This is a genomic window from Pseudomonas sp. RL_5y_Pfl2_73 (genome assembly GCF_963970515.1).
Lineage (GTDB): Bacteria > Pseudomonadota > Gammaproteobacteria > Pseudomonadales > Pseudomonadaceae > Aquipseudomonas.
In genome coordinates this window covers 1-57,671 of record NZ_CAXAPD010000015.1, presented here as the reverse complement: position 1 = coordinate 57,671, position 57,671 = coordinate 1, and the positions used below count along the sequence as shown (strand labels likewise).

Genomic DNA, 57,671 nt, shown 5'->3' with positions numbered 1-57,671 from the left:
CGAACCGGGCGAGCCGTTGCAGGCCGGGCAAGTCGTGCGGATTTTTACTGGCGCGCCGCTGCCACCGGGTGCCGACACGGTAGTGCCGCAGGAAAGCTGTCGCGTCGATGGCGAGCGGGTCTGGTTGCCGCCGGTCAACGGCGGTGACCATGTTCGCAAGGAAGGTGAGGAACTGCGTCGAGGAGACCGGCTGCTTGAAGCCGGCACGCGCTTGCGCGCCCAGGAGTTGGGTCTGCTCGCCGGTGCCGGCGTCGGCCAGGTGGACGTCTATCGCCCCTTACAAGTGGGCTTGCTCAGCAGCGGCGATGAGCTGCGCGAGCCGGGTGAGCCACTGGCGCCAGGACAGATCTACAACAGCAATCGCCATAGCCTCGCCGCACTGTTGCGCGGTTGGGGTGTCGAGGTGCATGACTTCGGGGTCATGCCCGACCAGCTATTGGCCAGTCGACAAGCGTTGCGCCTGGCCGCCGCCGAATGCGATGTGCTGATCACCTCGGGCGGTGTCTCGGTGGGTGAAGAAGACCATCTCAAGCAAGCCATCGAAGCCTTGGGCAGCATCGACCTCTGGCGCCTGGCCATCCAGCCGGGCAAGCCTCTGGCCTTTGGCGATGTGGAAGGCAAACCTTGGATCGGGCTGCCGGGCAATCCGTCGGCGGCGTTGATTACCGCGCTGATCGTCGTGCGGCCGTTCCTGTTTCGGGCCCAGGGCATGGGCGACGTGTTACCCGTGCCGTTGCAGGTGCCCGCCGGGTTCGACTGGCTCAAGCGCAACCGGCGCCGACAGTACCTGCGGGCCAGGTTGGTTCCGGATGCCAACGGCCACCTGTGCGTGGAACTGCACCCTCAGCAAAGTTCGGCGATGCTGACGGCCGCCTGCTGGGCCGATGGGCTGGCGGTGGTGGAGTGTGAGGCGCAACTGCACAAGCACGACAAGGTGCTGTATCTGCCATTCGCCGAACTGATGCATTGACGGCAATTGATTGCCGTCAAGGTCGCCGGCCGAGGGCTGGCTAGACTGGCGGCGCCTGAGTTTTCTCATGAGGATGCCCCATGCAACTGGTTTGCCCGGCAGGGAATCTGCCTGCCCTCAAAGCGGCGGTGCGCCAAGGCGCCGATGCCGTCTATGTCGGCTTTCGCGATGACACCAATGCCCGGCACTTCGCCGGGCTGAACATGGACGATAAGCAGTTCGACGCGGCTGTCGCACACATCCGCCAGCACCAACGCAAGCTGTACGTGGCGGTCAATACTTACCCGCAGCCCAAGGGCTGGGAGCGCTGGCAACGGGCCGTGGATCGCGCCGCCGATTTCGGCGTGGATGCCCTGATTGCCGCCGACCCTGGTGTGCTCAGCTACGCCAGCCAGCGCCATCCGAAGCTGGCGCTGCACCTGTCGGTACAAGGTTCGGCCACCCACGCCGCGGCCCTGGCGTTTTACGCCCAGCGTTATGACATCCGCCGCGCCGTGCTGCCACGGGTACTGTCCCTGGCCCAAGTGCGGCAGGTGGCGGCGGGCAGTCCGGTGCCGATCGAAGTCTTCGGTTTCGGCAGCCTGTGCATCATGGCTGAAGGCCGTTGCCACTTGTCTTCCTACATCACCGGCGAATCACCGAACCTGTGCGGCGTCTGCTCGCCCGCCAAGGCGGTGCGCTGGAGCGAGGATGCCCAAGGCCTCAGCGCACGCCTGAGCGAGGTGCTGATCGACCGCTATACCCCCGAAGAACCGGCCGGTTATCCGACCTTGTGCAAAGGCCGCTTCCTGGTCGGCGGCAAGCGCTTCCATGCGCTGGAAGAACCCACCAGCCTCGACACCCTCGACCTGCTGCCTGAGCTGGCGGCCATTGGCGTCGAAGCGGTGAAGATCGAAGGTCGTCAACGCAGCCCGGCCTACGTTGAGCAAGTGACCCGGGTCTGGCGCGCCGCACTGGATGCCCACCAGGTCGCGCCGCAACGGTTCCGGGTGCAGGAAGAATGGCGCCAGGCGCTGGCTGGCTTGTCCGAAGGCAGCCAGACCACCCTGGGTGCCTACCATCGATCATGGCAATGAGGGGAGGCCAGATGAAACTCAGCCTGGGACCGGTCCTGTTTTATTGGGACAAAGCGCAACTGGGGAATTTCTATGCCGAGATGTCGGCATTGCCGCTGGACGTGATTTACCTGGGGGAAACCGTGTGTTCGAAACGCCGGGCGTTCTCCCTGGATCAGTGGCTGGGGTTGGCGCGCGAGCTGCAAACGTGCAGCCAGGCACAGATTGTGTTGTCGAGCCTGACGCTGATCGAAGCGGCCTCGGAGCTGTCCTCGCTGCGACGCCTGTGTGACAACGGCCAGTTGTTGGTGGAAGCCAATGACATGGGCGCGGTGCAGTTCATGGCCGAACGCAAACTGCCTTTCGTCGGCGGCCCGGCGCTGAACTTGTACAACGGCCACGCCCTGGGGCAATTGCTCGACAGTGGCATGATCCGTTGGGTGCCGCCCGTGGAGTGCTCGGCGGCGCTGATCGGCGATGTGCTGGAGCAGGTGCGGGACATGGACCGCGAGGTGCCGGAGGTGGAGATCTTCGCCTACGGTCATCTGCCCTTGGCGTACTCGGCACGATGCTTTACCGCCCGAGCCGAAAACCGCCCCAAGGACGACTGTCAGTTCTGCTGCATCAACTACCCCGACGGCTTGGCGTTGAGCAGTCAAGAGGGCCAACAGTTGTTCACCCTCAACGGCATCCAGACGATGTCCGGTGAGGTGACCAACCTGCTGGCCGACTACAACGCGCTGGTGGCCTGTGGCGCTGATGTGCTGCGCCTGAGTCCGCGTGCCCAGGGCATGGCCGAGGTGGTCACGGCCTTCGACAAAGTGCGTCAGGGCGGGGCACCGCCGTTGTTCGTGGACGGTTGCAATGGCTACTGGCACGGCCATGCCGGCATGTTGAAGGTAGAGGAGGCGGGCCTGTGTTGAGTCCGAAGAAGTGGGTGCTCAAAGGTGCCGACCGCTTGCTGCCGCTGGTAGGCAAGGTGCCGTTTGTGGTGCAGCGCCTGGCGTTGCAGCAGGCGCTCAATCGCTGCCTGGCCGAGCCGCTGCGCGACGGCGGGTTCGAGGTGCTGCGTGGGCGCTGGTTGTGCCTGCGCGTGCCCGACCTGAAGTTGTGCTGGTACCTGACCTTGGCGCGGGAGGGATTACGCATTGCCGAACAGGCCGAGGCCCAGGTCACCATCAGCGGCAACTGGCGCGAGTTTCTGTTGTTGGCCAGTCGGCAGGAGGATCCTGACACGTTGTTCTTCCGTCGCCGGTTGGTGATCGAGGGGGATACCGAGTTGGGGCTGGCGTTGAAGAATTTGATCGACAGTCTTGATCCGGAAGTGTTGCCGCCGTGGCTCTGGCGCAACCTGGAGCGGGCGGGCAAGGGGTTGGCGGCGGGGTGAGAGGTTGAGTTGCTGTGATCGACGCAGATCCAGTGTATGGCTTGCCTGCGATATAGGTGGCCTCACAGCCGGCCTGGCTCCTGCGGATGTAACCCATCCATGTGGGAGCCGAGCTTGCTCGCGATGGCGGCCTGACAGCCGACCTGTCTCTTGCGGATGTATACAGATCTCCTGCGGAGCTGCGGCTTTGATCTTTTGATCTTGGTACGGCCAGGCACGTCAGTGCGCAAACGCTTTAGGGTATTTGTCCAGATAGGCATCATTGAGCTGCGTATCCTGGGAACGCATGAAAGATTTGAAGTCGGGTACCAGAAAAACCAGCAGAGACAACAGCAGCACCATGACGCCCAGCAGCGTGATTGTCAGTGCGACCCCCAGATAGGCGATCAGGGTGTTCATCGCGAAACTGCCCAAGGGGCTGGCCGCCGCAGACAGAAATGAAACCGTTGCAAAAATCCGGTTGCGATGGAGCTTTGGCGTTGCCAGCAACCTCACAGCGGAAGTGGGGATGTTAATCAACATCAGGCCGACGCCGCCGCAGAAAAAGGCCGCGGGCACGATGAACGACGATGAAACGGTTCCGACCACCACCAGGTTGCACCCCAGTAATGCAAAACCTGCGGACACACACATGTCACGGGGGACCCGGTCGGATAACCAGCCGATGATCTTGTAACTGCCCGCCAGAATGCCCAGCCCGAAGCACGAATCCAGAAGACCGATGTAAGTGACCGGGTACTGGATGACGTCCTTTACATACAATGGGATCAGGATGGTGAAGAACGGAAACAGGGCAAAGTTGATCAGCATTGCAATGATGGCCAGGTAAAATTCGACTTTCACTCCGTAAACTACTTTGAAGCCGGAATAGATCATGCTAAAGCCGCTGGCACCCGGGGCTTTTTCGCCTTGGTCAGTGGCGCCGATGGGGCTCGGGATGGTCGCGATCAACGCCCCGGCGATGAGAATTGCAAAAAAATCGGCGGCAAAGGCGAACGTGATACCGAATCCGTAAATCAACCCGCTGGCCAGTACCGGTCCCAGCAGAATGGAAAAGGACGACATCACGCTTTTGGTCCGAAAGGCCAGGGAGACTTTATCGTCGTCTGCAAACAAAGGAATGATCGAAGCCTGGAGAGGGTCGCGTACGCCGACGATCGCACTGCTGATCATCATCAGCGCGCCCACCGTCCAGGGGGTGAACGACCCCGTGGCGGACAGTACCACCATCAACAGCGCTGTCAGCAGGCTGATCCATGAGGCCAGCTTGATGATCAGGATTTTGTTGTACTTGTCCCCCAGCCATCCCAGCAGGGGTTTGGCTAACACCTCCGTCGCGATGGAACAGGCAATCATGTTGGCGAAATAGAGCGCAGAGCCTGTTTCCTGCAACGCCCACCAAGCCACCGCCAGTTGATTGCACCGCCCGCCCAAAACCATCAACAAAAAGCTGAATTGCACTTTCAGAAGACGCCGGTCGATGCCGGGAAAGCCCCACGTAATGCCTGAAAAATCTGCACTCATTGACGTACCTTTAATCCACCGGAATTCCAATACGGTCCAACCAAGTTGTGTCGGCCACTCGGGTAATCCCCAGGCGTGGGCTATATCGTTGACGATGATTTTTTGCAGGTGGTGGAGATCGCGCCAACTGAATATTACTTTCAAGATGTTGCGGCTTTACATCATCGCGAAGAGGTGGCGAGTTTTCTGAAATGTTAGTCGTGTTGGTTGTGGGAATGAGCTTGCTGATTCTTAGGAAAGGTATATTGCTGTCGTAGGACGGGTCTTGGAAATTTCTGTAAGTAATTTCTGTAAGCTTTAAGTTCTTGGCGCGTTATCTCAAGATTAGGTTTGCAGTATCAGTTGAGCTGATTTCAAAAAATTGAATCAGCAAGTGCGTTCTAACTGACATACGGAGGCTACAGGTTTTAGGACCGCTCGCGGTCCAACGGGAGCAAGCTCCCTCACCACAGGTTTTGGTGTTCGACACTAGCACCTGTTCGCCTTCTCAAGCCGTCTCGGTGGCTTCGATCATCTGGCTTTCAATCAGCCGCTTGATCTCCTCAAACAACTCGTCACTCTGCTCCTCGGTGCAATCCTTGCCGTTGCGTTTGCGCAAACCGTGGTGGCTGAAGATCAGATGCACATCGGCGTGCAGGTCGTGCTGGTTCAGGCAGCTTTCGACGCATTGCAGCGGGCAGCCGTCCAGTGCCAGGATTCGCCGTCCCGAGCGCGCTTTATTGACCAGCGCAGCCACATGCCCGCCGACCCCGACGATGCAGGACATTTCGGCCAGGCCGCTGCGATCCAGGCGCAAGGCCAGGGTATTGGCCAGTTGCGCGACATTCGAGCAACCGGAGCAGGAGTAGACCAAGGGAAGGCTTGAATCGGACATGAGGGTTCTCCACTGATGGACTCTGCCAGTGTGCGAGGCCGCCAGTAATACGCCTTGACCATGGTCAAATCCGGGACTGGCCCGGTTACTGTTGGTAACCAGCCAGTTCTTCTTCAGCCAGGATACGAATGTTGCGCCGCTCCATGGCAATCAACCCCCCATCCACCAACCGATGAAGAATCCGCGAAAACGTCTCCGGCTGAATCCCCAACTTGGAAGCCACCAGCCGCTTCGACACCTGCAACACCACCTGACCATCCCGCGGATCCCGCTCCTGCAGCAGGAAATTGATCACCCGCCGACTGGCACTGGCCAAGGTCAGGTTATCGATATCCTTGAGCCGCTGATGCAAATGAATACTCATGCTCGCCAGGATCGCCAGGCAGACCTTGGGCTGGTCCTCCAGGGCCTTGCGGTAATGTGTGCCCTCGATACTCACCAGCACGCTGTCCTTGATCGCCGACGCGCTGACCGGATAGCAGCGGGCCTGGCTGAACAGCAAAGCCTCGGCGAAGGTCTGGCCGGGCTGGATGATTTCCACCAGGTTCTCCTGGCCCTCACCGGTCACCCGGAACAGCTTGATCTGGCCACTGACCAGCAAGAAAAACCGCTTGGCCGGATCGCCCTGGTGCATGAGCGTGCTGTTGCATTCCAGGCGTTTGAGGACAGCCAGGCTGCAGACATCTTCAAAGACCCGCTCCGGCAGTTGGCTGAACAGGTGATGACGACGCAACAGTAAAACGATGGAAGGGTGGGTCAGCATGGCGTACCTCCGCGTGCCGTCATGGTAGAGCCCAAGGCGTCATCGGCCTATGCCTCGGCTGGCCTACCTCGGAAGAGGGATGGGCCTCTCGATCACGACACAAAACCTGTGGGGAACGAAATCCAGATCTGCTCCCACAGGGCGTGTGTTTTGCTGGGCTAACCCGCCCCGCGCAAATGTTCCATCGCCCACACGGCGGCTTCGACCCGTGAGCGCAAACCGAGTTTGTGCAGCAGGTTCTTCACATGCACCTTGACCGTGCCTTCGGTGATGCCCAGCTTGTGCCCGATGACCTTGTTGCTATAGCCACCGGCGATGGTCTTGAGGACCTGGCGTTCGCGCTCGGTCAGTTCCACATCGGCCTGGCGCGGTGGTGAGCGCAGGGCCTGGGCCATGGCGCGGGTCAGGCCGGGGCTGATCACCAGGGCGCCGTTGAGGGCGTCGCGGATGTACTGGATCAGCAGCTCCGGCTCCATGTCCTTGAGCAGGTAACCGTTGGCGTCCAGGCGCAAGGCATCGCGGATGTCGTCCTCGGCATCGGACACGGTGAACAGCAGCACCTTGCCGGTGTAGTGCATGGCGCGCAGTCGGCGCAGGGTCTCGATGCCGTTCATCTGCGGCATGTTGTTGTCCAGCAGCACCAGGTCGGGCTTGAGCGGTTCGATCAGGGTCAGGGCTTCTTCGCCGTGGCTGGCTTCACCAACGATGTGCAAATCGTCTTCGAGCTCAAGCATCTGGCGGATGCCGCGACGCATCATCGGATGATCGTCGACCAGTAGCAGGGTGTGGCGCAGGGGCGCGTTCATGTTGCGAGGCCTTCGGTGTGTTGGCCCAGGAATTCCGGTTGGAAATGCACCTGGATGCGGGTGCCCTGGGGTGTTCGAGAGAGAATCTGCAGTTGGCCGCGCAGGCTGCGGGCCCGCTCGTTCATGATGTTCAAACCATGGTGTTCGCGCTGGTCCACCTCGCCGCTGAAGCCGCGGCCATCGTCTTCGATCGACAGCCGCACGGTTTCGCCTTCCTGGCGCAGTTCGAGCCAGGCGTTTTCGGCATGGGCATGGCGCAGGCAGTTGGACAGGGCCTCACGGGTGATCTGCAGGATGTGGATCTGCTCGCTGGCCGACAGCTCGAAGGCCAGGGTGTCGACGAACAGGTGCACCTGGAAATCCCCTCGGCTTGAGAACTCCTCGGCGGTGTCCTTGAGTTCCTCGACCAGGCCGTCGTCGTGGATCTGCAGGCGGAAGGTGGTCAGCAGTTCACGCAGTTGGCGATAAGCATTGTTCAGTCCCTCGCGCAGCTCGCCGGTCACCGTCTCCAGGGTCTGCACCGGTTCGCCCCGACGCATCAGGGTCTGCATGCGGCTGACTTGCAGTTTCATGTACGACAAGGCCTGGGCCAGGGAGTCGTGGAGCTCGCGGGCAATGATCGTGCGTTCCTCGAGCAGCAGCAGGCGATGGTCCTGTTCGCGCTGGCGCTTGAGGGACAGCGACGTGCCAATCAGGTGGGCCAGGGCCTGGATCAATGCGGTCTCCCAGGGCTGCGCCGCGTGGCCGTCGACAAAATGCGCCTTGAGCTCACCCAGTTCATTACCCTGGTTACTGATGCTAAAGGCTAGCGGGCGTGCAGCGTTGCGTTTATGGCAACTGGCGCAATCGCTGCTGGCGCACACCTGGCGACTGTCGGCGCCATGCAGCGCCAGCAGGTGCCTGGCCGGTGCCTGCAATTGCCCTTGCAGGCACAACGTCAGGCGCAGGCCCGGCAGGCGCTGTTGGAAGCGTCGGATCAATTCATCCAGCCCTTCGGCATTAGCCTGCCGCGTCGCCAGGCTGCGACTGCTCTGGTACAACAGCTCCAGGGCGGCGTTGGCCTGTTGCAGGTTCAGGGTCTTTTGCCGGACCTGGTTTTCCAGGGTGCGATGGGATTGCTCGATGGTCTCGGCCATGGTGTTGAAACTGGTCGCCAATTGGCCCAGCTCATCCTCGGACTGGTGATTGACCCGCACCTGGAACTCGCCACGGCGAAAGCGCTGGGTGGCGTCCACCAACTCCTGCAAGGGCGTGACCACGCCGTACTGCAATTCATACAGGCCGATCAGCAGGATGATCATGGTGCTGAACAGCGCCGCACCCTGGATGGCCTGCTGCCAGCCTTGCTTGTGTTCGCTCTGGCGTTGCAGCAGGGTGACGAACTGGTCCAGTTGATCGACGAACCCGTTGGCGCTGGCCTGGAAAAACGCCGAGTCACCACGCTCGATGGCCGGGCGCAAAGTCTGGTTCCAGCGTTGCACAAGGTCGCGATAGCTTTTGTGCAGGGAGGTTTCCGGCCCATCTTCCAGCACGGCGCGCAGGGCTGGGCTGTCGAGGCGTTGTTGCAGGCTGGCGACGATCGCCGGGATGTCGTCGTTGGTCCCCGCCGAGAGTTTCCAGCTCAGGTGGTAGGTCTCCATGCGCACGGAGCCGGCGGTATTGATGGCGGCAGCGTCGCCTTGGCTGAACCAGGCGATCAACCCGGCACTCAAGGAGCTGGCCAGGGCCAGGATGGCAATCAGGATCACCGCCAGCCCGGCGCGAGCGGGCAGGGAACTGCGCAGCCAACGCATCATCGATGCGGGCCTGCGGGGCATAACTGTGAACCGAGCATAGGGGGGGCGCCCTGGACCTGGGGGTGTAGCAGCCAATCCTGGGCGCACTACCTCTAAAGAGTTGTCGGCCGCTCCATTTCCATAAAAGCTTCGGCAGACTTGTTCAAAGTATTGATAAACAAAGGGTTGTATCAATATCAGGACCTACCTCCTTGGAGGTAGGCGGGCCAAGCATAGGCCTGGACCGCCCCGGCGCACGTTGACCCAGGTCAAGTTTTCGCGGGGTTCGTATCACTAGGCTGCGCTCATCGAACTGACGGAGTGCATCGTGATGCGAGCGCAAGTGCAACAAGGGCTGGTACTAGGGATGAGTACCCTGGCCTTCACCGTGTGCTTCATGGTCTGGATGATGTTTGCTGTGCTGGGGGTTCCGATCAAGGAACTGCTGGCCCTCAATGAAACCCAGTTTGGCCTGCTGGCCGCTACGCCGGTATTGACCGGTTCGCTGGTGCGTCTACCCCTGGGGCTTTTGACCGACCGCTTTGGCGGGCGGATCGTGTTCTTCCTGCTGATGCTGTCCTGCGTATTGCCGCTGTACCTGATCACCCTCGCCACGGCCTTTTGGCAGTTCCTGGTGCTGGGCCTGTTCGTCGGCCTGGCTGGAGGCTCGTTCTCGGTGGGCATCGCCTACGTTGCCAAGTGGTTCGACAAACAGAACCAGGGTTTTGCCATGGGCGTGTTCGGCGCCGGCAATGCCGGTGCGGCGCTAACCAAGTTCCTCGCTCCGGCGCTGATCGCGTTCGGCAGCTGGCACCTGGTGCCGAAGGTGTTCAGCGCCATCCTGTTCATTACCGCACTGTTGTTCTGGTTTCTCACCACCGAGAAAAAGGAACACAGCGGCACGGGCGGTGCCACGTTGCGCGAGCAACTCAAAGCCCTGAAAGAGCCGGCCGTGTGGCGCTACTGCCAGTACTACTCGATCGTGTTCGGCGGCTATGTGGCCCTGGCGTTGTGGATGACCAAGTACTACGTGCAGGAATACGGCTTCAGCCTGCAAAGCGCGGCGCTGCTGGCGGCGTGTTTCTCCCTGCCCGGCGGCGTGCTGCGGGCCGTCGGTGGCTGGATGTCCGACCGCTGGGGCGCCCAGAGCGTGACCTGGTGGGTGTTGTGGGTGAGCTGGATCTGTCTGTTCCTGCTGTCCTATCCCCAGACTCAACTGCAAGTGCAGACCGTCAACGGCATCGTCGATTTCCATATTGGCCTCAGTCCCACTCTGTTCACCGTGCTGCTGTTCGTGATGGGCATCGCCTTCGCGTTCGGCAAGGCCTCGGTCTTCAAGTACATCGCCAACGACTACCCGAAAAATATGGGGGCGGTGTCCGGCATCGTCGGTCTGGCCGGGGGCCTGGGCGGGTTCGTGCTGCCGATCATGTTTGGTGCCCTGGTGGACCTCACCGGCGTGCGCTCGTCCTGCTTCATGTTGATGTACGGCGTGGTCTGGGTATCCCTGGCCTGGATGTACTTCAGCGAAATGCGCAAGCGCCCGCTGCTGGGTAAGCAGCCGCCGGCCACTCAATCCCCGTTTTCCAGCATTGCCCAAGGAGAAGAACATGTCCGTTCTGAAAACGCCTGAAAAGGGCCCGGTCATTCATGACTGGCGCCCGGAAGACCCCGCGTTCTGGGGCAAAAGTGGTAAACAGACTGCCCGGCGCAACCTGTGGATTTCGATTCCGGCACTGCTGTTGGCCTTTGCGGTATGGATGGTCTGGAGCACGGTAATCGTGCGCCTGAATGCCATCGGCTTCAGCTTTACCACTGACCAGCTGTTCTGGCTGGCGGCATTGCCGGGGCTGTCCGGCGCGACCTTGCGCATCTTCTACTCGTTCATGGTGCCGATCTTCGGCGGGCGTCGCTGGACCGCGCTGAGCACGGCGTCGTTGTTGATACCGGCTTTGTGGATGGGTTTCGCCGTGCAGGATTCGGCCACGCCCTACAGCGTGTTCGTGCTGATCGCATTGCTTTGCGGTTTTGGTGGCGGCAACTTCGCCTCGAGCATGTCCAACATCAGCTTCTTCTACCCTAAGTCCCAGCAGGGCACCGCCCTGGGCCTGAACGCCGGGCTGGGTAACCTGGGCGTGTCGGTGATGCAGTTCAGCGTGCCACTGGTGATCTCCTTCGGTGTGTTCGGCTTCATGGGCGGCCAACCGCAAGTCCTGGCCGACGGCAGCTCTTTGTGGTTGCAGAACGCCGGTTTCATCTGGGTGCCGTTCATTCTCGCCGTAACCCTGATTGCCTGGTTCGGCATGAACGACCTGTCCAGCGCCCGCGCTTCGTTCAGCGAACAGGCGGTGATCTTCAAGCGCAAGCACAACTGGCTGATGTGCTGGTTGTACCTGGCGACCTTCGGTTCGTTCATCGGTTTTTCCGCGGCTTTCCCGCTGCTGATCAAGACCTCCTTCCCTGAAGTCATCGCCCTGAAATTCGCCTTCCTCGGCCCATTGGTGGGCGCGCTGGTACGGCCACTGGGCGGCTGGCTGGCGGACAAGCTCGGCGGCGCAAAGGTCACCTTGTGGAACTTCGTGTTGATGATCGTGATGGTGTTCGGCGTCCTGCACTTTCTTCCGCAGAACGGCGAGGGCGGCAGCTTCTACGGCTTCCTGGGTATGTTCATGTTGCTGTTCATCACCACTGGCGTGGGCAACGGTTCGACCTTCCGCATGATCCCGGTGATCTTCCGCACCCTGCACGAGAAGGCCGCCCTGGGCAAAAAGCCTGAGCAGCGCGAGCAAGCGATCAAGAACGCCGGCAAGGAATCGGCCGCGGTGCTGGGTTTCAGCTCGGCCATGGGCGCCTTCGGAGCCTTCTTTATTCCCAAATCTTTCGGTACTTCGATGGCCCTGACCGGCGGCCCGGAGATGGCCTTCTACATGTTCGTCGGCTTCTACCTGAGCTGCATCGTGGTGACCTGGTGGTGGTACGCCCGCAAAGGCGCGGCGACACCCTGCTAAGACGAATTCAACTATTGCGTGGGCGGGGCGCAGACCCCGCGGAGCAAGCCTGAGAGGAACACACTGTGAGTCATTTATTGGATCAACTGCGGTTTTTCAACCGTAAGCAAGGCGAGTTTTCCGATGGTCACGGCGAGACCCGCAAGGAATCCCGGGATTGGGAGAACGTCTACCGCTCCCGCTGGCAGTACGACAAGATCGTGCGTTCCACCCATGGGGTGAACTGCACCGGTTCGTGCTCGTGGAAGATCTACGTCAAGAACGGCCTGATCACTTGGGAAACCCAGCAGACCGACTACCCGCGTACCCGTAACGACCTGCCCAACCACGAACCACGCGGCTGCCCTCGCGGCGCGAGCTACAGCTGGTACATCTACAGCGCCAACCGGCTCAAGTACCCGAAAATTCGCAAGCCATTGCTCAAACTGTGGCGCGAAGCCCGGCAGACCCTGGCGCCGGTGGAAGCCTGGGCCAGCATCGTCGAGGACAAGGCCAAGGCCGACTCCTATAAAAGCAAGCGCGGCATGGGTGGCTTCATCCGTTCCAACTGGGACGAAGTCAACGAGATCATCGCCGCGGCCAACGTCTATACCGTCAAGGAACATGGTCCGGACCGGGTAGTGGGCTTCTCGCCGATCCCGGCCATGTCGATGGTCAGCTATGCCGCCGGCTCGCGTTACCTGTCGCTGATCGGTGGCGTGTGCCTGAGCTTCTACGACTGGTATTGCGACTTGCCGCCAGCCTCGCCGATGGTGTGGGGCGAGCAGACCGACGTGCCGGAATCGGCCGACTGGTACAACTCCAACTACATCATTGCCTGGGGCTCCAACGTCCCGCAGACCCGTACCCCTGACGCCCACTTCTTCACCGAGGTGCGCTATAAGGGCACCAAGACCGTGGCGATCACCCCGGACTATTCGGAAGTCGCCAAGCTCACCGACCTGTGGCTCAACCCCAAACAGGGTACCGACGCCGCGCTGGCCCAGGCCTTTAACCATGTGATCTTCAAAGAATTTCACCTGGACAAGCCGAGCGCCTATTTCACCGAATACGCCAAGCGCTACACCGACCTGCCGGTGCTGGTGATGCTCAAGCCGATGCTCGGCGCGGCGCCGGGTGCGGGTTACCAGCCGGACCGTTTCCTGCGGGCCAGCGACCTGACCGACAACCTCGGCCAGGACAACAACCCGGAATGGAAAACCATCGCCCTGGATGCCGCCGGCGAACTGGTTTCGCCCCAAGGCTCCATCGGCTATCGCTGGGGTGAGAAGGGCAAGTGGAACATCCTACCGCGTGAAGGCGGCGAGGGACGTGAGATCGACCTCAAGCTGAGCCTGATCGGCGGCGATGTCGCCGAGGTGGCGTTCCCGTACTTCGCCGGAGAAGCCCAGGAGTACTTCCAGCATGTGGCCGGTGACGCGGTGCAGTTCCGTCGGGTGCCGGTGCACAGCGTGGTGCTGGCCGATGGCAGCGTGGCGAAAGTCGCCACCGTATTCGATCTGTCGGCGGCCAACCTGGCGATCGACCGTGGCTTGGGCGGCGCCAACGTTGCCAAGGACTATAACGACGCTTCGGTGCCCGGCACCCCAGCCTGGCAGGAACAGATCACCGGTGTGAGCCGCGAGAAGGCGATCCAGATCGCCCGCGAGTTTGCCGACAACGCCGACAAGACCCGTGGACGCTCGATGATCATCGTCGGTGCGGCGATGAACCACTGGTACCACATGGACATGAACTACCGCGGGCTGATCAACATGCTCATGCTCTGCGGTTGCGTCGGCCAGACCGGCGGCGGCTGGGCCCACTATGTCGGCCAGGAAAAACTCCGTCCGCAATGCGGCTGGCTGCCGCTGGCCTTTGGCCTGGACTGGAACCGTCCGCCACGGCAGATGAACGGCACCAGCTTCTTCTACGGCCACAGTTCGCAATGGCGCCACGAGAAGATGAGCATGCACGATGTGCTCTCGCCCCTGGCCGACAAATCGCAGTTCCCCGAGCACGCGCTGGACTACAACATCCGCGCCGAACGGGCCGGCTGGTTGCCGAGCGCACCGCAGCTCAACACCAACCCGCTGCACATTTGCCGGGACGCCGCCGCTGCGGGCCTGGAACCCAAGGACTACGTGGTCAAGTCGCTGCAGGACGGTTCCCTGCGCTTTGCCTGCGAGCAGCCGGACAGCCCGGTGAACTTCCCGCGCAACATGTTCATCTGGCGTTCCAACTTGCTGGGCTCTTCGGGCAAGGGCCACGAGTACATGCTCAAGTACCTGCTGGGCACCAAGAACGGGGTGATGAACGAAGACATCGGCCATAGCACCGAGTGCAAGCCCACCGAAGCCGAATGGGTTGACGAGGGCGCCATTGGCAAGCTCGATCTGGTGACCACCCTGGACTTCCGTATGTCCTCCACCTGCGTGTATTCCGACATCGTCTTGCCGACCGCCACCTGGTACGAAAAAGACGACATGAACACCTCGGACATGCACCCGTTCATTCACCCACTGTCGGCCGCCATCGATCCGGCCTGGGAATCGCGTTCGGACTGGGAAATCTACAAGGGTATCGCCAAGGCATTTTCCGCCATGTCGGTCGGTCACCTGGGCGTGGAAAAAGACCTGGTCACCGTACCGCTGATGCACGACAGCGTCGGCGAACTGGCCCAGCCATTCGGCGGCACCGACTGGAAAAGCGCCGGCGTTGCACCGGTCCCGGGCAAGAACGCGCCGAACCTGCAAGTGGTGGAACGCGACTACCCGAACATCTACAAGCAGTTCACTTCCCTGGGCCCGATGCTGGAAAAACTCGGCAACGGCGGCAAGGGCATCAACTGGAACACCGATACTGAAGTTAAATTCCTCGGCGAACTGAACCACAAGGAAGTCGAGGCGGGCATCAGCCAAGGGCGGCCGAAGATCGACAGCGCCATCGACGCTGCCGAAGTGATCCTGTCCCTGGCGCCGGAAACCAACGGCCATGTCGCGTTGAAAGCCTGGGCAGCGCTGTCGGAATTCACCGGCATCGACCACAGCCATCTGGCGGTGTCCAAGGAGCACGAGGCGATTCGCTTCCGTGACATCCAGGCCCAGCCACGCAAGATCATTTCCAGCCCGACCTGGTCTGGCCTGGAAGACGATCACGTGAGCTATAACGCCGGCTACACCAATGTCCATGAGTCGATCCCATGGCGCACCATCACCGGCCGCCAACAGTTCTACCAGGATCACCCGTGGATGCAGGCGTTCGGCGAGCAGCTGATGAGCTATCGGCCACCGGTCAACACCCGCACCATCGCCGGCGTGAAGGGCAAGCGCAGCAATGGCGAGACCGAGATCGTCCTGAACTGGATCACCCCGCACCAGAAATGGGGGATCCACAGCACCTACAGCGACAACTTGCTGATGCTGACCTTGAGCCGTGGCGGACCGATTGTCTGGCTCTCGGAAATCGACGCCAAGCGCGCCGGTATCGAGGACAACGACTGGATCGAATGCTTCAACGTCAACGGCGCGCTGACCGCCCGCGCGGTGGTCAGTCAGCGGGTCAAGGAAGGCATGGTGATGATGTATCACGCCCAGGAACGGATCGTGAACGTGCCAGGTTCGGAAACCACCAAGACCCGTGGCGGCCACCACAACTCGGTGACCCGCGTGGTGCTCAAGCCCACCCACATGATTGGCGGCTACGCCCAACAGGCCTACGGCTTCAACTATTACGGCACGGTCGGTTGCAACCGCGACGAATTTGTCGTGGTGCGCAAGATGGTCAAGGTCGATTGGCTCGATGGTTCCAGTGGCGATGATTTGCCGCGTCCACTGCCGACTGATATCGAGGAGAACTGAGATGAAGATTCGCTCACAAATCGGCATGGTCCTGAACCTGGACAAATGCATCGGCTGCCACACTTGCTCGATTACCTGCAAGAACGTCTGGACCAGCCGTGAAGGCATGGAATACGCCTGGTTCAACAACGTCGAATCCAAGCCTGGCATCGGCTATCCCAAGGAGTGGGAAAACCAGGACAAGTGGAAGGGCGGCTGGATCCGCAACGCTGACGGTTCGATCAACCCGCGCATCGGTGGCAAGTTCCGTGTACTGGCGAACATCTTCGCCAACCCGGATCTGCCGAGCCTGGACGACTACTACGAGCCGTTCGACTTCGATTACCAGCACCTGCACACCGCACCCCTGGGCGAGCACCAGCCCACCGCGCGACCACGTTCGGTCGTGTCCGGCAAGCGCATGCAGAAAATCGAATGGGGTCCGAACTGGGAGGAAATCCTCGGCACTGAATTCGCCAAGCGGCGCAAGGATAAGAACTTCGACAAGATCCAGGCGGACATCTACGGCGAGTACGAAAACACGTTCATGATGTACCTGCCGCGCCTGTGCGAGCACTGCCTGAACCCGGCGTGCGCGGCGTCCTGCCCGAGCGGTGCGATCTACAAGCGCGAGGAGGACGGCATCGTCCTGATCGACCAGGAAAAATGCCGCGGCTGGCGCATGTGCATCAGCGGCTGCCCGTACAAGAAGATCTACTTCAACTGGAAGAGCGGCAAGTCGGAAAAATGCATCTTCTGCTACCCGCGCATCGAAGCCGGGATGCCGACTGTTTGCGCTGAAACCTGCGTTGGCCGCATCCGTTACCTCGGCGTGCTGCTGTATGACGCCGATCGGATCAGCGAAGTGGCAAGCACCGCCAATGAGCAGGACCTGTACGAGAAGCAACTGGAGATCTTCCTCGACCCGAACGACCCGGCGGTGATTCGCCAGGCCCTGGCCGATGGCGTGCCGCAGTCGGTGATCGATTCGGCGCAACGCTCGCCGGTCTACAAAATGGCCGTTGACTGGAAACTCGCACTGCCGCTGCACCCGGAATACCGCACCTTGCCAATGGTCTGGTACGTGCCGCCACTGTCGCCGATCCAGAATGCTGCCGCGGCTGGCACCGTAGGCATGAACGGGGTGATCCCGGACGTCGACAGCCTGCGCATCCCGCTGCGCTACCTGGCGAACATGCTCACTGCCGGTGATGAAAAACCGGTCAAGCGTGCCCTCAAGCGTCTGCTGGCGATGCGTGCCTACAAGCGTTCCGAACAGGTCGATGGCGTGCAGGATCTGCAAGTGCTGGCCGACGTCGACTTGAGCGTGAACCAGGTGGAAGAGATGTACCGCTACCTGGCCATCGCCAACTACGAGGACCGCTTCGTCGTGCCAAGCGCCCACCGCGAAGACGCCATGAGCGACGCGTTCGCCGAGCGTTCCGGTTGCGGTTTCAGCTTTGGCAGTGGTTGCAGTGGCAGCTCCGACACCAACATGTTCGGTGGCAAGAAGGCCAACCGCCGCGACGTGATCAAAACCGTGCAGTTGTGGGAGGAATGAGCATGCGCATTCTCAAGGTGATTTCGTTGCTGCTCGACTACCCGACCGAGACCCTCGTGGCCGGTCGGGATGAGCTGGAACAAGCGATTCTTCAAGCGCGGGAAATCAGCCCCGACCAGCGCGCCGGGTTGTTCGAATTGCTCGAGGTGATTTGCGGCAAGGACCTGATGGACGGCCAGGAGCACTACGGTGCGCTGTTCGGCCGCGGCCGTTCGCTGTCGCTGCTGTTGTTTGAACATGTCCATGGCGAATCCCGCGACCGTGGCCAGGCCATGGTCGACATGATGGCCCAGTACGAAGAGGCCGGTTTCGCCATCGGCGTCAAGGAACTGCCTGACTACATCCCGCTGTACCTGGAGTTTCTTTCCACCCGCGAAGACATCGAGGCCCGCGAGGGCCTGGCCGATGTAGCGCATCTGCTGGCCTTGCTCGCCGCGCGTCTGGACGAGCGCGAAAGTGCCTACGCCAGTTGCTTCCGGGCTTTGCTGCAGATATCCGGCGCTGAACCGCAGGTGGCGGTGGCCGAGATGCTTGAGCAAGTAAAGGCCGAGCCACGGGATGACTCCCTCGAAGCCCTGGACAAGATCTGGGAAGAAGAGGCGGTGGATTTCATGAAGGCCGAGCAGCAAGACCGTTGCAGCTCGATGCCCAGCGCGCCGGGCAAGGCGCGGGACGAAAGTGCGGTGCCGCTGCACTGGGTGGATTTTCAGCATGAAGGGCTGGCCGCCGCGCCAGCCGGGGAGGTGGGCAATGTCTAAATGGGATCTGTTGTTGTTCGGGGTCTACCCCTATGTCGCCCTGGCGATTTGCCTGATCGGTAGCTGGGCGCGGTTCGACCTGTCCCAGTACACCTGGAAGGCCGGCTCCAGCCAGATGCTCAACAAGCGCGGCATGCGCGTGGCCAGCAACCTGTTTCATATCGGTGTGCTGTTCGTGCTGGCCGGGCACTTCGTCGGCCTGCTGACACCCTCGGCGATCTACCACCATGTGTTGAGCACCGAGAACAAGCAGTTGCTGGCGATGGTCTCCGGCGGTTTCTTCGGCGTGCTGGGCCTGATCGGCCTGGTGATGCTGCTCAACCGTCGCCTGACCGACCCACGGGTTCGCGCCACTTCCAGTACGTCGGACATCCTGGTGTTGGTGGTGTTGCTGGTGCAACTGGTGCTGGGGCTGATGACCATCGTGGCGTCCACCGCTCACATGGACGGTTCGGTGATGGTGATGCTGGCCGACTGGGCCCAGAACACCGTGCTGTTGCGTCCGGTTGAAGCCGCTACCGCGATAGCGCCGGTGGGCCTGGTCTACAAGCTCCACGTGGTGTTGGGCCTGACCCTGTTCGTGTTGTTCCCCTTCACTCGTCTGGTCCATATCGTCAGTGCGCCGGTCTGGTACCTGGGGCGTCGTTATCAAATCGTTCGGCAGAAGTTTTGAGGAGAAGATCATGGCGAGTGGATGCGGATGTGGCGGTAGTGGTGGCGGCAGCGGCGGCTGCGGTTCTTCGGCAAAAGCGGCACCGGTGATGGCGCCGGTGGCCGATGCCGAACCGGTGGGGGCGGTGCAGTTCGAGCCGGCCCAGGCCGGGCCGGTGGCGGAAGATCAAGCGCCACAGTTGATTGCCAGCAGTGAGCAGGAGTGGCCGATCATCAGCGTCAACGGGGTGCCGGTCACTCCGCAGGCGATGGCCCTGGAGCTCCAGTATCACCCGGCTGACAGTCGTGAAGAGGCGGTTTACCAAGCGGCACGGGCCCTGGTGATCCGTGAATTGCTGCAACAACGTATCGCCGAACTGGGCCTGGCGTTGCAGCTCGGCGCCGGTGAAAACGAAGAGGAGGCGGCCACGCGGCTGCTGCTCGAACGTGAGGTGCAGGTGCCGCAGTGCGACGAGGCCACCTGCCTGCGTTATTACGAAAGCAACCGGGCGCGCTTTCACAGCGCGCCGTTGCTGGCGGTGCGGCACATCCTGCTCGAATGTGCGCCGGACGATGCCGAGGCGCGCAGCCTGGCCCATGTACAGGCCGAGCTGCTGCTGGAGCGGCTGGATCAGTTCCCGGGCAGTTTTGCCGAGTTGGCGCTGAAGCATTCGGCGTGTCCATCCAAGGCGCAGGGCGGCTCGCTGGGGCAGATCAGCAAGGGCCAGACGGTGCCTGAACTGGAGCGCCAGTTGTTCACCCTGCCGGCGGGCCTGGCCAGCAAACCGCTGGAAAGCCGCTATGGCTGGCACGTGATCAGCATCGACCAGCGAATCGATGGCCAACCATTGCCGTACGAGGCGGTTGCGACGGCGATTCGTACCCAGTTGCAGCAGGGCGTGTGGCAAAAAGCGCTGGTGCAGTACCTGCAAACCCTGATCGGTGCGGCGGACATTCGCGGCATTCACCTTCAGGGCGCCGACTCGCCGCTGGTGCAGTGAGCACGGGCTCAATCGGGAGATCTTCATGAACGCGGTGTTGCAGGACGGATTTGGGCGCCAGATCGATTATTTGCGGATGTCGGTGACCGATCGTTGTGATTTTCGTTGTGTGTACTGCATGGCGAAAAACATGACCTTCCTGCCGCGTCAGCAAGTGTTGACCTTGGAGGAGTTGCAGCGCATGGCGCGGCTGTTCGTCGGCCTGGGGGTGAAGAAAATCCGCCTGACCGGTGGCGAGCCGCTGATCCGTCCGGGCATCGTCGGGCTGTGTCGCGAGATCGCGGCATTGCCCGGCCTGCGCGAACTGGTGATGACCAGCAACGGCTCGCAGCTGGGGCGGCTGGCCCAGCCGCTGGTCGAGGCCGGGGTCAAGCGCATGAACATCAGCCTCGACAGCCTGCACGGCGAACGTTTTCGGGCGATCACTCGCAACGGCAACCTGGACCAGGTGCTGGCCGGCATCGAAGCGGCGAAGGTCGCCGGGTTCGAGCGGATCAAGCTCAACTGCGTGGTCATGAAGGGACGCAACTTCGATGAAGTCCCGGCGCTGGTGCAGTACGCCATCGACCAACGCATTGACATCAGCTTCATCGAGGAAATGCCGTTGGGGGAGGTCGGGCGTTCCCGGGGCGAGTCGTTCTGTTCCAGCGATGAGGTACGGGCCGAGATTGCCCGCCATCATCGCCTGCTCGACAGTGCCGAGAGCAGCGGCGGGCCGGCGCGCTATGTGCGCCTGGAGCGTCATCCGGATACCCGGATCGGTTTCATTTCGCCCAATACCCACAACTTCTGCGCCAGTTGCAACCGCGTGCGCATGACCGTCGAAGGGCGCTTGCTGTTGTGCCTGGGACAAGAGGACTCCCTCGACCTACGCGGTTTGCTGCGGCGTTATCCGCTGGATGACCAACCGGTGATCCAGGCGGTGCAGCAGGCACTGCGCGGCAAGCCACTGCGCCATGATTTCAACCCGGGTGGGGAAGTGCAGATTGTGCGGTTCATGAACATGAGTGGCGGTTAGGTAGAAAAGGTTTGTGTTGGATACAAATCTTACAGTCACCTCAAAACTCCTGTGGGAGCGAGCCTGCTCGCGAAGGCGGTGGGTCAGCTTGCATTGATGTTGAATGTGCAGGCCTTTTCGCGAGCAAGCCCGCTCCCACAGGAGATCTGTGGGGAAGCCAAATCCAATGGTCAGCCGGAAACCAATGTGGGAGCGAGCCTGCTCGCGAAGGCGGTGGGTCAGCTTGCATTGATGTTGAATGTACTGGCCTCTTCGCGAGCAGGCTCGCTCCCACAGGGGATCTGTGGTGCTTGCAAAAATGACTTTTCGAGCCTGAATGTGGGTCGCTCCCGATTCTTGATGTCGATCAATTGCAACCCTGCCTTTTGCCCGTACTCTCCACTGCATATTGTGTTTAAAGATATCAAAAAGCCTATATGTGGTGTTTGGAGCCAAAATGCAGAGCACGTTGATCTCAGTAGGGTGTAACCGCTTGCACAAGCGCGATGGCAGTCTGGTCGCCTTTGATGCGGACAAAATCCGCCAGGCGCTGATCGCCGCTGGCAAGGCCACCGGCGAATACGCCGAAGCCGAAGCCGAGGCGTTGCTTGAGGCGGTGTTGGCGCGGTTGGAAGGGCAGACACGGTTGAACGTCGAGCAGATCCAGGACCGTGTCGAACGGGTGCTGATGGACGCCGGTTTCTTTCTCTCCATGCGTGCCTACATCGTGTATCGCGAGCAACACGGACGCCTGCGCCGGGATCGCCGCACGCTGGTGGAAGTCGCCACGTCGATGAACGAGTACCTGGATCGCGAGGACTGGCGCGTGCAGGCCAACGCCAACCAGGGGTATTCCCTCGGCGGGCTGATCCTCAACGTATCGGGCAAGGTCACCGCCAACTACTGGCTCGACGAGGTCTACAGCCAGGCCATAGGCGAGGCGCACCGCGAGGCCGACCTGCATATCCACGACCTGGACATGCTCGCCGGCTACTGTGCCGGCTGGTCCTTGCGCACCCTGTTGCACGAAGGCCTCAACGGCGTGCCGGGGCGGGTCGAGGCTGGGCCGCCCAGGCATCTGAGCAGCGCCCTGGGACAGATGGTGAATTTCCTCGGCACCCTGCAAAACGAATGGGCCGGCGCCCAGGCGTTCAGCTCGTTCGACACTTACCTGGCGCCTTATGTACGCAAGGACCAGCTCAGCTACGACGAGGTCCGCCAGTCGTTGCAGGAATTCATCTACAACCTCAACGTACCGTCGCGCTGGGGCACGCAAACGCCGTTCACCAACCTGACGTTCGACTGGGTCTGCCCACAGGATTTGCGTGAACAGATCCCGATCATTGGCGGCGAAGAGATGCCGTTCGCCTACGGTGACCTGCAAACGGAAATGGAGCTGATCAACCGCGCCTACATCGAGGTGATGCAAGCCGGCGATGCGAAAGGCCGGGTCTTCACCTTCCCGATCCCGACCTACAACATCACCCACGACTTCCCGTGGGACAGTGAGAACGCCGACCGGCTGTTCGAAATGACTGCCCGCTACGGCTTGCCGTATTTCCAGAACTTCCTCAATTCGGACATGCAACCCAATCAGGTGCGGTCGATGTGCTGCCGCTTGCAACTGGACGTGCGCGAGTTGCTCAAGCGCGGCGGCGGCTTGTTCGGCTCGGCGGAGCAGACCGGTTCCCTGGGCGTGGTGACGATCAACTGTGCCCGCCTGGGCTATCTGTACAAGGGCGACACCAGCGCGTTGCTGCAACGCATCGATACCCTGATGGAACTGGCGAAAGAGAGCCTGGAGGTCAAGCGCAAGGTCATCCAGCATCACATGGATGCCGGCTTGTACCCTTACACCAAGCGCTACCTGGGTACCTTGCGCAATCATTTCTCCACCATCGGCGTGAATGGCCTGCACGAAATGCTGCGCAATTTCACCGATGACCAGCAAGGCCTGCACACCGAGCAAGGCCGGGCGTTTGCCCTGAAACTGCTGGACCACGTGCGGGCTACGCTGCTGCGTTTTCAGGAAGAAACCGGCCACCTCTACAACCTCGAAGCCACGCCCGCCGAGGGCACTACGTACCGCTTCGCCAAGGAAGACCTCAAACGCTACCCGGACATCTTGCAGGCCGGCAGCCCGGTCGCGCCGTACTACACCAACTCATCGCAACTGCCGGTGGGCTTCACCGAAGACCCGTTCGAAGCCCTGGAGCTGCAAGACGAACTGCAATGCAAATACACCGGCGGCACCGTGTTGCACCTGTACATGGCCGAGCAGATTTCCTCCACGCAAGCCTGCAAGCAACTGGTGCGCAAGGCCCTGGGACGTTTCCGCCTGCCGTACCTGACCATCACGCCGACCTTTTCCATCTGCCCGGTGCACGGTTACCTGGCCGGCGAACACGAGTTTTGCCCCAAATGCGACGAGGCCTTGCTGCTGCAACAACAGCGCCAGGGCAGCGTTCACTGATCCGATCCATCGACCGCAAGGAGCTTCACCCATGAATGCATCGCAAAGCCTTCCACAAGCACAGCGTCAACGTTGCGAAGTCTGGACCCGAGTGATGGGTTATCACCGTCCGGTAGCGGCTTTCAACCCGGGTAAACAGTCCGAGCACCGCGAGCGGGTGCACTTCACCGAACGCGCGGCCGGGCGTCCATGAGTCGAGTGCTACGGGTCGGGGGCATGGTGCCCCTGACCACCCTCGATTATCCGGGCCAACTGGCGTGCGTATTGTTTTGCCAGGGCTGTGCCTGGCGTTGTCGTTATTGCCATAACCCGCAACTGATCCCGCCGCGCGGCAGCGAGGAGGTGGATTGGTGCCGGGTATTGGCGTTCCTGCAACGCCGTCAGGATCTGCTCGACGCCGTGGTGTTCAGCGGCGGCGAGCCAACCTTGCAGGACGGCCTGGCGCCGGCCATGGAGGAAGTGCGGCAGCTGGGCTTTCGCATCGGCCTGCACAGCGCCGGCATCAAGCCGGCGGCCTTCGCCAAAGTGGTCGGGCTTGCCGACTGGGTGGGTTTCGACGTTAAGGCCTTGCCCGAAGATGCCCTCGACGTGACCCGGGTCGAAGGCAGCGGCGCCGCCAACTGGCGCAGCCTCGACCACCTGCTGGCCAGCGGCGTGGATTATGAATGTCGCACGACGGTGCACTGGCATCTGTTCGACCCCGAGCGATTGCTGACCCTGGCCCGACGCTTGAACGAGCGCGGCGTCACGCGTTTCGCCGTGCAACTGGTGCGCACTGCGCGGATGCTCGACCCTCATCTTTCCAACGTTTCGGCACAAGCCCTGCAGCCTGAACTGTGGGCCGCCATGCGCGAGTTGTTCCCCTCGTTCGTACTACGCAGTTGAGCGAGCGTAGGGATGAACGACCGACAGCGGCCCGGGATGACCGGGCCACACTTTTTTAAGGTTTTCAAATGCGCTGCCAACCGGCAGGTAGTTGAACAGGGAGCATTTGATATGACCAGACTCACCACCGCCCAACGCATCGTGATCGGCTTTGCCATCGCGCCACTGGCGTTGATCGCCTTGGCCCTGTACGCCTTGAGCGACCTGGCGATACTGCGCGACCAGGCCGAGCAGATCGTCAGGCAGGATTGGCCGAAGATCGATCCGATCATGGTGATCGCCACGGGTGTGCGCGATAACGCCAGGAACACCCGAGACTTGTTGATCGACAAAAACAATGCGCAAGTCCAGCTATCCATCGACGCTACCCGTCAGCGGATTACCCAGGCCTTCGCCACACTGGAACCGCTGTTCGATCAGCCTGAAGGCAAGACCGCATATGCCGAGTTGAAGAAACGTCGCGAGGCCTATGTGGCAGCCTTCGTTCAGGTGCAGGCGTTGATCCGCCGGGGCGCGACGGACGAGGCGATGACGCAGCTCAAGCAAGGCGTGATTCCGGCGGAGCTTGAGGTGTACGAAAGCCTCGAAGGGATGATGGTGATGCAGGGCAAGGTTTTTGTCGAACGTGAGCAGCTGGCCCAGGCGCGCTACAACGATGCGCGGCGCAATATGTTGGCGTTGGTGCTGGCTTGCCTGGCCCTGGTAACGACCGTGGCGATTCTGGTGACCCGCAGCGTGACCCGGCCCCTGGGCGGTGAACCCAATGACGCGGCGCGAGTGCTTAACCTGATCGCCCAGGGCGACCTGACGATCCGCGTGCCCGTGGGCGTCGGCGCCAATGACAGCGTGATGAGCAACATGCACGACATGCAGCAGAGCCTCAACAGCATGGTCCGGCACATTGCGGCTTCGGTGGATCGGGTGGCCAGTTCCTCCGAAGAACTGAGCGCGGTGAGCAGCCAGACCAGCAGTACCTTGCAGCTGCAAGGGCATGAAATCGAACAGGCGGCCGCAGCGGTGAACCAGATGACCGCTGCGGTGGATGAAGTGGCGCGCAATGCGGTGAGTACCAGCGAAGCCTCGCGAGTGTCCGAGCAAACGGCCCAGCGCGGGCGTGAACAGGTCCAGGAAACGGTGGCTTCCATTACCGCGCTGGCCGAAGGGGTGACGGACAGTTCCGGGAGAATCCAACAGTTGGCCGGGCGGGTGCAGGACATCAGCTCGGTGCTGGATGTAATCCGCAGCATTGCCGATCAGACCAATCTCCTGGCACTGAACGCCGCCATTGAAGCGGCCCGTGCCGGCGATGCCGGACGTGGCTTTGCGGTGGTCGCCGATGAAGTCCGGGCGCTGGCTCATCGAACCCAGGATTCGACTCGGGAAATCGAGGGCATGATCGGTAACATCCGCCTGGACAGCGGGCACGCGGTGAGCGCCATGCAAAACAACAGCGAACTGGTGCAGGCCACGCTGCAAGTGGCCCAGCGCTCCGGCGATGCCCTGGACGAAATCGCCCGCTCGATCTCGCAGATCAACGATCAGAACCTGATGATCGCCAGCGCCACCGAACAGCAAGCCCTGGTGGCGCGAGAGGTGGATCGTAACCTGGTGGGCATTCGCAACCTGTCCGAACAGGTCATGCTGGGCGCCCGGCATACCGACACGGCGGGTCAGGACCTGGCGCAGATGGCCGGGTCACTGCATGAGACGGTGGCGCGGTTCAAGGTGTAGGCGGGGCAATGTCAGAGCCTAAGCTCCCACAGGGTTTTGTGTCGAATCCGAATGTTGTGGGCAACATAAATCCAATGTGGGAGCGAGCCTGCTCGCGATAGCGGTGGGGCAGCTTGTGGTGATGTTGGTTGTGCCGACGTCTTCGCGAGCAGGCTCGCTCCCACAGGATTTTGTGTTGTGTTCGGGGGCTATCACCATCCCCAGAATTGCAACCACCAGCCATAACCCACCAGGCCGCTGGCCAAGACCAGGCATGCCATGGCTGGCAATCGCTGGATCGGTGATACCTCTGTTTGCTGCAAGCGTTTCCAGCCCAGCCATAAACTCCAGGCTATCGCCGCTAGCAGCAGCCCGGCCCGAGCCGGTTGTACCCATTCCAGCAGTAGTCCTTCATAGCGCAGCAGTTTGACCGTGGTGGCCGACAAGCCGAGGAACAACCCTGCGCCACCAAGGGGTGTCAGGGTGATGGTCAAGGGCCGATATTCTGCGCTATCCCCCGAGAGGCGTGCTGCCAGGCGCATCAGCAGCATCAGCCAAGTGCCTATCAACAGCGCACTCAGGCCCAGGTACGCAACGATGCAAAACCCATCGAGCCAACTTAAACTGTCATTGAGTTGCGGATAGTGCGTCAACAGCCACCAGGGCGCGTTGTCCTGGAGTGCCCAGAGCCAATCATGACTGACCAGCCATTGCGCCAGGCTTTGCTTGAGGGCAATGAACCAGGGGCTGACAGTCCACTGGAAGGCGCCCATGGCCAGGCCGATGACACCGAACAACAGTAAGCGAACATCCCAGGACGAGAGGGTGTCAGCCGTTGAGTGAAGGATTTCCTCGCTGCTGGAGCGGGCAATCAGGCGCACCGCATCGCGCTGGCCGCTGCAGCGACCACAAGCGTGGCAATCGGCGGCGCCGCGCATACGGCGGATGTCCAGCAAGGGCGCGCAGTTGGGAGGAGGGCGACGTGGTGCGGGGTTTTCCAGCCAGCGTTGTTCGTCCACCTGAAAGTGCACCGGCGCCAAGCGGGCGAGCAGGGAAAAGACGCCGCTGACCGGGCACAGGTAACGGCACCACACCCGCTTGCCGCGGGCGAACAACAGGCCGACGATCACCGCGGCGACGGTCGAGCCTCCCAGGATCAGTAACGCCGCCTGGGCATAGTCGTAGACGCTGATCAGTTGACCGTAGAGAGTGGTCAGGCAGAACGCCAAGGTGGGCCAGCCAGCCCAGCGCAACCCGCGTGGCATTCCCAGGCCCTTGCCGTACTGGCTGGCCCATTCACTCAGGGCGCCTTCCGGGCACAGCACGCCACACCAGAGCCGCCCGAACAACACGATCGACAGCAACACGAACGGCCACCACAGGCCCCAGAACAGAAATTGCGCCAACAGCGTGAGATTGTCGAACAAGCGTGCCTGGCTGCTGGGCAATGGCAGCAGGGCCGGTACCACCAGCAGCACCGCATAGAACAGCACCACCGCCCATTGCACGGCACGAATGGTTGCACCGTGGCGCCGCATGCCGTCGCCCACGCGTTGGAGCCAGGGGGTCAGGTCGGGCATGGCAGGTTTTGCGTCTTGCGCGGCCGCATCCAGCCGGCGACGACGCCCCAATAGCTCAGCCACACCAGTACTGTCATCGCACTCGGGCTGGCCCGATAGCCGGTGAAATCCGCCAGGAACCCGCCGAAACCATGGCCGTCGTCGAGTATCGCGCTGCTGTCCCACAGCGCGTCGCCAATGCCGCGATACACCGCCTCAGACCAATCCATCGCGAGCAATTGCCCGCCGACCCGCTCGATACCGCTGACCAGCAACGCCGCCCCCAACAGCAGCAGGATCGCTTCGCTGATGGCAAAGAAGCGCGGCCATGAGATGAACCGGCGACTGCTGTGCAGCAAGGAGACGGTCAGCAGTGACAGCACCAGCCCGGCCAGTGCACCGACGGCGAACAAGCCCAGTTGCGGCCCTTGCAGACGCGCGCCGGCACCATACAGGAACACCACGGTTTCACTGCCTTCGCGGCTGACCGCCAGCAGCGCCAGCACCAACAATCCCAGGCCGCCCTGGCGGCTCAGGCGCTGGTCGGCGTGGCGTGTCAGGTCATGCTTGAGCGTCCTCGCGTTTCGGTGCATCCAGCCGACCATCTGCACGATCAGCAGGCTGGCGACCAGTGCCAGCGACGCCTGGAACCATTCATTGGCCGTCCCGCTCATGGCCTCGCCGGCCAGCAGGATCAGGCCGGCCAGCACGCCCGAAAGCAACAGACCCAGCGCGGCGCCGGCCCATACGTAGCGCAACAGCTGGTTGGCCTGGTGCTGCCGGCTGACCCAGGCCTGAAGAATTCCGATCACCAACAGCGCCTCGACGCTTTCGCGCCAGACAATAAACATCGATTGAGTCATGCAAACGCCTCCTGCCGGCCGATTACTGGGCGAGAATTCCGCCCTCGGGCAGTTGTGGATTGAATTCGTCGAAAAACGGATAGTGCCCGGGGCGCAGCGGGTGGATGACCACGAAGGTCGTGACGCCGGGCGAGAGCACTTTCTCGACGCGCAGAGGCGTGCTTTCGAACTCCGCCGGGCCCTGGCCGACGTTTTTCAGCACGATCTTGAACCGTTGCCCGGCCGGCACTTGCAGTTGCAACGGCGTGAAATGCCCATCGCGCATGCTCAGCTCGTAGGTCGGCAGTTCGGCTTGGGCGATCGAGGGCAGCAGCAAACCGGCCAGCGTCAACCAGGCCAGGCGTCGATGCGTCGCGACGTGCCATGGGCAGGATGAGCGGCGCATGCTCAGTACCCGCCTTTTTTACCGATCCCGGCGTAGACGAATTCGTAATGCAGTTCGCAGCGTTCGAACCATGGCGCCACGCCGGTTTCCTTGTCGGTATGACGACCGAGGGAGCCATGACCGCCGGGTGGCAGGATGGTGAACGTCAGTTGATATTTGCCTGGGCCAAGCAGCTTGACGTTGTCGCCATAGTGCGGCCCGTCGTTGGCGACCATGGCGTGGAAGTCACCCTTGAGCTCGGTGTCGTTGCCTTGTTTCTTCAGTTGGAACGACACATTGAGGTAGGGCACGAAACTGCCTTCCTGGAAGCCTTGCTGGTTGTCTGCCATGGCGCGGATGTCGGCTTCCAGGTGCACGTCGGAATCGGCCGTGGCTCGCATCATTCCGGCCGGGGCCATTTCAATCGGCTGTAAATACACCGCACCGACCTCCAGCCCCGGGCACAGTTGCGGTTCGCCGATGGGGTATTCCTTGGCCTGGGCCAGTGGCGCGAGAAACAGCAGGGCGAGAGACAGCGGAGCAAGGGTACGCATGATGACTTCCTGGTTGGCTAAAGGATGGCGCCGAGTCTAGGAAGCTTTGCTGAGAATAATAATGATTCTTGTCAATTTTTAGCGTGAATTTTCGAACGCCGAATGCCGGCTCATTTGCGCACGGTTGTTCTTGATCGGGATCAAGGGGCTCGGCGCCCTGACGCGGTAGGGTACGCGCACACCCATCGGCTATACGGGGTCGTCATGGCAAAGCCCTTTCCCATCAATCCCAAACACCCAGAGCGCATTTGCTGGGGGTGTGATCGTTACTGTCCGACCAGTGCGCTGGCCTGCGGCAACGGCGCCGATCGCACGATGCACCCGGCCGAGATGATCGGGGAGGATTGGTATCTGCATGGGGATTGGGGGCTGGAGCTGGTCGACATTACGGCTAAGGTCATCGATCCAAGCGCCACTCACGTGAAGGAATAAGGTGAGGGAATAGGGGTAAACCTGTGGCCAGAGATTGCTCCCGCTGGACTCTGTAGGAGCTGGCGAAGCCTGCGATCTTTTGATCTTTTGATCTTTTGATCTTTCGCTTGAGATTCAAGTGTATTGGGAAAGATCGCAGCCTCGTTGCACTCGACAGCTCCTACACAGCTCCTACTCTGCTGCTACGCTCCAGCGGGAGCAATCTCTGGGCACGGTGTTTTACAACTTTGGCAACTGCCCGATCCGGCCCATCATCTCGGTCACGATCTGCAAGTCCAGCAGGAACTGCTCCACTGTCTTGAACTCGTTGTCGTTGTGGCCGGTGTACTTGACGTCGGGCATGGCCAGGCCGAACTGCACGCCATTGGGCAAGTCATGAACCGAAGTGGCGCCGGCGGAGGTGCCGTACTTGTGTTCCATGCCCAGGCTTTCACTTGCCACGGCCAACAGTGCCTTGACCCATTCACCTTCAGGGTTGCGGTACATCGGCTCATCAATGGAATAGTCGAAAGCTACCGCGACGTGGGAGTTCTTGCTCCAGGCAGCCAGTTTGTCGGCGATTTCAGTCTTGAGGGCTTCTGTGCTCTTGCCCACCGGCACCCGCAAGTTGACCGCCAACTTGAAGGTCTTCTCATCCAGGGCGACGTAGGTCAGGGACGCGGTCAGCGGGCCCATGAAGGCATCGGAAAAACCAATTCCCAGTTTGCTGCCCAAATAGTCCAGCCCCCAGTTGTCGGCGGCGTAGCGGGCGGCGTCGGTAACGTGGTTGCGTTTGAGCGCGACCTTGCCATCGAGGCTATTGATGAAGTCCAGCATTCTTGCCACGGGGTTGACGCCTGACTCGGGCTCGGAGGAGTGGGCGGAAACGCCGGTGAAAGTCAGATTGACGTCCTTGCCGACGACCTGGGTGCTCGCTTCGAAGTTGCCACCGTTGCGCTTGGCATAGTCGGTAGCGGCCTTGAGCAGGCTGGCGGCCAGTTCGGCGGGCTTGTCGCTGGCGAAGGTGGCAACGGACGTCGACGGAATCTGATTGGTCGCCAGGCCGCCCGTCAGCGCGGTAATTTCTGCCCCCTTGCCCTGGGCGGTGCGCCGGGTGAAGTTCGCCATGATGGTGCCGTAGCCTTTCTCGGCAATCACCACGGGGTAGCCGCCATCCAGTGCCAGGTTGTATTTGGGCGTCGGGTTGCGTTCGAAATAATAGGGGATGGCGTCGCCGGTGGTTTCCTCGGTGGTGTCGATCAGCAGCTTGAAGTTGCGCGCCAGTGGCAGCTTCTCTTCCTTGATGATTTTCATGGCATAGAGCGCCACCACGATGCCGTTCTTGTCGTCCTCGGTACCGCGGCCATACAGGCGGTCGCCCACCAGGGTGACCTTGAACGGGTCGAGGCGGCTGCCATCTTTCAACACCCAGTTTTCCGGCGTTACCGGTACCACGTCGGCATGGGCGTGAATGCCCACGACTTCGTCGCCGCTGCCCTCAAGGGAAATCTCATAGACGCGGTTGTCGACATTGCGGAAGTTGAGGTTGAACGCCTCGGCCAGGCTTTTGATCTTGTCGGCGATCTTGAGGAATTCCGGGTTCTCGTGCTGGGCAACACCGTCCTTGCGAAAGGTCGGGATGGCGACCAGTTCCTTCAGCGTCTCGGTGGCTGCTTGGCCATATTTCACGCGGGCATAGAGGCCCAGCAGGCGATGGATTTCATTCTGCTGTTCAGCCGAAAGGGTTTTGTTGCCCTGGAACGCGCTGATAGCCGGGCCGAGGTTGGCAGTTTTGCCCAGGTCGCTCTTGGCCACATCGACCAGGAATTGTCTGAAATCGGTGACTGAGGTGCCGGAGAAGGTTTTGACGATGGCTGCGCCCTGTTGGGCGCTGATGTTGGCGAAGGCTGGTGTGGTGATCGAAGCGAGGCTGGACAACAGCAGGGTGGCCACGGCCAGGTGTTTGAGCGAGAAGTCCATTGCTGGGCATTCCTTTGCAGGCGGTAGGGGGGACGTGTCTGATTTGATGACACAAACCGTTGCAACCTAACACCGCGAGGAAGTGGTGGGGGAGTCCTGCAGGGGAATCTGTCGCACCGCGAAGCAAAAACGGCGCAGAAATGAAAAATGGCGCAGGGCCATCAAACACCCGAGAACCTACAGTGGGAGCGAGCCTGCTCGCGATGAAGGCGGCACATTCAACATCAATGCAAACTGATCCACCGCTTTCGCGAGCAGGCTCGCTCCCACAAGGGATCTGCAGAGGACATAAATGTTATGAGCACCTGCAGCCTAATGTGGGAGCAAGTTTGCTCCCACAGGGGCAGGGCTGAGTATTGGTTTAATGCGGTGCGCGCGGAATTGTCTTGAGCAGGTCTTCAGGGCTGATATGGCCGACCACCGGTTGCGCGGTGCTGCCGGGCAATGGCAGGTCGAGGATGTGCCCCTTGATCTTGCCGACCACATGCATCTCGCAGGGCTTGCAGTCGAACTTCAGGGTCAGCACTTCATCGCCGTGTATCAGCTGCATCGGCGCGACCTTGGTGCGTACGCCGGTGACGCCCTTGGCCTGCTTGGGGCAGAGGTTGAACGAGAAGCGCAGGCAGTGCTTGGTGATCATCACCGGCACTTCACCGGTTTCCTCGTGGGCCTCGAACGCCGCGTCGATCAGCTTGACGCCGTGACGATGATAGAAGTCCCGGGCCTTCTGGTTGTAGACGTTGGCCAGGAACGACAGGTGCGACTCCGGGTACACCGGCGGTGGGTTGGTCTCGGCCTTGCGGCCACCGCGTGGGTGGGCGTTGATGCGGGCGGCGGTCAGGGCCTCGATGGCTTCGCGGCGCAAGGCCTTGAGCTGCGAGTTGGGGACGAAGAACGCCTGGGGCGCATCCAGCTCGATCGCGGTCGCGTGGTATTCGGTGGTGCCCAGTTGGCCGAGCAGGTCGTGCAATTGCTCCAGGGCCTGTTCTGGCTTGTTGGCTTGGCCGAACGGTCCGTCCAGGGCGACGCTGGCACTGATGCTTTCTTCGCTGGTGGCGGTCAGTTCCAGGCGCGCTTCACGCAGGCGTGCAACCCAGGCCAGGCCGACACGGCGTTCGGAGGAGGTCTTGAGCAATGCCTGCTGCCAGTTGTGATCCAGGTTGCGGCTCAACGGGTGGTTGGGGCGCAACTGGTACATGCCGGCCGGCATCTCGTTGGGTTCGACGCGGTAGCGGTAACGCTTCTGGCCGTCCTCTTCGAATTCACCCTTGGGCTCGGCGATGTTGGCGCGGAAACCGACGACTTCGCGCTTGACCAGCACATTGAGGCCGTCGCCGTTGGACAGCGGATCGAAGGTCACCACTTGCAGATCGCGTTTGCCGACTTTTTCCACCACGCCCACCGGCACGCCGGTAAAGGTCGGCGAATCGAAGGCACCGATGTCGATCTTGCGCTCGCTGACGAAATAGTCGGTGCTGCCACGGTGGAAGGTCTTGTCCGGGTCGGGGACGAAGAAGTGCGCGGTACGGCCGCTGGACGCGCGGGCCAGGTCCGGACGGTCTTCGAGGACATCGTCCAGCCGTTGGCGGTAATAGGCGGTGATGTTCTTCACATAGCCCATGTCCTTGTAGCGCCCTTCGATCTTGAATGAGCGCACGCCGGCTTCGACCAGGGCGCGGATGTTGGCGCTCTGGTTGTTGTCTTTCATCGACAGCAGGTGTTTTTCGTAGGCGACCACCCGGCCTTGGTCGTCCTTGAGGGTGTAGGGCAGGCGACAGGCCTGGGAGCAGTCACCACGGTTGGCGCTGCGGCCGTTCTGGGCGTGGGAGATGTTGCACTGGCCGGAAAACGCCACGCACAGCGCGCCGTGGATGAAGAACTCGATGGCCGCGTCGGTCTCATCAGCGATGGCGCGGATTTCCTGCAGGTTCAGCTCACGGGCCAATACCAGTTGCGAGAAGCCGGCCTGGTCGAGGAACTTTGCCCGGGCCAGGGTGCGGATGTCGGTCTGGGTGCTGGCGTGCAGCTCGATGGGCGGGATATCCAGCTCCATCACCCCCAGGTCCTGGACGATCAACGCATCGACGCCGGCATCGTATAACTGGTGGATCAGTTGGCGGGCCGGCTCCAGCTCGTTGTCATGCAAAATGGTGTTGATGGTCGTGAACACACGGGCGTGGTAGCGCTGGGCGAACTCCACCAGCCGGGCAATATCGCCCACTTCGTTGCAAGCGTTGTGACGCGCGCCGAAACTCGGGCCACCGATGTACACGGCGTCGGCGCCATGCAGGATAGCCTCACGGGCGATGGTCACGTCGCGGGCGGGGCTGAGCAATTCCAGATGATGTTTGGGCAAGGACATTTGTTTTTAGTCAGGCTGGTCACGGTCGAAGCGAGCATTGTAGCCGCCAGGCGCCTTGCAGGCACCTGTGGACTTGGGTTTGCACGAGCCTGACCGATGCGCGGCGGTCCCGCGGGGTTCACCCACGTGTCGCGTCGGCGCTGCACCAGCGGTTTCGCCCGGTGTTCTTGGCCAGGTACAGGAAAGCGTCGGCGGCCTTGATCAGCATGGCCGGGGTGACGTCCTCGCCGCTCGGCTGGCAGGTGGTAATACCGGCGCTGATGGTCACGATTCCCAAGGGATGATCGCCATGTTCAATGTTCAAGGCCCTGACGGCTTCGAGGATTTGCTGCGCGACCTTGGCGGCCCCCGTGCTGTCGGTGTTGGGCAGCAACACGGTGAACTCTTCACCGCCATACCGGACCGCCAGGTCACCCGGCCTTTTGATGGTCTGCCTGACCGCAGTGGCAATCGCGCGCAGACAATCGTCGCCAGCAGCGTGACCGTATCTGTCGTTGAAACGCTTGAAGTAATCAACGTCGAGCATGATCAACGCCAGGGAAGAACCCCGGCGCTTGGCCAGGCGAATCTCGTCGGCCAACGCGATGTCCAGCCGCCTGCGGTTGCCCAGTCCGGTCAGGCTGTCGGTCAGCGCCATGTCGCGCATGGCCTGGTGGGCGCCGCGGATCTGCTTTTCCATGATCATCCGGTAGCGCAACTGGTTCAGCACGATGAGCCCGAAGCCGACGAGGATCACGATCAGGAAAATCAGCACCAGGCTGGTCTTGAACAGATCGCGCCGCCACGGGGCGATGATGGACTCGCGCGACAACCCGGCTTCCACCACCAACGGGTAAGTGGTCAGGGCCCGATAGCCATACAGCCGCTCGGTGTCGTCGATCACGGCCCTGGCCTGCGCTACGCCCTGGTTCGAGGTAGGCAGGTAGTTCCTGAAGATCACGCTGTTGACCAGGCTCTTGCCGATCACTGATTCGACGAAGGGGCGCCGTACCAGGATGCTCCCGCTGCGTGTGGCCAGGACCAGCGCCCCCTTGTCGTCGATCTTGAAGTCGCCGTAGTAGTCGACGAAATAACTGACTTTTACCGTTCCGAGCAACACACCAGCGAACGAGCCGTCGGGATTGTTCAAGCGACGGGACACAGGGATGATCAGTTCGTTGGTGGATCGGCTCTTGATCACTGCGCCAATGCGCACGCCTCGGTCCTCGTGGGTACGGTGATATTGGAAGTAGTCGCGGTCGGCGTTGTTCGCCGATTCCGGAATGACTTCCTTGTCCGTTACCAGCCACTGGCCGTCCGGGCCATAGATAAACAACCCGTGCAGTTGCGGCATGATGGCGGCTTGTTGCACCAATAGCTTATGGATACGCGGGATGTCCATGTTCTGCAGGCCATCACCTTCCACCCGTTCACTGAGGATGGCGGTGACCACATCCACTTGTCGAATGGTGTCTTCGGCGTGCTGGGCCGTCGCCCGTGCCAGGTTCGTCACCGAGTCCTGGGCGGACGAAAAGGCCGCGCGATAATCTCGCCAGGTGCGCCAGCCTTCGACGGCCAGAAACGCGATGATGACCACCAGCATGAAACTCACGGTCAGTCGCAATGCCGCTCCAGCCCGTGCGCTCTGGGGGGAAAGGCCTCATCAGTGTTTTCAATCTGCGATCTTTCCACTGCTCATTGAGTCGAAAGCTCAAGATCAAAAGATCGCAGGCTTCGCCAGCTCCTACAGAGGCGGGCGACAGTAAGCGCGATTGCTACAAAATCGCTTCACACCGCGCTGCGTTCACGCAACTCCTGCAACCGATCAGCCCCGCCTTCGGCCACACGATTCTCGAGCAAGCGATCGGAGCCACCTTCGGCCACCCGATTTTCCAGCAAACGATCAGACCCGCCTTCAGCCAGCTGTTGCGCCTGGTTGTGAGTCGATGCACTGGCTGCGGTAGCCGAGGCGACATTGGCCAGGCCGACACCGCCAACCAGTGTCAGGGCGATAGCCAGGGACGATACTTTCGAGAGATTGAACATGGTGATTCTCCTTGCGCTTGATTGAGTGGGCCGTGGCAGCGAAGGTTGCTGTCCGGTGATCACAGTTAAACGCGCGGATGTATCGACGATGTGTGCCAGGAGAGGGCGAAATCCATTGTTTCGTATCAGTCCGCATTTCAGATACAGACCGATACAAACTCAGTAAGCGAGGGCAAACGAATGGCTTAAAGGCTTGATCAAGGCTGGGCCAGGGCTTGTTTCAACTGGTCCACCAACGTTGGCGTCATGTAGTGCGGGCCGTCGAACAGGTAGAGCGGATAGCCTACATAGGCCGCCAGTTGTGGTTTGAGCTCATCCACTGTGGCGGAGCGGAAGCCACCGCCGTATTGGGGGCGGAAGGCTTCGACGATGATTCGCACGCGATCCTGGCCAAGCCGATCGCGCAGGGCATCGGCGTAGGTCCGGGCAACCGGGGCGGTGCGGGCATAAACGCCGACACCGTCCTGGAAAAACACGCCGATGTCGTTCGGCAACCATTGCTTGAGCCAGTCTGCGGTAGCGGCGGGGCCGATGTTGGCGCCGTCGTAGACACTGATCCACAGCGGCCGCGGCAGCTTGGCCAGCAAGGCCGGCAGCTCTGTAGCGCCCGACCAGCTGGGGTCGACCTCAGCCGGAAAGTACCAACCGGTGACATGCAATGGCGTCGGTAACCCGGCGATGCGCTCCGAGAGCGACGCCAGTTGCTCGACATTTTCTCGTGAGCGGTTCTCACTGAAATAGCCGGCCAGGCCGAGGATGACATCCTGGGCCCAAGGCGTTCTGGCAATGCGCGCCCAGTCCGGCAGTACCGGTACGCTAGGAAGGCCCGTTCCAGACACGAAGGCCTGGTCGTCCACCACCGTCCATTGCACCAGTAGCTCGTGCACTCCCAGTTCTTCCCAATTGCCGCTGATGCCGACAGTCTGGTTATCCGGCTGCCAGACGATGCCGACGATGTTCGGTGTCGTGGTGGTCATTATGTAGTACGTCCCTGTACCTGCGCTGAGGAACGCGGCCAGTAACAGCGCCGCGACGGTCTTGCGATTGATGAACTTTGCCAAGCTATTCAAACAAGTCCCTTCTGGATGCAGTGTAGTCGCGGCTCGGCGAGGCGAGCCGCTTTTCGTACTGACGAACCGCATATCCCACCAACGTCCTCAGTAGGAGTAGGTCAGGCGCGCGAACACGCCTTTGGCGCGGTCCTCGCCAAACACCCTGGCCCGGTATTGCAGGGACAGGTCCACATAGGAACGTGGTGCGTTGTAGGCGTCTTCCCGGAACCAGTAACGTACGTTGTTTCCTATCCCGATCCCCCCGGCGTCGCCGGAAGAAAAGCCGCCGCCGGCTTTGCTCTTCATCTTGGAATCGTAGTCGATCGCCGCGACGACATGAGGGAAGCTCACCCAGCGCGAGCCGGTTCCACCGATGGCGTAGCTGCGACCCACTTGCCATTCGCTGTTGAAGTAGTCGCGCGAGTCGTTGATGTAGTGGCCGACCTCGGCGTAAAGCTGCGAAGTCCACCAGCTCGGCACATCGACCCGCAGATCGGTGCCGATGCTCGAACCGTAGCCCAGCCGCACCAGCCAGTCGCCGTCGACATTGGAAGATCCAAGCGGGAAGGTCCGTTCAAGGGCGGCCATGATGTTGACCGAACTGAAGGGCTTGACCCGCACGCCGAGAGCGCCTTGCAAAGCATCCGCACCGGTGTCCGAATCGCTGTTCCTGCTCCACAGGGTGTCGGTGATGCGTCCGTAGAGTTCGACGAAGCGGCCATTGCGGTAGCCCAACGGACGCCACGACAGTTCGGTGCTGTTTTGCAGCAGGTCATTGCTTTCGCTGCCGCTGCCACTGGTGCCCGGGGCGGCGCTCAGACCACTGGAACTGTTGCCGCGATAGCTGGTGGTGCTGGTCAGGCCGAGTCTGCGCGATACATCGCCGACGGTGCGACGGGTATCGAACAACTGTTGTGCGGACAGCGGCGTCTCAGCGGTTTCTTGCCCATCGATGACGCGCTCGAAGTACGCCACGGCTTCGTCGTCTTCATGCAGGTGCATCGCGTTGTAGGCGGCGTCTTGGGCCGCCGCCGTGGTCAATGGCGTACTGGCGTCGGCCTTGCGGAACGCATCGTGAGCCGCCTCATCGTCTCCGGCCTGCATCGAGAGGTAGGCGACCTGCAGATCGCTCACCGACGCCAGTTCGCCCGTAGCCCGCGCCTCTTGCAGGCGTTCGCGGGCGGTGCGGCGCTGACCGATGGCGGCATACAAACCGGCTTCTTCGTAGGCCGGCAGGCTGCCTAGCGCCAGGGCGCGGGTAAAGTCATCCCGGGCGCCAACATCGTCCCCGGATTGCTGGCGCAGGCGTCCACGCATGACCAATAGCCGGGCGTCGTCGCTATGGATTTGCAGGCCTTCGCCGGCGGCGGTGATGGCTTGGGGCAGGCGTTTCTGATCCGTCAGGGCGCTGACCAGCAGGTGCCGATACGCCGGGTTCTGCGGGGCGCGTGCGACGGCCTGGTTCGCCAGGGCGACTGCGGTCGTCGGGTCTTTGCGGGCGAGGGCGGTATAGGCCTGGGACGCCAGCGCAGTACCGGCATCATGGGAACTGCCCGGCCAGATCGCACAGGTCAGGCCGAAGGTGCTTTCCTGGCACTCCAGGGGCGGTGGTGGAAATTGGGCCAGGGTGTCCAGGCCTTTGTTTTTCTGGCGCAGCGCTGCACGGGCCGCACCGCTGCGACGGGTCACTTCATCGCTGTCGTCGTTGCCCAACGACTGCAACTGCTGCAGCGCGTACTGAGGCTCACCGCGCGCCAGGGCAGCGTCGACGGCAAAGAGACGGATGTCCCGGCGCTCGCTTGTCGACAAGCCAGGCAGGGACAGGGCGCGGTTCAGATCGGCCTGAGCTGGCTGCAACTTACCCTGACGATCCCGGGCGTAGCTGCGCAGGATCCATGGCGCGGCTTGGCGATCGTCCAGTTTCAGCGAGCCAGAGGCAGCCTGTTCGGCCGCGGGGTAATCCTTCGCCGCCAGCAGCGCACTGATGAGCAACTGCTGGTTGGCGGTGATTTCCGGGGCCCAGGCCACGGCTTTGCGCGCCTGGTCCACGGCCAGGGCTGTGTTGCCTTGCTCCAGCGCGCGATAGCCCTGGATTGCCAGCGGTACGGCGAGTTGACGGCGAATGGCTTTGCGACGCATCAACAACGTGTTGTCGTTGGCAAAGACGCCAAGGGCAGCGGCGGTGGCCCGGTCGGCTTCTTCCAAGTGTTGCTGGCGCTGCAAGGAGTCGATCAGCAACAGTCGATATTCACGGCGACGAGGTGCTTGAGCGATGGCCTTGCGGGCCGATTGTGTGGCGAGGCCGAATTGTTCGCGGTCATAGGCCTTGAACCCCTGGGACGCGGCGATAAAACCCGGTGCTGTGGTAGCGGGGCGCGACGCTGTCCGGGACAGGGGGTGGTCGCGCAGTTTCTTGTCTCGTTCGGCCAACTCAATCAGGGTGTTCAGGCGCGTCACGTCGGCCCGCTGGCGCAGGGCTTCGCGTGCCTTGGCGATGGCCAGGTCGTAGTCCTTGCGTTCGTAGGCGCTGTAGGCTTCGTTGGCGGCGGTATAGGCCGGACCGGACAATGGCAGCGGCAACGTTTCGGCAAGCGCAAACGCTGGTATCAGGCTCAGCCCCGTGGCCAAAAGGGTCAGGTAGGGGCGGTTCATGCCGGGAGCTCCGTTGGGTAGAGATTGTGCTGACGGGCCACGGCCTGTTCGATCGTCGAACGTGGCAGCACACCGCTGTCGACCAGGTAATCACCGATGCGGCCGTGGTGTTGCGGCCGGTACTGGAGCATGACGCGACTGAACTCGTCGCGATCGAGCAGGCCCATTTCGATCAGCAGGTCGCCCAACAGCGGTGCCCGGGCATTTGGCACGGTGTGGCCGTTGCGTGCAGGCAACTTGCGCAACAGCGCGAGAATTTCGCTTTCCCGGGCGATCAATTGCACCGGCTCGCTGCCCAGTTCGGCGCTGACCTGTTGCAGGCCTTCGTCAGACAAGGGGTTAGCGACGGCGATCTGTTCGCAGCCTTCGCTATTGCGTCCCAGGGGCACGACCCGCCAGCGCAAGGCAAACTCGGGGCTTAACGAGGATGTCGAGGCCGCGGCTTTCTCGGCGACATCAAAGACCCGGGGCAGGTCATTCTGGAACGCGATGGCTTCGGCCAGGGTTTCATCGTCCAGCCAGCCGTTGTTGAGCAGAATTCTCCCCAAAGGCACGTTGCGCGTTTGTTGTTCGTCGAGGGCGCTTTGCAGGGCCGTGTCGGTGATGGCTTGCCAGGACAGCAACACGCTGCCCAGGCGGCGTGGCGCGATGGCGACCAGGTCGGTGGAAGGGAAATCGTGCATGGTCTTGTCCCAGACCAGCTTGCGATTCATCACCTTGCCCACCAGGAACATGCGCCAGGCCCGGGAAGCGGCCATGAAGTTGACGAAATTGCCCACCAGCATGCGGGGCATGGACAGCAAGCCATGCTGCCAGCCGTACAGCACGGCGGTGAAGTAATAGCGGTGCAGGATGCGCCAGACCAAGGCGACGCCATTGGCCAACAGCAGGTATTTGACCGGGCCAATGCTTTCGAACGGCGTTGGGAAGGTGACATCCCACAAGCCGCTGTGGCGCAGAATGATCAAGCCCAGCAGTTGCACCAGAATGACGTAGGCGACGATGCTCACGAACGCCGTCACCACCCCCTTGCGATCACGAAACAGCAGGTATCGGTTGGCCAGCGAACCGTGCCAACCCATCTGCTCCCAGCCTTGCAAGCCGATGCCCAGGGTCCAGCGGGCCTTTTGCCGGAAGGCCGTGCGGAACGTGTCCGGGAAAAACTCGCGCACGCACAGTGGCATCGTCAGAGTCGATTCGTAAGGTTTGCGGAACCAGGATTTGCGCAGCACCCGGAACTGCACCGGGAAACGAACGAAAATCGCGTTCATGCCAACCTTGGCCAAGCGCGCGCCAACGTCGTAGTCCTCGGTGAGGCTGTCGGTGTTGAACGGCTGGTTTTCGGTTTCACCGGCCAGCACCCGCAGGGCGCGATGGGAAAAGCAAGTGCCAACGCCGGCCGAGGGCACGGTGTCGGTCATGCTTTCACGCACCACCAGGTCCTTGCCGTGCCATTCGGCGAACTCGTCCATGTAGACACCCGCCACCCATTCGTACCAGTTGCGCTCCAGCGACACCACGGGCAACTGGATCATGTCCTTGCGCGGCAACAGGTAGTTGAACAGGCGCAGTTCCAGCGGATGCAGCACGTCCTCGCTGTCGTGCAGGACGACGCCGGCGAAGGTCATACCATGGGTTTTCTCATGCAGGAAAATCGCCTGGATCACCCAGTTCAAGCAGTCGGCCTTGCAGGTCGGCCCGGCATGGGGCACTTCGACACGGTGCAGTTGTTTGTAGCGCCTGCGCATCCGTTCGACTTCGTCGATGGTGCGCTGGTCGTTGATGTACGTACCGACGAAGACCACGTAGTTCTGATAGTCGAGGGTCGACACCATGTTCTCGATCATCGGTGCGATGACGTCGTATTCCAACCAGGCCGGCACCATGATCGCCAGGGGCTGTTCGTCCCGGGCCAACAATTGCTCGACGGTCAGCGGCCGGTAGCGGCGGTCCACGGTGAGCTTTCGGTACAGGCGACGAGACCAGTACCACACGTCAACGATCAGATCATCCAGGCTGGAGATCAGGATCAGCACCGCGACGATAATGGTCGCGATCTCCAGGTAGTTGTAGTAATGGGCCAGCCAATAGGGCCAATAAAGCGACGTCATCGAAGGGTACCGTTACTGGCGATTGCGACGGGCGCTACGGCCTGCCAGCAACAAGAGGAGGAACAGGATAATGGCGCCCGGGATCAGCCAAAGCAGCGAAGGTTTTCGCCAGGCGTCCAGACCTTTGGGTTCTTCGCGGTCGATCAGCAGGCTACCGCTTGGGTCTTGGGTATCGAAGATCGCCACGGCCCCGTTGTTGCCCAGAATCGCCACGTCGCCACGGGTCAGCACAATCGGCTTGGCCAGGCTTGGCGGCTGGTTGCCCAGGGCCCGGTAGACCAGGCCGTACTGGCCTGCGGTCTGCACCACTTGCAGCGAGGCCAATTGGTTGAGGGGTTGTATGTCCAGCAACACCTGGTCCTTGTGGTTGATGCGCAGGCGACCTTGCTCATCGACCTGGACCGATTCCTGGCTGTCCTTGAGCGGCAACTCGAAGGCCAGGAAGGCTTTGTCCGGGCTGACGACGGCGTTCGCATCAGCGCTGACCTTGAGCTGCGCGCGCAGCGGCGAAACACCGCTGGCATCGGCCACCGAAATGACCCGCGCCAGACTGCTGGCCGGTTGGTCGAGGTAGGCCCGGGGAACCAAAATCTGGGTGTCCACGGCGAAGCGTGCGGCCATGCCTGAGAAATCGTCGTCCAGCGCCGCTTTTTCCAGGACGATGTGGCTGGTCGGCAGGACCGATACGGGGAAGGCTTGCGGCGTTTCCAGGCAGCGGTCACTGACCGGCTGGCGCTGGAACGATACGCGCAAGGTGTTTTTCGAGCCCAGGGCGTAGCGCGGGATGTGGGCCTGGATGCGCTGCGGCTCACCGTTGGCGGTCAGTTGCTGCGCGCCGATCAGGAAATCATTGAAAAACAGCGAGGCCACCGGTGCTGTAGGGGAAGCACCCGGGGCGGCGGAGACGTCGACCACGGCCGTGACGGGCACGCGACCGTCGTAAGCCACGCTGCCCAGGGGGAACGAAGTGCTCCAGTCGAATCGCGAGGCCACGTCGAAGTTGCCAGGGGCGCCGCCCAGTCGCGACAGGGCAACACGGCCATCGTCGCTCAACGGTGTTTGCGCTTCGCTCACGGTCAATTGGCGACTTGTCGCCAGTTTGCTCCAGGTCGAACCGAGCAGCGACAAGGCTTTGCCGGTGGATTGTGGGGCGATCATCAGGACCGGGCGAGTGCCCAGCAGCGCCAGGCGTACGCTGTCGGTGTCGGCGCTCGCCAGTGCGGCGTTGATGTGCTGTTTGCGCCATAGGCTCAGCGCGCTGGCTGCCGTTGTGTCGAGGCCCTGGACCTGGCTTTGCAAGGCGTCCAGAGACTGGTTGATGGCCTTGAGCAGCTCCGGGTCGTTGATCGCCAGGTCAGCCTGTACGTTCGGGGTCTGGCCCAACACCAGCAGTGCGCCGATCTCGGCCGGGTTGGCCAAGCTGTGCGGGCCTTTGCCGTTGAGGCTGGCGAAGGCAGGAATGCTCAATAGCTCGGCAGGGATGCGCAGGCCGCTCAAGTCCACGCTGTCCTGCACGACAGGGAAGGGCAGGATGCGGCTGTGTTTGCCGATGCGCTCCAGTGCGACACCCAGGCGCCAGGCCGAATCGTAGCTGGCGGCGGACAACGCGCCAGGGGCGACGAGAATGCCGGGCTCGCCGGGCAGGGCCGCCCAGGCCGCACCGACGTCGCGCAACTGGCTGGCGTCGTAGCTGTAGCTCAGGCGCGTCTCGGGTTGGATGCGCAGCACATTGCCGATGACCCGATCATCTTCGCACAACGGCCGAGGCACCACCGAGGACCAGGCAATGCCCAGGCGCACCAGGCCGTTGTCACGTGCGGCCTTGTGGACGCCGAGTGTGGCGCTGGCATCGCCTTGTGCCTCGCTGAGCCCTTCGGCGCGCACTGGGTAGCCATCGAGGGACAGTAGCAGGGTGTTGCGACCGCCTTCACCATTGAGGTAGTTGGCATCCAGTTGCAAGGTGGCGTCATCGAGCGCAACGCCGGCGGGCACCGGCAGGTAGAGCTCGCGGCGGGCGTCGCTGGCGCTCAAGAGGATCGGCGCGGTGATGCCCAGGTCGCTCAAGCGCACTTCACGTGTCTGGCGGGTATCGGCGTTGAGTCGATGAATAGCCTGGGTCAGCGGGCTATCCGCAGCCAGGGCAAAGGTCGGCATGAGCGCGAGCAGGCTCAGGCCACAGGCAAGGGCGCTGAGCGCGCCCGTAGGGTTGGCAACGGAAGGCTTCATTCAGGCAAATCTCGATCTGATAAGGGTGGATAGCAGTTATGAGGTGAAATCGACGAGCAACTCCCGTGGCGCGGACGTTGGCGCATATGCCAGTTCCTGGGACGAATGCGCCTGGCCCACGACAAAGTCGCTGACCGGGCGCCCCATCAGGGTATCGACGATGCGTTGGCTGGCCTTGCCATCGCCATAGGGGTTGGCGGCCTGTGACGCTCGGCGCCACAAGGCCTCGTCGTCGAACAGCGCGTCCACACCGGCGACGATCGAGGCGGGGGAAGTGCCCACCAGGCGCACAGTGCCGGCGGCCACGGCTTCGGGGCGTTCGGTGACGTCGCGCATCACCAGCACGGGCTTGCCCAGGGACGGCGCTTCTTCTTGCACGCCGCCAGAGTCGGTGAGGATGACGTGGGCGTGTTGCATCAGGCGCACAAAGGCCAGGTAATCCAGCGGTTTGATCAAATGCACATTGAGCAGATCGCCCAGTTGTTCGGTAACCGGCCCCAGTACGTTCGGGTTGAGGTGCACCGGGTAGACGATCTGGATATCCGGGCGCTGGGCCAGTTGGCGCAGGGCCTTGCAGATGTCCAGGAAGCCTTCGCCGAAGTTCTCCCGGCGGTGACCGGTCACCAGCAGCAGCTTGCTTCCGGTTTGCAGGAACGGGAACTGTTGGTCCAGTTCGTCACGCAGCCGGGCATCATCATTGATGCGTCGGGCCGTCAGTTGCAGCGCGTCGATCACGGTGTTGCCGGTCACCAGGCAACGACCTTGCAGGCGTTCGCCCAGCAGGTTGTCGCGTGACTGTCCGGTGGGAGCAAACAGCAGGTCGGCGCTGAGGTCGATGCACCGGCGGTTCATTTCTTCCGGCCAGGGGCTGTAGATGTCACCGGTGCGCAGACCGGCTTCCACATGGCCGACGGGAATGCGTCGATGGAAGGCGGCCATCGAAGCGACCATGGCCGAAGTGGTATCGCCATGGACCAGTACCCGATCCGGCCGGGTCTGCTCCAGTACCGGGTCGATGGCGCTGTACAACGCGGCAGTCAGGGAGTTGAGTGTCTGGTGCGGTGTCATCACGTCAAGGGTGAAGTCGGCCTTGAGGTCGAACAGGTCCAGCACCTGCTTGAGCATGCTTTGATGCTGGCCGGTGACGCAGATCAGCGACTCGATACCGGGTTCTGCGGCGAGGGCTTTGACCAAAGGTGCCATCTTGATGGCTTCTGGACGGGTACCGAAGATCGAAAGGATCTTGATCCGTGAGTCTTGAATAGCGATGACGTCCTTCCTCGCGCAGTTTTCTGCGCCGCACAACAGCCGTCCAAGCACAACAATGTGGTTGGGCAAGCCAGCGGTCTAAGTTAATTGGATCCAATATCAGTTAGATACTTACGAGCACGGGAAGTGACGTAGTGGTATCTTGATCTGGGCCGTCAAATTAATAACATTAAAGCTCGTTGCCGCAAAGTTTTATATGTGAAGTTTAAATATTTTTTTAAAAGGGGCTTCTTGGAAGGGCGAAAAAGAGGCTCTCCTGGAGATCTTTAGAATCTTATTACTATTTGATTAATAAGATTTTTTTTGTCTTTTTTCGAGATGCGGCGTGGCTGCGCGGGCGGCAGCAGGCGATGCTGACGGTTTTTTGACAGGCGGCGCCAATGTTTTTGTAAGAGATTTGCTCGCCATTAAAATGGCGCCTACATATTGTCAAAGTTGCTTAGTTCTCTAGTACCTTAGTGCCAATTCTTATAAGTGTGTAAAAAGTTCCATTTAAATTACGTTTTTATTTTAAAAAATTTACGCATGTGCACATTGTCGATGTTTATAAGCGGCGTGATTCTTAATTGGACTGAGTGATGTTTGATACGTTCTTGAATAGCTCTAATGCCCTCGCAAACCCAATTCGCCTCTAGCCGATAATCGCACGCTTTGTAATGTGTTCGCGCCAGGGATATTGACCAAACTAACTGGTTGGTACATTTTAGGTGCCGTACGTCTTGCGACGCATTGCCAAGACCATAATAAAAAAGTAGAGGAACACCTCATGCGGATCTATCTGCAAACCCCCGATGCCTTTCCCTCGCTCTGTCGCACCTGGTCTGGAATTCCCGGCAGTACCTGCGTCTGGATTCGATAGCGGACACCGCTACCGTTCCACCGCGCCGGTTGGACCCCCGGCATCCGACAATCCGAGAGGCCTTCAAGATGACAAAAGTCGTCGATCTGTATTTCAAGCTGCTCAAGCTACTGATCGTGTTGTGCATGGTCGCGATGATCGTGCTGGTGTTCGGCAATGTGGTGCTGCGTTATGCCTTCAACTCTGGCATCAGTGTGTCGGAGGAGTTGTCGCGCTGGTTCTTCGTCTGGATGATTTTTCTCGGTGCCCTGGTGGCGCTCAAGGACCGTGCTCACCTGGGCATGGACAGCCTGGTCAAGCGCTTGCCGCCGGCCGGCAAGCGTATCTGCCTGGTCATCAGCCATCTGCTGATGCTGTACATCTGCTGGCTGATCTTCAGTGGCAGTTGGCAACAGGCCGCGATCAACCTGAATGTCGTTGCCCCGGCGTCAGGTTTGTCCATGGCACTGTTTTACGGTGCTGGCCTGGTGTTTGGCGCCAGTGCCGCAGCGATCCTGTTCTACGAGCTCTACCTGGCGCTGTTTGGCAAGCTCGGGGATAACGAGCTGGTGATGGTCAAGGCCAACGATGCCGAGGAAATCACCCATAACCCCGTCACCGCTGACCCCATCAAGAGTACCCGCCCATGACACTGGTTATTTTCCTCGGGTCCTTGATTGGCAGCATGGCACTGGGCATGCCCATTGCGTTTGCCTTGCTGGTGGTCAGCGTGGCGTTGATGTTCTACCTGGATCTGTTTGACGCGCAAATCATTGCCCAGAACCTGCTCAACGGGGCGGACAGTTTCCCGCTAATGGCTGTGCCGTTCTTCATGCTGGCCGGCGAAACCATGAACGTCGGTGGCCTGTCCAAACGCATCGTCAACATCGCCATGGCGCTGGTGGGGCACAAGCGTGGTGGCCTCGGTTATGTGGCGATCATCGCGTCCTGCCTGCTGGCGTCGCTCTCCGGTTCGGCCGTGGCCGATGCGGCGGCACTGGCGGCGTTGCTGGTGCCGATGATGGTGCTGGCCGGGCACAATCGGGCGCGCTCGGCGGGTTTGATTGCTGCCGGTGGCATTATCGCGCCGGTCATTCCCCCGAGCATTGGCTTTATTGTCTTTGGCGTGGCCTCCGGCGTGTCGATCTCCAAGTTGTTCCTGGCCGGCATCGTGCCAGGGATCATGCTCGCAATGGCGCTGGCCATTGCCTGGTGGTTCGTCTCCCGCAGCGAGAATGTCGAGACGCCACCCAAGCAATCCCGTGCCCAGGTCTTGCGGGCATTGGTTCAGGGCAGCTGGGCCATGGGCTTGCCGATCATCATTATTTTTGGCCTCAAGTTCGGCATTTTTACCCCGACGGAAGCGGCAGTGGTGGCGGCGGTCTATTCGCTATTCGTCTCTCTGGTGATCTACCGGGAAATGAAAGTCAGCCAGTTGTACGAGGTGATCCTGTCCTCGGCCAAGACCACTTCGGTGGTGATGCTGCTGGTCGCCGCCGCCATGGTTTCTTCCTGGCTGGTGACTATTGCCGATCTGCCGAGCCAACTGGCGGCGGTGCTCGAGCCGTTTATGAACAGCCCGACCCTGCTGTTGGTAGTCATCATGCTGATGATCATCCTGGTCGCTACGGTCATGGACATGACGCCAAGCATCCTCATCCTTACACCGGTGCTGATGCCGGCGGTTACCCAGGCGGGCATCGACCCGGTTTACTTTGGCGTGTTGTTTCTGATCAACACCGCCATCGGCCTGATTACCCCGCCCGTAGGCACAGTGCTCAATGTGGTGAGTGGGGTTTGCAAGCTCAATATCGAAGAGATCGTTCGTGGCGTGTGGCCGTTCCTGCTGGCGCAACTGGTGGTGCTGTTCCTGCTGGTCGTGTTCCCACAACTGGTCTTGGGCCCGCTGAAATTCTTCACCGGTTGAGGCCGGTGCAAGCCGTAGTAGCTCAACTTAAAAACAATAACGATCGGAGAGTGACATGGGACAACTGATGAAAACCCTGTTGGCCGGGGCGTGCGCAACGGGACTGCTGCTGGGTAGCGTGGTCAGCCACGCAGATGAAATCCGCGAACGCACCCTGCGATTCGCGTTCCAGAACGTCAAGGAGCATCCACAAGGGCAGGGCGCGCAGAAGTTTGCCGATCTGCTCAGCGAAAAGAGCGGTGGCAAGATCAAGGTCCGCCTGTTCCCCGGCGGTACGCTGGGCGGCGACGTGCAAACGGTGTCGGCGTTGCAGGGCGGCACATTGGACATCACGGTGCTCAACTCCGGGATCCTGGCCGCCCAGGCACCGGATTATGCCATGCTCGACTTCCCGTTCCTGTTCAACAACGTCGAGGAAGCCCATGCGGTCATCGATGGGCCGGTCGGGCAGAAACTGGCGGCGCAACTGGACAGCAAAGGGCTCGTCGGGCTGGGTTATTGGGACCTGGGCTTCCGTAACCTGACCAACAGCAAGCACCCGGTGACCAAGCTTGAAGACATGCAGGGCTTGAAGATTCGCGTCATCCAGTCACCGATCTACCTGGAGACTTTCTCCGCCCTGGGCGCCAACCCGGTGCCGATGGCGTTCCCCGAGGTCTACACGGGCCTTGAACAGCACACCATCGACGGTCAGGAAAACCCTTTCACGGTGATTGAGGGCAACAAGTTCTACGAGGTGCAGAAGTATCTTTCCGTCACGGGCCACATCTTCAACCCGCAGTCGCTGATCATCAGCCAGAAAACCTGGAACCGCCTCAACGATGATGAAAAAGCGCTGATCCGCTCGGCCGTGGCCGAGGCGCAAACATTCCAGCGTGACGTCACGGCCGCGAGCATGGACAAGGCCAAGGTCACGTTGGCCGCTGCAATGACCGTCAATGAGATCAGCCCGGCCGAGAAGGACCGCTTGCGTGAGCGGGTGAAGCCGGTGGTCGACAAGTTCGCCAAATCCCTGGATGGCGAGCTGGTCAAGATGATGTATGACGAAATTGCCAAGGTGCGTGCCGCGCAGTGAGTTGAAGCCAGCCCCCGAGTGACGGGGCTATGAAGGGTGTCGGTGGCTGTCTCGGCACCCTTCGTTGCGTCTGGGATAAAGGCCAGCGCTGCGCCTCACTCGGCTCAGGTTGCCGTTAGTAGAACAGTCATGGCCGGTCTCAATGTTCCAACCATTGCTCTAAACTTGTTAGGCTATGGCACACATATCTCGTTTTCATTTTGGACCAGCGGGACTCATCAGACCACAGGCGCGCATGCGCGTGCTGTATATCAAAGGAGATTCACGTGGGTAAAAATCCTGTCGACGATCTATCAGGAAGACCTCAGACGCCCGGCACGGAGGGAATACCAGCCCCCAGCGGCGAGGCAAATCTCATTGAAACAGACTATGTCATAGGACAGGACAATATCAGCGGTGAGTTTTCGTTCTCTCTGGATATCCATGGCAAAGTCTTCCTCATCTCCGCCGCCACCATTCTGTTGTTCGTCGTCGTAACATTAGCCCTGCAAAACGAAGTCGAACCGCTCTTCAGCGCAATGCGCAGTTGGTTGACCCGACACTTGGCCTGGTTCTTCCTGAGCGCAGGCAATATCTTCGTATTACTGTGCCTGGCGTTGATAGTTTCGCCATTGGGCAAGGTCCGATTGGGCGGTCGCGACGCCACGCCGGATCATACGTATCTGGGCTGGTTCTCCATGTTGTTCGCCGCCGGGATGGGCATCGGGTTGATGTTCTATGGTGTTGCCGAGCCGATGTCGCATTACGCTTCCGCGATGGGCGGAGTCACGGTCGATGCCAGTGGCGTGCGTACGGATTGGGCACCCCTTGATGGTGCAAAGGGGGACATGAAAGGTTCTGCGGAGCTGGCGATGGCTGCGACTATCTTTCACTGGGGGCTACATCCTTGGGCAATCTACGCCATCGTTGCGTTGTCCCTGGCGCTGTTTTCCTTCAACAAAGGCTTGCCGCTGTCGATACGCTCGATTTTTTACCCGCTGCTGGGTGAGCGTGTCTGGGGATGGCCCGGGCACATCATCGACATCCTGGCGGTCTTTGCCACGCTGTTTGGGCTGGCGACCTCGCTGGGTATCGGTGCCGAGCAGGCCTCTGCGGGGATTGAGCACTTGTTTGGTATCCCGTCCACCAATGTCAGCAAGGTGGTGCTCATCATCGGCATCACTCTGATTGCGCTGTGTTCGGTACTCGCCGGGCTGGAGAAGGGCGTCAAGCTGCTGTCCGAAATCAACATGGGCCTGGCGCTCCTGTTGCTGCTATTCATCATTGTCGTCGGGCCAACCGTGGCCATCCTCACCGGGTTTTTCAAGAACGTGGTGACCTATGCGCAATACCTGCCGGCATTGTCCAACCCTTTCGGGCGAGCGGACACTGAGTTCACCCAGGGGTGGACGGCGTTCTACTGGGCCTGGTGGATCAGTTGGTCCCCATTCGTCGGTATGTTCATCGCCAGGGTCAGTCGTGGCCGTACCGTTCGTGAGTTTCTGATTTCGGTATTGCTGGTGCCTTCGCTGGTGTCGGTGCTGTGGATGACGACCTTTGGCGGGACGGCCATTGATCAGGCCACCCTGCAAGGCCTCAGCGGCGTGAAGGACGCTGTCCTGGAACTCAAGCTGTTCGCAATGTTTGAAGCGCTTCCCCTCAAGGAAATCTCGTCTCTGCTGGGCATTGTGTTGGTGATCGTGTTCTTCATCACCTCCTCGGACTCCGGCTCGCTGGTGATCGATACGATCACCGCGGGCGGAAAGGTTGACGCACCCGTTCCGCAGCGGGTCTTCTGGGCTGTCATTGAAGGGGTGATCGCCATCGCACTGTTGCTGGGAGGGGGGCTGGTGGCCTTGCAGGCCATGGCGGTGTCCACCGGATTACCCTTCGCCATTGTCCTGCTGGTGGGCTGCGTTTCGCTGGTCAAGGGATTGCTGTCCGAACCGCGATCCTGATGGTCAACGAGTGCCGATGATGGAACGGGTCATGTTCCATCGTCGGCCTCAGTCCCAAAGTTCTCCAATCGCAACGTCAGGGCTGTAGTCAGTGGCTATTTGCGCTTGCAGCAGCTCGGCCGTGGCCAAGGCATCGGTCAAGGCCTGATGGGCATGGTAGGGCGGCAGGTGATAGCGCGTCCGACTGTCCGCCAGTCGGACGGAGGTGGGAGGGCGTTGCAACAGTCGGTCTAGCCAGCTGCGATGGCCCCGGACTTGCCGCGCTTCGAGTTGCATGGTGTCAATGACTGGAAATTGCAGGCCTTCTCCCCAGTAGTGACGAAACGCCTGGTCCAGGAAGTCACGTTCGATGGTCCGGTAGTGCACGACCATGATTTTTCCCGTCATTGCTTCCAGCAGGTGTTCCATGATGTCCGGCAACCGGGGGGCATGGCGAATATCGGCGTGGGTGATGCGATGGAAAGTTACCGATTCGTGGGTTAGTTGCGCGGGTTTGATGATCCAGTACAGCGCTTCGCCGCAGCGTATCCGCTTGAGCGTCAACGGTATCAAGCCAATGCTGACGATGCTGTCGCTACAGGCATTCAAACCGGTGGTTTCCAGGTCCAACGCCAGCAGGTCCACCTGCTCCAACGGCGTCTGTCCGTTGGCAACGCCGGCTTGGTAGAAGCGCTGCAAGAGAGGGTGTCTGGCTTGCTGTGCCAGCTGTTCAAAGCGTGCCGGCCAGTCCAGTGTTGTCTGCCTCTGCGCGTTCCGTGAATCGCTCATCGTGTTGGCCGTGCGTGGCCGGGATAGCGGAAGCGCAAGAATTTTTGCGCATTGCTCAACACCTGGAACGCTTCCTTGAGGTTGTGGCGCTCAATGGTGGAAAAACGCTCGGGCACGATGTAGTTGTCTGGTGTCCGACCTTGTTCGATGGCATGGGCCTGGTGCCGTATTCGCACCATCGATAGGAACTCCAATGCGTAGCGTAGATGATCAATGGCTTGCGGTTGCAGCCATTTCGTCGTGCTGATGGCGTCGAGTCGGTCAAAGGAGTTTTGTGCGGTACTCCCGCACGCCAGCGCATGAATTCGGATCAGGTCGGTAAGGGGCGCCGTGCCACGTCCCTTCAGGTTGATGATCTGCTTTTGCTCCCCGTCGGTTTCCATGACAAACGTGCGGAAGAAACCCAGGGGCGGCGTCCTATTCAGTGCGTTACGGGCCATTGCTGTCAGGAAGGCGGGCGTGGCCCTTGATTTTTCAGCGCAAAGCGCTTTGAGCCCGTTGACCATTTCCAGCCGACCATAGACCCCGTCCAGGTCAAAGAAAATACACGCGTTAAGCAGGGTGGCAGCGTTCGGCTTTTCAATCCACTGGGTGAAATAGTCGCGCCAGACTCGCAACGGCTGACGCCACTGGGCGTTGGTCGCCATGATCCCGCCCTTGCAGTAGCTAAAGCCGCACGCGGCGAGTCCGTCACTGACGAATGTGGCCAGTTTCCTGAAGTACTCATCGTGCAGGATCGGGTCGAAACGATCATCCAGCACCAGGGCGTTGTCCTGATCGGTAACCAGCAACTGTTCGTCCCGGGCCATCGAGCCCAGCACCATGAAGCAGTAAGGCACCGGCGGCGGTCCCAACTCCCTTTCTGCCAGCTCGAACAGACGTTGGGTGAAGGCGCGGCCAATGCCTGAAATGGCGCTGCCGATCATGTGGGCGGTGGCACCGTCGCGCACCATGCGAATGTAGGTACCGCGTAGATCCCGTAGCAATGATCGCAGACCTTCGACGCTGGTCTGGTTGGAGATGCTGTTGACGAGGTACAAGCTGCTCTGGGACTCGTGCCGGATAATGTCCGACAGATTGATCAGGCCCAGAGCGCGCCCTTTATGCATCACCGGAAGGTGGTGAATATTGCTGCGAAGCATGCACAGCATGGCCTCGAACAGTGAGTCGTCGGCCTGGATGGCCACCGGATCGTTCGACATTACTTCGCCGATGGTGGTGCTGCCGCTACGGTTGGCGGCCACCACGCGAGTGCGCAGGTCCCGATCGGTCACGATGCCGAGCATTTTCCCGGGGTTATTCCCGGCCCGCTCCAGGACGACGACACAGGAAACGCTCTGTTCGGTCATCAGCTGTGCGGCTTCCTGGACGCTGGTGAGTGGTGTGACCCAGACCAGCTTCCGGGAAATCAATGCACGGGATTTAAGTTGGATCAAATCGCTCGCGCGCCCTTGGGCTTCAACGGCCGATTTGAGCCTGGAATGACCTTCGGCTTCGACAAAATCGGCGAAGCTGTCATGTCGTTTGCACAATTGGGCGATGACTTCCGCCGGGATGAAATAGATCAGGCTATCTTCCAGGGCCTTGGCCGGAAAACGCACCTTATTGCTGCGTAGCAGGCCGGCCTGACCGAAGATATCGCCTTCCACCAGGCGGTCGTACAACTCGCCGCTGCGCCGATAGATCTCGACTGCGCCGCTGCGTACGTAGTGGAGGTCATTGATGATGGCGCCCCCTTCGAGGATAACGCTACCGGCCTTGAAATAGGCGATCTCGACACGCCGGGCTATGTCTTCCAACGTTGCCTGGGGCAGGGCATCAAATGGGGGAAATCGATGCAGGTGCTCGCTGATTTCCAATAACTCGATTTGCATAGAGCCTCGTGGCTGTTCGCTTTAGAGAACCAACATGCCAGACCATGGCGTCGCGCACAAATCCGATACAGGCGAGCGTGCGCGAGCACCGGTTACTCACTGGCCTTCAGGCACCGCCAACCAGTTCCCAATGACCTTCTGATAGCTGCCGTTGGCCTTGCTCAGGTGCAGCCACTGATCGACGTACATCTTCCAGGTGGTGTCATCCCGAGGCAGCAGGTAGGCCTTCTCGCCATATTGCAGGTAGCGGGTCGGGTTGACCGCGCACAGGCCAGGCTTGAGTTTTTGCTGGTAGAGCGCTTCTGACGCGTCGGTAATCATCACGTCGGCTTTCTTGTCCAGCAGTTGCTGGAAGATGGTCACGTTGTCGTGGAAACTGAGCTGGCCGTTAGGCAGGAACGCCCGGACGAAGGCTTCGTTGGTGCCACCGGCCGGCTCGACAAGACGCACCGAAGGCTGGTTCATCTGTTCGAGGGTCTGGTACCGCGCCTGGTCTTCGCAACGCACCAGCGGGATCTTGCCATCCACGTCCAGAGAGTGACTGAAATAGGCTTTCTTCTGGCGCTCCAGCGTCACCGAAATCCCACCCATGCCGATGTCGCATTGACCGGCAACCATATCCGGCATCAGGGTTTTCCAGGTGGTCTGCACCCATTGCACCTTGACGCCCAGGCTGGCGGCCAGCGCGCGCGCCATGTCGATGTCAATGCCTTCGTATTCGCCGGTTGCGGTTTTAAAGGTATAGGGCTTGTAGTCGCCGGTGGTGCACACCTTCAGTTCGCCGCGCTGCAGGACCTGGTCCAGCAGCGAAGGGGCCGGCTCGGCCAGGGCACCGCCGGAGAGCGCCAACAGGCCACAGAGCGTCATCAAGCTTGTTATGTTTTTCATAGTGATTGGACGTCTCGCAACGCAAGGGAATGAGACCGGGGAGTGTAGTAAAAGCGCCGGCTCGCTGTCACTGCGGTGTTGATCGTGAGCCATCAACTGAGCGTCGTCGCGAGAGGCCGTCGTTGCAGGCTTTCCAGGTAGGCGCAGAACATGTCGGCCATGGCGTCGCCATAGACGGCAACTTCCACGGGACGGCTGGCAGTTACCCCCGCGCCTTGTTGGGCTGGACACCAAGTGACCCGAGTCTGTTGGCCGATCTTCAGCAGCCAGGCTATTGCACCGGATTCCCCGTAGGGCACAGGAGCTGTGTAGGAGCGCAGAAGCGTAGGAGCGTAGGAGCTGTCGAGTGCAACGAGGCTGCGATCTTGTTCCAGACAATTGAGTCGGAAGTGAAAGATCAAGATCAAGATCAAGATCAAGATCAAAAGATCGCAGCCCTCGGCAGCTCCTACATTTCCGCCTAGCGCGAAATAATCCCGTGGTCGATCGCGTATTTCACCAGGGCCGCGGGCTTGTCGATGTTCAGCTTGCGGCGAATGCTCAGGCGATGGGTCTCGACGGTGCGAACGCTGATGTCCAGTTCACGGGCCATTTCCTTGTTGTTCAGGCCCTGGACCATTTTGGACAACACTTGGCTCTCGCGTGGCGTCAGCTCGTTATCGGTGTGCGGGTCGGTGGCAAGCCGCTGGGCGATCTCTGCACTGTAGAACGTGCCGCCGCTGATGATGGCTTCGATGGCTGCGATGATTTCCCGCGACGGCGCGTTCTTGAGTACGTAGCCGCTGGCGCCGGAACGCACGGATTCGCTCACGTACTCGTAATTGTCGTACATGCTGAGGATGAGGATTTTGAGGCTGGGGTATTGCTTGCCCAGCAACCGGGTCAACTCGAGCCCGTTCATGTCCTTGAGGCTGATGTCCATCAGCAGCAGGTCGGGTTGGCTGCGACCGACCATTTCAATCGCTTGCGCACCGTTCTCAGCTTCGCCCACCACGTCCAGTCGGGGCATTACGGACAACAGGGCCTTGATGCCGTCGCGAACCAGGGAGTGATCATCGACCAGCGCGACGCGAATCACGGGAGGCAGGTTCATCGGCAGGTGCTCTTGTTGGAAGGGAGGCGCATCAGTTTTCCGTTACCGACAGGTTCATGGGCAGCAGGATGTCCAGTTCGCTTCGTCCCGGTGCCGAGGTCACTTCCAGGCGTCCGCCGAAATGCTCGACCCGTTCGCGGATATTGCGCAGGCCGATGCCGGCGTGGCCGCGCTCTACTTGCGGGACGTTGAAGCCCATCCCGTCATCGACCACCGTCAGGCGCAAGGACTGGCTGGAGCCGAACAGGGTGATACCGACACTTTTCGCCCCGGCATGGCGCTCGATATTGGTCAAGGCTTCCTGGGCAATACGGAATAGCGAGACAGGGGCGCCATTTTCCAAGCGGCAATCGAATTCGTTGCTTCGGTAGGACACTTCAAGCCCGCTGCGCTGTTGGAACTCGGTCGCGAGCTGGCCGATGGCGGCGGGCAGGCCCAAGGTGTCGAGCAGGGACGAGCGCAAGTCATGGGAGATGCTGCGGATTTCGCCGATGGCTTCGCCGAGCCGATCGGTTGCGCCCTTCAGGATGCCCAGGCCGTTTTCCTGGCCGTTTTCCAACACGTGGCTGGCCAGTTCGAACTGGAATTTTATCGACACCAGCAACTGGCTTATGCCGTCGTGCAGCTCGCGAGACACTCGCGAGCGTTCTTCTTCCTGCAAGCTGACGATGCGCTGGTTCAGCCGCTGCAGCTTTTTGTCGGCCAGGCGATGTTCGCTGACATTGAGGGTCATGCCGCCAGCGAACACCAGCAGGACCGCCACCAAGGCGATAGCGGCGATGGCTTGCATGGTGGTGTGGATGCCACGGGCGACCTCGTCGCGGGCTTGCTGGGTGGCGCGCTCGACGTCCTCCAGGTAGATCCCGGTGCCGAGCATCCAGCCCCATTGATCGAGCATCACGACATAGGCCAGCTTGTCGGTTACCTGGCCGGAGGAGGGCTTGTTCCAGGCATAGCGCTGGAACCCTTCGCCCGACTCGGCACTTTTGAGCAATGCCTGGATGACCGGCAGGCCGTAGGGGTCCTTCATGTCCCAGAGATCTTGCCCCACCAGTTCCGACTGACGGGCGTGCATGAGGCTGCGACCCTGGCGGTCGTACACGAAAAAGTAACCGTTGATGCCGAAGCTGAGCTTGCGCAATTCCTCCAGGACCTGCTGTTGCGCGCGCTCGTCGCCCTGGCCGTCGTTATAGAGCGGGGCGATCAGGCTCTGCGCCATCTCGACATAGTTCTTCAGCTCGGCACGCTTGCTCGCCAGGATGCTGTCTTCGATCAGTTGCGCCTGTTGGTCGCCCAACTGGCGATTGAGCGAGATCACCAGGGCGCAGATGACCGCGATGGCCAGGACCAGCGGCAAAATCCCGAGGGCGACGATTTTGTGTTTGAGCAGCATCTGTACTCCTGTCCGGACTCGGCGGGGAGGCGAATGGCGGCATCATATGCCAAACCCATGGATGAGGCATAAAACCTGTGGGCGTTGGTGTCTACGTAGAACTACGTAGGTAGCCCGTACGTAGTACTGCGGATTTATTTATTGACGACTTGCAGGGATATTGGGCCGGCTCCGAATAGCCGGGGCACACTATAAAAACAATCGCCGCAATCCACTGGATATCGGCAGGAGACACGCAATGACAACCCGTCTGGTTAAACACCTCGCCTGGTTTGCCGTGGCTGTTCTGGGAGCCTGTGCGTTGAGTGTCGTGGCCTTGCGCCGCGGCGAACCCATCAACGCCCTCTGGATCGTCGTCGCGGCCGTGGCCATCTACCTGGTCGCCTACCGCTACTACAGCCTCTTCATCGCCAATAACGTGATGCAACTCGATG

Annotated in this window: 45 protein-coding genes and 1 pseudogene (1 of these 46 running past the window's edge); 22 read left to right on the top strand and 24 right to left on the bottom strand. The window is 61.0% G+C overall.

Annotated features, from left to right (window positions below; translation table 11 throughout):
• The 4 genes from AACY42_RS16195 to ubiT form a co-directional block, all read left to right on the top strand.
• Positions 1 to 970: the 3' portion of a molybdopterin molybdotransferase MoeA gene (locus tag AACY42_RS16195; RefSeq protein WP_339480989.1), read on the top strand. 266 nt of this gene lie to the left of the window's left edge; only the last 970 of its 1,236 coding nucleotides appear in the window; its start codon lies beyond the left edge, outside the window; its stop codon occupies positions 968 to 970.
• 80 nt (positions 971 to 1,050) lie between these two features.
• On the top strand, positions 1,051 to 2,046 hold the full coding sequence (ubiU, locus tag AACY42_RS16190; RefSeq protein ID WP_339480835.1) for a ubiquinone anaerobic biosynthesis protein UbiU: 996 nt from the start codon (positions 1,051 to 1,053) through the stop codon (positions 2,044 to 2,046).
• An 11-nt stretch (positions 2,047 to 2,057) separates the two neighbouring features.
• A complete protein-coding gene (locus AACY42_RS16185; RefSeq protein ID WP_339480834.1) occupies positions 2,058 to 2,948 on the top strand; it encodes a U32 family peptidase in 891 nt (296 codons plus the stop codon).
• Positions 2,942 to 3,412, top strand: a complete 471-nt coding sequence (ubiT, locus tag AACY42_RS16180; protein WP_339480833.1) for a ubiquinone anaerobic biosynthesis accessory factor UbiT — start codon at positions 2,942 to 2,944, stop codon at positions 3,410 to 3,412. The genes AACY42_RS16185 and ubiT overlap by 7 nt, the downstream gene beginning before the upstream one ends.
• A 219-nt stretch (positions 3,413 to 3,631) precedes the next feature.
• Here ubiT and AACY42_RS16175 read toward each other — a convergent pair whose 3' ends face one another.
• From AACY42_RS16175 to AACY42_RS16155, 5 genes are all read right to left on the bottom strand, one after another.
• Positions 3,632 to 4,936 (bottom strand): MFS transporter, encoded by a 1,305-nt coding sequence (locus AACY42_RS16175; protein ID WP_339480831.1) that lies wholly within the window; start codon positions 4,934 to 4,936, stop codon positions 3,632 to 3,634.
• A gap of 487 nt (positions 4,937 to 5,423) precedes the next feature.
• Complete coding sequence (locus AACY42_RS16170) at positions 5,424 to 5,810, bottom strand: putative zinc-binding protein (RefSeq protein WP_339480829.1); 387 nt, start codon at positions 5,808 to 5,810, stop codon at positions 5,424 to 5,426.
• An 85-nt stretch (positions 5,811 to 5,895) separates the two neighbouring features.
• Complete coding sequence (locus AACY42_RS16165; protein ID WP_024616162.1) at positions 5,896 to 6,573, bottom strand: Crp/Fnr family transcriptional regulator; 678 nt, start codon at positions 6,571 to 6,573, stop codon at positions 5,896 to 5,898.
• Positions 6,574 to 6,731: 158 nt separating this feature from the next.
• Positions 6,732 to 7,379 (bottom strand): two-component system response regulator NarL, encoded by a 648-nt coding sequence (gene narL / locus AACY42_RS16160; protein WP_339480822.1) that lies wholly within the window; start codon positions 7,377 to 7,379, stop codon positions 6,732 to 6,734.
• Positions 7,376 to 9,175, bottom strand: coding sequence for a HAMP domain-containing protein (locus AACY42_RS16155; RefSeq protein WP_339480820.1), 1,800 nt, complete (start codon positions 9,173 to 9,175; stop codon positions 7,376 to 7,378). The genes narL and AACY42_RS16155 overlap by 4 nt, the downstream gene beginning before the upstream one ends.
• A 310-nt stretch (positions 9,176 to 9,485) precedes the next feature.
• Between AACY42_RS16155 and AACY42_RS16150 the strand changes: the two genes are divergently transcribed.
• The 12 genes from AACY42_RS16150 to AACY42_RS16095 all read left to right on the top strand — a co-directional run bounded on the left by AACY42_RS16150 (position 9,486) and on the right by AACY42_RS16095 (position 26,037).
• Complete coding sequence (locus AACY42_RS16150) at positions 9,486 to 10,787, top strand: MFS transporter (protein WP_445261557.1); 1,302 nt, start codon at positions 9,486 to 9,488, stop codon at positions 10,785 to 10,787.
• Positions 10,765 to 12,162, top strand: a complete 1,398-nt coding sequence (locus AACY42_RS16145; RefSeq protein WP_339480816.1) for a NarK family nitrate/nitrite MFS transporter — start codon at positions 10,765 to 10,767, stop codon at positions 12,160 to 12,162. Before AACY42_RS16150 ends, AACY42_RS16145 begins: the two co-directional genes overlap by 23 nt.
• Positions 12,163 to 12,227: 65 nt before the next feature.
• Entirely contained in the window at positions 12,228 to 16,001 is a 3,774-nt protein-coding gene (locus AACY42_RS16140) for a nitrate reductase subunit alpha (protein WP_339480814.1), read from the top strand.
• A 1-nt stretch (position 16,002) separates the two neighbouring features.
• Positions 16,003 to 17,541: a nitrate reductase subunit beta gene (narH, locus tag AACY42_RS16135; protein WP_339480812.1), complete on the top strand. Its 1,539-nt coding sequence runs from the start codon at positions 16,003 to 16,005 to the stop codon at positions 17,539 to 17,541.
• Positions 17,542 to 17,543: 2 nt separating this feature from the next.
• Positions 17,544 to 18,299, top strand: coding sequence for a nitrate reductase molybdenum cofactor assembly chaperone (gene narJ / locus AACY42_RS16130; protein ID WP_339480810.1), 756 nt, complete (start codon positions 17,544 to 17,546; stop codon positions 18,297 to 18,299).
• The gene (gene narI, locus AACY42_RS16125; RefSeq protein ID WP_339480808.1) at positions 18,292 to 18,972 is read left to right on the top strand and encodes a respiratory nitrate reductase subunit gamma; all 681 of its coding nucleotides are present in this window, start codon (positions 18,292 to 18,294) and stop codon (positions 18,970 to 18,972) included. Before narJ ends, narI begins: the two co-directional genes overlap by 8 nt.
• A 10-nt stretch (positions 18,973 to 18,982) precedes the next feature.
• A complete protein-coding gene (locus AACY42_RS16120; RefSeq protein ID WP_339480806.1) occupies positions 18,983 to 19,951 on the top strand; it encodes a peptidylprolyl isomerase in 969 nt (322 codons plus the stop codon).
• Between the two features lie 25 nt (positions 19,952 to 19,976).
• Positions 19,977 to 20,969 carry a GTP 3',8-cyclase MoaA gene (moaA, locus tag AACY42_RS16115; RefSeq protein WP_339480803.1) on the top strand — a complete coding sequence of 331 codons (993 nt, stop codon included), beginning with the start codon at positions 19,977 to 19,979 and terminating at the stop codon, positions 20,967 to 20,969.
• Between the two features lie 436 nt (positions 20,970 to 21,405).
• The gene (locus tag AACY42_RS16110; RefSeq protein WP_339480801.1) at positions 21,406 to 23,421 is read left to right on the top strand and encodes a ribonucleoside triphosphate reductase; all 2,016 of its coding nucleotides are present in this window, start codon (positions 21,406 to 21,408) and stop codon (positions 23,419 to 23,421) included.
• A gap of 31 nt (positions 23,422 to 23,452) precedes the next feature.
• Positions 23,453 to 23,614, top strand: coding sequence for an anaerobic ribonucleoside-triphosphate reductase (gene nrdD, locus AACY42_RS16105; protein ID WP_003202433.1), 162 nt, complete (start codon positions 23,453 to 23,455; stop codon positions 23,612 to 23,614).
• Positions 23,611 to 24,306, top strand: a complete 696-nt coding sequence (locus AACY42_RS16100; protein ID WP_339480800.1) for an anaerobic ribonucleoside-triphosphate reductase activating protein — start codon at positions 23,611 to 23,613, stop codon at positions 24,304 to 24,306. Before nrdD ends, AACY42_RS16100 begins: the two co-directional genes overlap by 4 nt.
• A gap of 111 nt (positions 24,307 to 24,417) precedes the next feature.
• Positions 24,418 to 26,037: a methyl-accepting chemotaxis protein gene (locus AACY42_RS16095; protein WP_339480799.1), complete on the top strand. Its 1,620-nt coding sequence runs from the start codon at positions 24,418 to 24,420 to the stop codon at positions 26,035 to 26,037.
• 191 nt (positions 26,038 to 26,228) lie between these two features.
• Here AACY42_RS16095 and AACY42_RS16090 read toward each other — a convergent pair whose 3' ends face one another.
• From AACY42_RS16090 to AACY42_RS16075, 4 genes are read right to left on the bottom strand one after another with little or no spacing between them, the layout of a single operon-like run.
• Positions 26,229 to 27,596 carry a 4Fe-4S binding protein gene (locus AACY42_RS16090; protein WP_339480798.1) on the bottom strand — a complete coding sequence of 456 codons (1,368 nt, stop codon included), beginning with the start codon at positions 27,594 to 27,596 and terminating at the stop codon, positions 26,229 to 26,231.
• The gene (locus AACY42_RS16085; protein ID WP_339480796.1) at positions 27,584 to 28,438 is read right to left on the bottom strand and encodes an FTR1 family iron permease; all 855 of its coding nucleotides are present in this window, start codon (positions 28,436 to 28,438) and stop codon (positions 27,584 to 27,586) included. Before AACY42_RS16085 ends, AACY42_RS16090 begins: the two co-directional genes overlap by 13 nt.
• Positions 28,439 to 28,460: 22 nt before the next feature.
• Positions 28,461 to 28,823, bottom strand: a complete 363-nt coding sequence (locus AACY42_RS16080) for a cupredoxin domain-containing protein (protein ID WP_339480795.1) — start codon at positions 28,821 to 28,823, stop codon at positions 28,461 to 28,463.
• A 2-nt stretch (positions 28,824 to 28,825) separates the two neighbouring features.
• The gene (locus tag AACY42_RS16075; protein WP_339480794.1) at positions 28,826 to 29,356 is read right to left on the bottom strand and encodes an iron transporter; all 531 of its coding nucleotides are present in this window, start codon (positions 29,354 to 29,356) and stop codon (positions 28,826 to 28,828) included.
• Positions 29,357 to 29,560: 204 nt separating this feature from the next.
• Here AACY42_RS16075 and AACY42_RS16070 point away from each other — a divergent pair, with 204 nt between their 5' ends.
• The gene (locus AACY42_RS16070; RefSeq protein WP_339480793.1) at positions 29,561 to 29,788 is read left to right on the top strand and encodes a DUF3079 domain-containing protein; all 228 of its coding nucleotides are present in this window, start codon (positions 29,561 to 29,563) and stop codon (positions 29,786 to 29,788) included.
• 219 nt (positions 29,789 to 30,007) lie between these two features.
• Here AACY42_RS16070 and AACY42_RS16065 read toward each other — a convergent pair whose 3' ends face one another.
• From AACY42_RS16065 to wecB, 9 genes and pseudogenes are all read right to left on the bottom strand, one after another.
• Positions 30,008 to 31,747: a dipeptidase gene (locus AACY42_RS16065; RefSeq protein ID WP_339480792.1), complete on the bottom strand. Its 1,740-nt coding sequence runs from the start codon at positions 31,745 to 31,747 to the stop codon at positions 30,008 to 30,010.
• Between the two features lie 361 nt (positions 31,748 to 32,108).
• On the bottom strand, positions 32,109 to 34,109 hold the full coding sequence (locus AACY42_RS16060) for a peptidase U32 family protein (protein ID WP_339480791.1): 2,001 nt from the start codon (positions 34,107 to 34,109) through the stop codon (positions 32,109 to 32,111).
• Between the two features lie 118 nt (positions 34,110 to 34,227).
• Positions 34,228 to 35,780, bottom strand: a pseudogene (locus AACY42_RS16055) (sensor domain-containing diguanylate cyclase).
• 96 nt (positions 35,781 to 35,876) lie between these two features.
• Complete coding sequence (locus AACY42_RS16050) at positions 35,877 to 36,134, bottom strand: phage infection protein (protein ID WP_339480789.1); 258 nt, start codon at positions 36,132 to 36,134, stop codon at positions 35,877 to 35,879.
• A 197-nt stretch (positions 36,135 to 36,331) separates the two neighbouring features.
• Positions 36,332 to 37,204: a hypothetical protein gene (locus AACY42_RS16045; RefSeq protein WP_445261747.1), complete on the bottom strand. Its 873-nt coding sequence runs from the start codon at positions 37,202 to 37,204 to the stop codon at positions 36,332 to 36,334.
• A gap of 87 nt (positions 37,205 to 37,291) precedes the next feature.
• The gene (locus tag AACY42_RS16040; RefSeq protein ID WP_339480786.1) at positions 37,292 to 39,838 is read right to left on the bottom strand and encodes an NfrA family protein; all 2,547 of its coding nucleotides are present in this window, start codon (positions 39,836 to 39,838) and stop codon (positions 37,292 to 37,294) included.
• The gene (locus tag AACY42_RS16035; RefSeq protein ID WP_339480784.1) at positions 39,835 to 41,949 is read right to left on the bottom strand and encodes a glycosyl transferase family protein; all 2,115 of its coding nucleotides are present in this window, start codon (positions 41,947 to 41,949) and stop codon (positions 39,835 to 39,837) included. The genes AACY42_RS16040 and AACY42_RS16035 overlap by 4 nt, the downstream gene beginning before the upstream one ends.
• 12 nt (positions 41,950 to 41,961) lie before the next feature.
• The gene (locus AACY42_RS16030) at positions 41,962 to 44,175 is read right to left on the bottom strand and encodes a hypothetical protein (protein ID WP_339480783.1); all 2,214 of its coding nucleotides are present in this window, start codon (positions 44,173 to 44,175) and stop codon (positions 41,962 to 41,964) included.
• A 36-nt stretch (positions 44,176 to 44,211) separates the two neighbouring features.
• A complete protein-coding gene (gene wecB / locus AACY42_RS16025) occupies positions 44,212 to 45,444 on the bottom strand; it encodes a non-hydrolyzing UDP-N-acetylglucosamine 2-epimerase (protein ID WP_339480987.1) in 1,233 nt (410 codons plus the stop codon).
• Between the two features lie 927 nt (positions 45,445 to 46,371).
• Between wecB and AACY42_RS16020 the strand changes: the two genes are divergently transcribed.
• The 4 genes from AACY42_RS16020 (at position 46,372) to AACY42_RS16005 (ending at position 51,221) form a co-directional block, all read left to right on the top strand.
• Positions 46,372 to 46,932, top strand: a complete 561-nt coding sequence (locus AACY42_RS16020; protein WP_339480781.1) for a TRAP transporter small permease — start codon at positions 46,372 to 46,374, stop codon at positions 46,930 to 46,932.
• Positions 46,929 to 48,209, top strand: a complete 1,281-nt coding sequence (locus AACY42_RS16015; protein ID WP_339480780.1) for a TRAP transporter large permease subunit — start codon at positions 46,929 to 46,931, stop codon at positions 48,207 to 48,209. The genes AACY42_RS16020 and AACY42_RS16015 overlap by 4 nt, the downstream gene beginning before the upstream one ends.
• 55 nt (positions 48,210 to 48,264) lie before the next feature.
• Complete coding sequence (locus AACY42_RS16010) at positions 48,265 to 49,284, top strand: TRAP transporter substrate-binding protein (RefSeq protein WP_339480779.1); 1,020 nt, start codon at positions 48,265 to 48,267, stop codon at positions 49,282 to 49,284.
• A 266-nt stretch (positions 49,285 to 49,550) separates the two neighbouring features.
• Positions 49,551 to 51,221, top strand: coding sequence for a BCCT family transporter (locus AACY42_RS16005; RefSeq protein ID WP_339480778.1), 1,671 nt, complete (start codon positions 49,551 to 49,553; stop codon positions 51,219 to 51,221).
• A 48-nt stretch (positions 51,222 to 51,269) separates the two neighbouring features.
• On the opposite strand, the gene AACY42_RS16000 is transcribed toward AACY42_RS16005, so the two are convergent.
• The 6 genes from AACY42_RS16000 to AACY42_RS15975 all read right to left on the bottom strand — a co-directional run bounded on the left by AACY42_RS16000 (position 51,270) and on the right by AACY42_RS15975 (position 57,237).
• Positions 51,270 to 51,989: a 3'-5' exonuclease gene (locus tag AACY42_RS16000; protein ID WP_339480776.1), complete on the bottom strand. Its 720-nt coding sequence runs from the start codon at positions 51,987 to 51,989 to the stop codon at positions 51,270 to 51,272.
• Complete coding sequence (locus AACY42_RS15995) at positions 51,986 to 53,863, bottom strand: DUF294 nucleotidyltransferase-like domain-containing protein (RefSeq protein WP_339480773.1); 1,878 nt, start codon at positions 53,861 to 53,863, stop codon at positions 51,986 to 51,988. The genes AACY42_RS16000 and AACY42_RS15995 overlap by 4 nt, the downstream gene beginning before the upstream one ends.
• A gap of 96 nt (positions 53,864 to 53,959) precedes the next feature.
• On the bottom strand, positions 53,960 to 54,751 hold the full coding sequence (locus tag AACY42_RS15990) for a transporter substrate-binding domain-containing protein (protein WP_339480770.1): 792 nt from the start codon (positions 54,749 to 54,751) through the stop codon (positions 53,960 to 53,962).
• Between the two features lie 92 nt (positions 54,752 to 54,843).
• Positions 54,844 to 55,050 carry a hypothetical protein gene (locus AACY42_RS15985; RefSeq protein WP_339480769.1) on the bottom strand — a complete coding sequence of 69 codons (207 nt, stop codon included), beginning with the start codon at positions 55,048 to 55,050 and terminating at the stop codon, positions 54,844 to 54,846.
• 161 nt (positions 55,051 to 55,211) lie between these two features.
• Positions 55,212 to 55,844: a response regulator gene (locus AACY42_RS15980; RefSeq protein ID WP_214512347.1), complete on the bottom strand. Its 633-nt coding sequence runs from the start codon at positions 55,842 to 55,844 to the stop codon at positions 55,212 to 55,214.
• Between the two features lie 31 nt (positions 55,845 to 55,875).
• A complete protein-coding gene (locus tag AACY42_RS15975; protein WP_339480763.1) occupies positions 55,876 to 57,237 on the bottom strand; it encodes a cache domain-containing protein in 1,362 nt (453 codons plus the stop codon).
• A gap of 238 nt (positions 57,238 to 57,475) precedes the next feature.
• Between AACY42_RS15975 and AACY42_RS15970 the strand changes: the two genes are divergently transcribed.
• A partial coding sequence (locus AACY42_RS15970) for a carbon starvation CstA family protein (RefSeq protein WP_335945250.1) occupies positions 57,476 to 57,671 on the top strand: 196 nt, incomplete at its 3' end.

Coding starts and splice junctions, on each gene's coding strand:
- ubiU (WP_339480835.1), top strand. CDS start 1,051: ATGCAACTGGTTTGCCCGGCAGGGAATCTGCCTGCCCTCAAAGCGGCG.
- AACY42_RS16185 (WP_339480834.1), top strand. CDS start 2,058: ATGAAACTCAGCCTGGGACCGGTCCTGTTTTATTGGGACAAAGCGCAA.
- AACY42_RS16175 (WP_339480831.1), bottom strand. CDS start 4,936: ATGAGTGCAGATTTTTCAGGCATTACGTGGGGCTTTCCCGGCATCGAC.
- AACY42_RS16170 (WP_339480829.1), bottom strand. CDS start 5,810: ATGTCCGATTCAAGCCTTCCCTTGGTCTACTCCTGCTCCGGTTGCTCG.
- AACY42_RS16165 (WP_024616162.1), bottom strand. CDS start 6,573: ATGCTGACCCACCCTTCCATCGTTTTACTGTTGCGTCGTCATCACCTG.
- narL (WP_339480822.1), bottom strand. CDS start 7,379: ATGAACGCGCCCCTGCGCCACACCCTGCTACTGGTCGACGATCATCCG.
- AACY42_RS16155 (WP_339480820.1), bottom strand. CDS start 9,175: ATGATGCGTTGGCTGCGCAGTTCCCTGCCCGCTCGCGCCGGGCTGGCG.
- AACY42_RS16150 (WP_445261557.1), top strand. CDS start 9,486: ATGCGAGCGCAAGTGCAACAAGGGCTGGTACTAGGGATGAGTACCCTG.
- AACY42_RS16145 (WP_339480816.1), top strand. CDS start 10,765: ATGTCCGTTCTGAAAACGCCTGAAAAGGGCCCGGTCATTCATGACTGG.
- narH (WP_339480812.1), top strand. CDS start 16,003: ATGAAGATTCGCTCACAAATCGGCATGGTCCTGAACCTGGACAAATGC.
- narJ (WP_339480810.1), top strand. CDS start 17,544: ATGCGCATTCTCAAGGTGATTTCGTTGCTGCTCGACTACCCGACCGAG.
- narI (WP_339480808.1), top strand. CDS start 18,292: ATGTCTAAATGGGATCTGTTGTTGTTCGGGGTCTACCCCTATGTCGCC.
- AACY42_RS16120 (WP_339480806.1), top strand. CDS start 18,983: ATGGCGAGTGGATGCGGATGTGGCGGTAGTGGTGGCGGCAGCGGCGGC.
- moaA (WP_339480803.1), top strand. CDS start 19,977: ATGAACGCGGTGTTGCAGGACGGATTTGGGCGCCAGATCGATTATTTG.
- AACY42_RS16110 (WP_339480801.1), top strand. CDS start 21,406: ATGCAGAGCACGTTGATCTCAGTAGGGTGTAACCGCTTGCACAAGCGC.
- nrdD (WP_003202433.1), top strand. CDS start 23,453: ATGAATGCATCGCAAAGCCTTCCACAAGCACAGCGTCAACGTTGCGAA.
- AACY42_RS16100 (WP_339480800.1), top strand. CDS start 23,611: ATGAGTCGAGTGCTACGGGTCGGGGGCATGGTGCCCCTGACCACCCTC.
- AACY42_RS16095 (WP_339480799.1), top strand. CDS start 24,418: ATGACCAGACTCACCACCGCCCAACGCATCGTGATCGGCTTTGCCATC.
- AACY42_RS16090 (WP_339480798.1), bottom strand. CDS start 27,596: ATGCCCGACCTGACCCCCTGGCTCCAACGCGTGGGCGACGGCATGCGG.
- AACY42_RS16085 (WP_339480796.1), bottom strand. CDS start 28,438: ATGACTCAATCGATGTTTATTGTCTGGCGCGAAAGCGTCGAGGCGCTG.
- AACY42_RS16080 (WP_339480795.1), bottom strand. CDS start 28,823: ATGCGCCGCTCATCCTGCCCATGGCACGTCGCGACGCATCGACGCCTG.
- AACY42_RS16075 (WP_339480794.1), bottom strand. CDS start 29,356: ATGCGTACCCTTGCTCCGCTGTCTCTCGCCCTGCTGTTTCTCGCGCCA.
- AACY42_RS16070 (WP_339480793.1), top strand. CDS start 29,561: ATGGCAAAGCCCTTTCCCATCAATCCCAAACACCCAGAGCGCATTTGC.
- AACY42_RS16065 (WP_339480792.1), bottom strand. CDS start 31,747: ATGGACTTCTCGCTCAAACACCTGGCCGTGGCCACCCTGCTGTTGTCC.
- AACY42_RS16060 (WP_339480791.1), bottom strand. CDS start 34,109: ATGTCCTTGCCCAAACATCATCTGGAATTGCTCAGCCCCGCCCGCGAC.
- AACY42_RS16050 (WP_339480789.1), bottom strand. CDS start 36,134: ATGTTCAATCTCTCGAAAGTATCGTCCCTGGCTATCGCCCTGACACTG.
- AACY42_RS16040 (WP_339480786.1), bottom strand. CDS start 39,838: ATGAACCGCCCCTACCTGACCCTTTTGGCCACGGGGCTGAGCCTGATA.
- AACY42_RS16035 (WP_339480784.1), bottom strand. CDS start 41,949: ATGACGTCGCTTTATTGGCCCTATTGGCTGGCCCATTACTACAACTAC.
- AACY42_RS16030 (WP_339480783.1), bottom strand. CDS start 44,175: ATGAAGCCTTCCGTTGCCAACCCTACGGGCGCGCTCAGCGCCCTTGCC.
- AACY42_RS16020 (WP_339480781.1), top strand. CDS start 46,372: ATGACAAAAGTCGTCGATCTGTATTTCAAGCTGCTCAAGCTACTGATC.
- AACY42_RS16015 (WP_339480780.1), top strand. CDS start 46,929: ATGACACTGGTTATTTTCCTCGGGTCCTTGATTGGCAGCATGGCACTG.
- AACY42_RS16010 (WP_339480779.1), top strand. CDS start 48,265: ATGGGACAACTGATGAAAACCCTGTTGGCCGGGGCGTGCGCAACGGGA.
- AACY42_RS16000 (WP_339480776.1), bottom strand. CDS start 51,989: ATGAGCGATTCACGGAACGCGCAGAGGCAGACAACACTGGACTGGCCG.
- AACY42_RS15995 (WP_339480773.1), bottom strand. CDS start 53,863: ATGCAAATCGAGTTATTGGAAATCAGCGAGCACCTGCATCGATTTCCC.
- AACY42_RS15990 (WP_339480770.1), bottom strand. CDS start 54,751: ATGAAAAACATAACAAGCTTGATGACGCTCTGTGGCCTGTTGGCGCTC.
- AACY42_RS15980 (WP_214512347.1), bottom strand. CDS start 55,844: ATGAACCTGCCTCCCGTGATTCGCGTCGCGCTGGTCGATGATCACTCC.
- AACY42_RS15975 (WP_339480763.1), bottom strand. CDS start 57,237: ATGCTGCTCAAACACAAAATCGTCGCCCTCGGGATTTTGCCGCTGGTC.